Source organism: Bradyrhizobium algeriense, assembly GCF_003062295.1.
Taxonomy (GTDB): Bacteria; Pseudomonadota; Alphaproteobacteria; order Rhizobiales; family Xanthobacteraceae; genus Bradyrhizobium; species Bradyrhizobium algeriense.
Genome location: NZ_PYCN01000001.1, coordinates 133,761 through 189,800, shown reverse-complemented (window position 1 = coordinate 189,800; position 56,040 = coordinate 133,761). Strand labels below are relative to the sequence as shown.

The following is a 56,040-nucleotide window of genomic DNA, read 5'->3' as shown; positions in this document are numbered from 1 at the left end:
CAAACCGCGGGCTGAGGACGATGGGTTTCGCTTCGCTCTACCCATCCTACGAAGCCGCCGAGGATTGAAAACATGAACTTCGACGACACCCCGCAGGAAGCTGCGTTCCGCGCAGAAGCCAAGGCGTGGATCTCGGCCAACGCGCCGAAGCAATACGAGGAGGAACTCCGAAAATCCTCGCTCGGCCGAACCGTGCTCAAGGGCGCCAATATTCTCGAGGTCGCAAAGGCCTGGCAGAAGAAGAAGGCCGACGCCGGCTGGGCGTGCCTGCACTGGCCGAAGGAATATGGCGGCCGTGGATCATCGCCGATCGAGCGCGTGATCTGGCAGCAGGAAGAGGGCCCGTTCGGCAAACTTAGCGGCATGTTCATCATCGGCCACGGCATGTGCGGGCCGACGATGATGGCGTTCGCCGGCGAGGAGCAGAAGCGAAAGTACCTGCCGCCGCTGGCCTCGGGCGAAAAAGTCTGGTGTCAGCTGTTCTCCGAACCTGCCGGCGGCTCCGACGTCGCAGGCCTGCGCACCCGCGCCGAGAAGGACGGCGACGACTGGATCATCAACGGCCAGAAGATCTGGACCTCGGGCGCGCATTACTCTGATTACGGTATCCTGCTGACGCGAACCGATCCGAACGTCGCCAAGCACAAGGGCCTCACCATGTTCTTCCTGGACATGAAGAGCCCGGGCGTCGAGGTGCGGCCGATCAAGCAGGCCAGCGGCCAGTCCGACTTCAACGAGGTCTATTTTACCGATGTGAAGATTCCGGATTCGCAGCGGTTAGGGGCCGTCAATGACGGCTGGAACGTCTCGCTGACCACGCTGATGAACGAGCGCATGTCGATCGGCGCCGGCGTCTCGACAGGCTTCCCGGAATTGTTCGACTTCTGCAACAGCCTGATGCTGGAAGATGGACCCGCGATCGAAGACCGCAGCGTTCGCTCGAGGCTTGCGAACTATGCGGTAAAGGCGAGTGGCCTGCGATACACCAGCATGCGCGCGATCTCGGCGCTGTCGAAAGGCGAGCGGCCCGGTCCGGAAAATTCCATCGGCAAATTGGTGGCGGGATCGATGGTCCAGGAAGTCGCGATGTATGCGCTCGACCTGCAGGGCGCCGCCGGCGTGCTGAGCGGACCTGAAGACGCCGAGGTCGCCGGCAAATTCCAGGCGATGCTGCTGCGCGCGCCGGGCACTCGCGTCGAGGGCGGCACCGACGAGATCATGCGCAACATCATCGCCGAGCGCGTGCTTGGCCTGCCCGGCGACATCAGGGTCGACAAGGACGTGCCGTTCAACAAGATCCCGACCAAGGGGCGGACGTAGAATTCGTCATTCCGGGGCGCGCGAAGCGCGAACCCGGAATCCAGAGGTTATTGATCGAGATTCTCAGATGCGCAATTGCGCATCGTAGTTCGTGCGTTGCACGCACGCCCCGGAATGACAAGAAAAAGGAAGCCGCTCATGAACTTCGATGACACCCCGCAGGAAGCCGAATTCCGCACTACCGCGCGCAAATGGATCGACGCCAACGCGCCGAAGCAATACGAGGCGGAGCTGTCAAAGTCCTCGCTCGGCCGTATCCGGCTGGAGAAGGAAGAGATCGTCGATGTCGGCAAGGCCTGGCAGAAGAAGAAGGCTGAAGGCGGCTGGGCCTGCCTGCACTGGCCGAAGGAATATGGCGGCCGCGGAGCGACCCCGATCGAGAAGGTGATCTGGCAGCAGGAAGAGGGCGTCTACGGCAAGCTGACGCAGCCGTTCCAGATCGGCGAGGGCATGTGCGGCCCCACCGTGATGGCGTTCGGCAGCGAGGAGCACAAGCGTCATTATCTGCCGAAGCTTGCTTCCGGCGAACATATCTGGTGCCAGCTGTTCTCCGAGCCAGCCGGCGGCTCCGACGTCGCAGGCTTGCGCACGCGGGCGGAAAAGCAGGGCGACAATTGGGTCGTCAACGGCCAGAAGATCTGGACCTCGGGCGCGCACTACTCTGATTACGGTCTTCTGATCACGCGCACCGATCCCAATGTGCCGAAGCACAAGGGCCTGACGATGTTTTTTCTCGACATGAAGAGCAAGGGCGTCGAGGTGCGGCCGATCAAGCAGGCCAACGGCATGCAGGAGTTCAACGAGGTCTATTTCACCGATGTGGTGATTCCCGATCACCAGCGTCTCGGCGCCGTCGGCGACGGCTGGAACGTCTCGCTGACCACGCTGATGAACGAGCGCATGTCGATTGGTTCGCGGCTCGCGACGGGTTTCCCCGAAATGTTCGAGTTCTGCTCGAACCTGATGACCGATAACGGGCTCGCGATCGACGATCCCGCGACGCGTTCGAAGCTTGCGAGCTGGGCCGTGAAGGCGAGCGGGCTGAAATACACCAGCTACCGCGCGATTTCGTCGCTCTCCAAGGGCGAACGTCCGGGCCCGGAAAATTCTATCGGCAAGCTGGTCTCCGGTTCGATGCTGCAGGATATCGCGACCTACGCGATGGATCTGCAGGGCGCCGCCGGCGCGCTGACCGGCGCTGACGAGCAAGAGGCGAGCGGGCAGTTCCAGCAGATGCTGCTGTCTTCGCCCTCGATGCGCATTGCCGGCGGGACGGATGAGATCCTGCGCAACATCATCGCCGAACGGGTGCTCGGCCTGCCCGGCGATATCCGCGTCGACAAGGACGTGCCGTTCAACAAGATCCCGACCAAGGGAAGAGGTTAACCGTCATTCCGGGGCGCCGCGAAGCGGCGAACCCGGAATCCAGAAGTTTTGGATCGAGATTCCGGGTTCGCGCTGCGCGCGCCCCGGAATGACTGAAAGAGGAAGTTCCATGGACGCTGCGGCAAAGGCGCGTTACGAGACGGAAGATCGCATCGGCGTGCTCGAGGAGCTCTTGAACGAACGCTATTCCGTTCGCGCCTTCCTGCCGCAGGAGGTGCCGCGCGAGACCATTGAGCACGTATTGAACGTGTCGCAACGTACGGCGTCATGGTGCAACAGCCAGCCCTGGCAGGTGCTGATTGCGAGCGGCGAGGCCAAGGAGAAGTTTCGCAAGGCGATCTATGCCGAGGCCGCCTCCGGCGCCAAGGACGATCATGATTTCACGCCGCCGCGCGAATATCTCGGCGTCTATCTGGAGCGCCGCCGCGAGAGCGGTTTTCAGCTCTACAACACGCTTGGCATCGCGCGCGGCGACAAGATGGCGTATGTGAAGCAGGCACTGGAGAACTACAATTTCTTCGGCGCGCCGCACGTCGCGATTATCCACACCGACGAGCCCCTCGGTGTCTACGGCGCGGTCGATTGCGGCGCCTATGTCTCCAACTTCATGCTGGCGGCGCAGGCGCTCGGCCTCGGCACTATTCCGCAGGCCGCACTGGCGCGGCATTCCGGGCTGATCCGGCGGCACTTCAAGCTGGCCGACGATCGCAAGGTGGTTTGCGGTATTTCGTTCGGCTACGCCGACCATTCCCACAAGGTGAATAGTTACCGCACCTCGCGGGCGAGCGTTGCCGATACCGTGACGTTCATCGATTAGCGGGCAACAAAAAGTGGAACACAGAAGAATCGACGTCTTGGGCCTCGTCTGCAAACATTAAAACAGGACAGCCGCGGGCTTGACCCGGGCATCCATCGGCTTCAAAGCAGGCTGCCATCTTTTCGATGAATTGCAGGGTCATCCCCGATTGGGTCGGGGACAGGTGCCCGGCAATGACGAGATGAAAAAACGGAAGGCCTGCAATGAAATTTGGACCCGCAAAGCACTTCATCGCGCTCCTGCTGGCAGCCTCATTGCTCACCGGTTGCCTCGAACGCGGCCAGCCGACCATGGTTGACACCAGCGCCGACGACGACGCATTCTGCCGCGCCAACAATGTCGCCGCAGGTTCAAACGATTATGTCATCTGCCGCAAGAACCGTGACGTGCAGCGCGGCAATGCCAGCGCCCGCACCGACCGTGCCCAACGCAATCTCGCCGAGCAGATGCTGAACAATCCGACCAGGCCCTAACCAGGAGGCCATCATGAACGAAGACGTCTTCAATGCCAGCCTGCGCGGATTCCTCAAGAAGGTCGGCATCACCTCGCAGCGCGAAATCGAAAAAGCAGTGCGCGACGCCATCGAAGCCGGCAAGCTCAAGGGCAATGAGAAGCTGCCGGCGAAGATGGTGCTGACGATCGGCGGCGTCAGCCTGTCGCATGAGATTAGCGACGAGATCGAACTGGGATAGCACCCGAGCGGGTGACTTTGTCCACCGTAGCTCAACGAGCGAAGGCGGATCCAGTATTCCAGAGAAATCAGTTTTGTATCGAGAAGCCGCGGCGTACTGGATGCCCCGCCTTCGCGGGGCATGACGGTGATGGTTGTACTGCCATGCTCTCAAAACAAAAAAACGCGGCAGGTCGCCCCGCCGCGTTCGGCATCAGCCGTAGCCGATAACCTTATTCCTCTTCGTCGTCCTGCTTCTTGCCGCCGATCGTCTTCAGCTTGGCGAACACGGCGTCGACGTTGAGGTCGTCTTCCGTCTTCTCGCTCGGCTCGAATTCCGGCTCCTTCTTGGTGGTCTCGGAGGCCGGGAGCAGCGTGGCGCCGCCGTAGGCCGCGGGCACCGGTTTTTCCTTGGCGGCGCGCTGCACCTCGAAATCGAGCTCGATCTGCGAGCACAGGCCGAGCGTCACCGGGTCCATCGGTGTCAGCGTCGAGGCATTCCAATGGGTGCGGTCGCGGACGCTCGCGATGGTGGTCTTGGTGGTGCCGACCAGGCGCATGATCTGCGCGTCCTTCAATTCGGGATGGTTGCGGACCAGCCACAGGATCGCGCTCGGCCGCTCGTGGCGGCGGGATACCGGGGTGTAGCGCGGGCCCTTCTTCTTGGCGGCCGGCGGCAGCACAACCTTGCTCTCGCCGAGCCTGAGGCGGTAATTCGGGTCTTTTTCACCCTTTTCGATCTCGTCGCGGCTCAATTGGCCGGTCGAGATCGGGTCCATGCCCTTGATGCCCTGAGCGGCGTCGCCGTCCGCAATGGCGCGGACCTCAAGGGGGTGCATTTTGGTGAAATCGGCCACCTGGTCGAAGGTCAGCGCGGTATTGTCAACCAGCCACACGGCAGTCGCTTTTGGCATCAGCGGTGCATTGCTCATGGCAAATCTCCTTTGTGCCTCGCCCACCTCTTTTGGAGGCGAAGCCTATGGTCATCGGTGATGACGGGAATTAGGGCGCTATATACGCCTTCCCGGGGTATTGGCGCAATGGTCTGCTAAAGTGCCTTGACAGAGCCCGAAAGCAGTCCCAAGTCCTTATGCGAATTGGCCGTTCCCAGCCCGCCGGCTAGGGGTGATTCGGTCTCCGAGATAGCCCCGATGCCTTCTGTGTCAACGTCAGCGAAACCAGACCTCAGAATCGTGCTTTGTTCCCCCCGAGGCTTCTGCGCCGGGGTGGTGCGGGCCATCGATACCGTCGAACGGGCGCTCGCCATCTATGGCGCCCCGGTCTATGTCCGCCACGAGATCGTCCATAACCGCTATGTGGTCGACAGCCTGAAGACCAAGGGCGCGATCTTCGTCGAGGAACTCGCCGAGATCCCCGATAATACCAACGCGCCGGTGGTGTTTTCGGCCCACGGGGTTCCCAAATCGGTTCCGGCGGATGCCCGGGCCCGCAATTTCTTCTCGCTGGACGCGACCTGCCCGCTGGTCACGAAGGTGCACCGCGAGGCCGCGATCCATTTCAAGCGCGGCCGTGAAATCCTGCTTATCGGGCATTCCCACCACCCCGAGGTGGTCGGCACGCTCGGCCAGTTGCCGGCTGGCGCGGTGACGCTGATCGAGACCGCGGAAGACGCCAAGACGTTCACGCCGAAGGATCCCAACAACCTCGCCTTCGTGACCCAGACGACGCTGTCGATCGACGACACCGCCGAGATCGTGGCGCTGCTCAAGGAGCGCTTCCCGAACATCAACGGGCCGCACAAGGAAGACATCTGCTACGCAACCACCAACCGCCAGCTCGCGGTCAAGAAGGTGGCGCCGGTGGTCGATGCGCTGATCGTGGTCGGCGCGCCGAACTCGTCGAACTCGCAGCGGCTGCGCGAGGTCGCCGAGCGCGAGGGCTGCAAGATCGCGATCCTGGCACAGCGTGCCTCGGATCTCGACTGGTCGCGGTTCGAGGGCATCAAGAGCCTTGGCATCACGGCGGGCGCATCCGCGCCGGAAGTGATCGTCGAGGAGATCATGGGCGCCTTCGCCGAGCGGTTCGAATTGCATGTGGAGACGGTGTCGGCCGCGGAGGAGAACGAGTTCTTCCCGCTGCCGCGTTCGCTGCGGCCCGAAGCTGCCGCCGAGTAGTCGCGATGGCGGTTTACACCGACGTCGCCGCCGAAGACCTCGCGGAGTTCCTGAAAGGCTACGACATCGGCGAGTTGCTCTCCTACAAGGGCATCGCCGAGGGCGTCGAGAATTCCAACTTCCTGCTGCATACCAGCAAGGGCGCGTTCATCCTCACGCTCTATGAAAAGCGCGTGGCGGTGGACGATTTGCCGTATTTCCTGTCGCTGATGGCGCATCTGGCCGAGCGCGGTGTGCGTTGCCCGCAGCCCGCCCGCAATCGCAAGGGCGACGTCTACAGCGAGCTTGCGGACCGTCCCGCGGCGATCATCAACTTCCTCGAAGGCGTGTGGCCGCGGCGGCCCAACGCCGCGCATTGCACCGGCGTGGGCGAGGCGCTCGCGAAAATGCATCTGGCGGGGCGCGACTTTCCGATGTTCCGCAAGAACCCGCTGTCGGTCGAGGGCTGGCGGCCGCTGTTCGATCTCGCCGCGCCGCGTGCGGATAGCGTCGCACCCGGCTTGCAGGATTTCATCGCGCGCGAGCTCGATCATCTCGAAGCGTGCTGGCCGAAAGATCTGCCGCCAGGCGTCATCCATGCCGATCTGTTTCCCGACAACGTGTTCTTCCTCGGCGATAAATTGTCGGGGCTGATCGACTTCCCGTTCTCCTGCAACGACATGCTGGCCTACGACATCGCGATCTGCCTGAACGCGTGGTGCTTCGAAGCGGATCATTCCTTCAACGTCACCAAGGCCCGCGCGCTGCTGAACGCCTATGGGCGCGAGCGCCAATTGTCTGAGGCCGAACAGGAGGCGCTGCCGCTGCTGGCGCGCGGCGCGGCGCTGCGTTTCCTGCTGACGCGGCTGGTCGATTTCCTCAACGTGCCGCCGGGCGCGCTGGTGAAGCCAAAAGACCCGCTCGAATATGTCCGCAAGCTGCGCTTCCATCAGAACGTCGCGAGCGTGCGCGATTACGGCCTGACCCAGCCAGGATGCGTCGCTTGAGCGAACTGCCTCACGTGACGGTCTTCACCGACGGCGCCTGCTCGGGCAATCCCGGTCCCGGCGGCTGGGGCGCCATCCTGAGATTCGGCGACAAAGAGAAAGAACTGAAGGGCGGCGAGGCCCACACCACCAACAACCGCATGGAGCTGATGGCGGCGATCTCGGCGCTGGAAGCGCTGAAGAGGCCATGCGTGGTCGACCTCACCACCGACAGCCAGTACGTCCGCCTGGGCATCACCGGCTGGATCCACGGCTGGAAGAAGAACGGCTGGCGCACCGCCGACAAGAAGCCGGTCAAGAATGTCGAGCTATGGCAGCGGCTCGATGCCGCGCTGAAACCGCACCAGGTGCGCTGGCACTGGATCAAGGGCCACGCCGGCCACGCCGAAAACGAGCGCGCCGATCAACTCGCGCGCGACGGCATCGCGATGGCGAGGTTACAGGAGAGGGTGGGGAAGTAGCTCTTCCCCTCTCCCCTTGTGGGAGAGGGTGGATCAATCGCGCAAGGCGCGATTGAGACGGATGAGGGGTTCTCTCCGCGGATATGTGTTCTCGTCTGAACGTCTGCGTCCGCGGATAGAACCCCTCATCCGGCGGACTGCGTCCGCCACCTTCTCCCACAAGGGGAGAAGGAAGAAAGCGTCGTTCGCTTTAGCTCAGAGCTGCCCCAGCAGCGTATCGCCGCCGGAAACCTCGACCTTGCCGGGCGCCGGCTCGAGGTTGAGCTTCTTCACCACGCCGTCGTCCACCAGCATCGAATAACGCTTGGAGCGGATGCCAAGGCCGTTGCCGGAGGCGTCGAGCTCCATGCCGATCGCCTTGGTGAAGTCGGCATTGCCGTCGGCGAGGAACACCGCCTCGTCGCGCTGGTCGGTGTCGCGCTTCCAGGCGTTCATGACGAAGGCGTCGTTGACGGAGACGATGGCGATGGTGCTCACGCCCTTGTCCTTGATGGCATAGGCGTTGAGGAAGATGCTCGGCAGGTGCATCTTGTGGCAGGTGCCGGTATAGGCGCCGGGCACCGCGAACAGCGCCACCTTCTTGCCCTTGAAAATATCGTCGGTGGTTTTGACCTGCGGACCTTCCGCCGTCATCACGCGAAACTTGGCTTCCGGCAGCTTGTCGCCAACTTGGATCGTCATCGTCAATTCTCCCTCAATGAGCGGATAGTTTCTTAGACCGGGCAGGCGGCTGGTACAATATTCAGAGCAGGCGAAACGGCAACGGTTGAGGCCGTTCACGCTTCCGTCATCACGGCGAAAAGCCGCCTTGATCCAGGAAGGCCTGCTCGTCCGGCGTGGTCGCGCGGCCCAACAGGTGGTTGCGGTGAGGAAAGCGCCCGAACCGCCGGATGATCTCGGCGTGGTGCTCGGCCCATTTCAGGCTTTCCGTATGGCCGGCCGCGCGTGACAATTCGATGCAGCGCAACTGGTCGGCCAGATGCTCCGAATGCATCAACGGCAGATAGAGGAATTCGCGCAAGGCGGGATCAATCCGCGCGTCGACGCCGCGATCGACGGCACGGTGCGCCACCTCCCGCGCCAGCGCGTCGCTGGCATAGGTCCTGATGTCGCCGCGGAACATGTTGCGGGGAAACTGGTCGAGCACGATGACGAGCGCCAGCGCGCCGTCATCGCTCGTTTCCCATGAGGATAGTTCGCCGGCTGCCGCGCTCTGCCACAAGCCATGAAAGCGCCGGCGCAGCTCGGCGTCGAACGCTTCATCGGGCGTGTACCAGCGCTTGGGGCCGGCATCACGCCAGAAAGCCAAAATGGCGGCCGGCGTGACGGGAGCTTCAGCCATCGACAGGAAGTCCGTACGCTTTTAGGCCGCGGCCTTCTTCTCGTCGCGCAGTTCGCGGCGCAGGATCTTGCCGACATTGGTCTTGGGCAGGTCGGTCCTGAACTCGATCTGCTTGGGGACCTTGTAGGCGGTGAGCTGCGTGCCGCAATACTTGATGACTTCCTCGGCGGTGAGGTTCGGGTCCTTCTTGACGATGAAGGCTTTCACCGCCTCGCCCGATTTGGCGTCGGCTACGCCGATGACAGCGCATTCCAGCACGCCGGCATGGCTTGCGATCACTTCCTCGATCTCGTTGGGATAGACGTTGAAGCCCGAGACCAGGATCATATCCTTCTTGCGGTCGACGATCTTGGCGAAGCCGCGCTCATCCATCACGCCGATGTCGCCGGTGCGGAAGAAGCCGTCCGCGGTCATCACGTTGGCGGTCTCTTCCGGCCGGTTCCAGTAGCCGGCCATCACCTGCGGGCCCTTGGCGCAGATTTCGCCGGGCTGGCCAAGCGGCACTTCGTTGCCGTCGTCGTCGCGGATCGAGATGTAGGTCGACGGCACGGGAATGCCGATCGAGCCGGAGAACTGGTCGGTATCGGCCGGGTTGCAGGTCAGCGTCGGCGAGGTTTCCGACAGGCCGTAGCCTTCCGCCAGCGGGCAGCCCGTTATCTTCAACCACTTCTCGGCGACCGGTCTTTGCACCGCCATGCCACCGCCGTTGGAGACCTTCAGCTTGGAGAAGTCGAGCTTGTCGAACCCTGGCGTGTGGAGCAGGCCGTTGTAGAGGGTGTTGACGGCTGGGAAAAAGCTGACCTGGTATTTCGTCAACTCCTTGACGAAGCCGGCCATGTCGCGCGGGTTGGGAATCAACAGATTGGTGCCACCAGCGCGCACTCCCAGCAGGTAACATGCGGTCAGCGCGAAGATGTGATAGAGCGGCAGCGCGCAGACGATGATCATCTGGTCGACAATGGGCGGCTTCTTCAGCGCCGGCTGCAGCCAGGCGTCGTTCTGCAGCACGTTGGCGAGAATGTTCCTGTGCAGCAGCGTCGCGCCCTTGGAGACGCCGGTGGTGCCGCCGGTGTATTGCAGGAAGGCGACGTCATCGAGCGAGAGCTTCGGCTTGTCGAGCTTCTTGCCGCGGCCGGCGGCGAGCGCATCGTTGAACGAGACCGCGCCCGGGATCGACCAGGCCGGCACCATCTTCTTCACCTTGCGGACCACCAGATTGACGATGACGCCCTTGAAGCCGAGCAGGTCGCCCATGCTGCCGACGATCACGTGCTTGACCGCGGTCCTCGCGATCACCTGCTGCACGGTGGTGGCGAAATTCTCCAGAACGATGATCGCCTCGGCGCCGGAATCCTTGAGCTGATGCTCGAGCTCGCGCGGGGTGTAGAGCGGATTGACGTTCACGACAGCATAGCCGGCGCGCAGCACGGCGGCGGTCGAGACCGGATATTGCAGCACGTTCGGCATCATCAGCGCGACACGGGCGCCCTTTTGCAGGCCCTTGCCCTGCAGATAGGCGCCGAGCGCGGCCGACATATCGTCGAGGTCGCGGTAGCTGATCGACTTGTCCATGCAGATGAACGCCTTGCGGTCGGCGAACTTCGCAAAGCTTTCTTCCAACAGCTCGACCAGCGACGAGTACTGGGTGACGTCGATATCGGCTGGCACGCCGGCCGGATATTGCTTGAGCCAGATCCGCTCCATGGTATTTCCCCTCCGGTTTGTTTCCCTGTTCTTGGCCGGGAACGCCTTGTTTTCGGCAGTATTGTGAATGCCGCCGCCGATGGCAAGCGGCTGCGCGCTATCGACGCGTTCGTCGACCTAAAATAGCGGCTCGAACGGCCGAGAAAACTGCCTAATTGCGCGGCTTCGCGGCCCGTTAACCAGCCGGCTTGGTTTCGCCTTTGGGCTTGGCGGTGGCCTTCGGCTGGGCCGGCTTCGGCGCGGGCTTGTCTCCGACGGCGGCAGGCTTGGCGGCTGGCTTTCTGTCGGCCGCGGCGGCTGGCTTGGTGGCGGCAGCCTCCGGCTTGGCGTTCGCATGCCTGACCGTCGCAGGCTTGGCGGCCGGCTTCGCGTTGGCTTCAGCCTTGGGTGCTGCCGCGGCGTCGGGCTTCTTCGCTGCAATCTTCGACTTCTTGCCGCGCGTTGCCGAGGCCTGCTTCTGGGCCTCCGCCGCAACGGCCGCGATCAACGCGGCGCCGGTCTTGGTCGGACCGGTATAGACCGGGACGGGCTCGGACGGCACCGCCGCGGCAGCCATCAAGTCCGCGGGCTTGGCCATCGGCGGCTGCAGCCCGGCGGCGGTGAAGAACGTGACTGCGGTCTCGCCGGCCGACGCGCTGCCGTTGGTGGCGACGACGTCGGCGTCCTCGTCGGTGGCCGGCCGCTTGCGTTTGCCGTTGCACATCTCTTCGCGCAGGTTCGGCGGCGTCGCATCGATCGGAACCAGACTGTCGACGGTACCGAGCGCGGGCTTCAGCCAGCCCAGCCCGTTGCCGCCGAAGCCGCGCTCCAGCAATTGTGCCGCGCGAACCGCGCGCGCCTGTCCCGAGGATGCGCCGAGCACGACGGCAATCAGCCGCTTGCCATTGCGCGTCGCGGAGGCGACCAGATTGTAGCCGGAAGCGCAAATGAAGCCGGTCTTGAAGCCGTCGGCGCCCGGATAGCGTCCGATCAGCTTGTTGAAATTATGCGTCACCCTCCGACCGTAGCGGATCGAGGGAATGTGCATGAAGTACTCGTATTCCGGCAGGTCGCGAATGACGGCGCGCGCCAGGATTGCGAGATCGCGCGCCGAGGTGATCTGTCCATCCGCCGGCAGGCCGTTCGGATTGACGTAGCTCGTCTGCGTCATGCCGAGCCTCGCGGCGGTCTGGTTCATCATCGCCGAGAAACCGTCGATCGATCCGCCGACGCCTTCGGCAAGCACAACGGCCATGTCGTTGGCCGACTTCACCATCATCATCTTGAGCGCGTTGTCGACAGTGACCTGGGTGCCCGGAGGAAAACCCATCTTGGACGGCGATTCCGAGGCTGCGACCGGCGACACCGTTAGCAGCGTGTCGAGCGACAGACGCCCGTCCTTCACGGCCTTCAGCGTGACGTAGGCGGTCATGATCTTGGTCACCGAGGCGGGGTACCAGGGCATGGTGGCGTTGTCGGCCTGCAGCACCTTGCCGGTGTCGGCTTCAACGACCAGCAGCGCTTCGGCTTGCACGGCGCGCGGCGTCACGACGGCTAGCGCCGCCACGAGGAGAATCCAGTTCATCGACGAATGGCGTGGCAGCAGGCGAAGAAGTTGCACTTTTCCGTTCCGGTCCTTTGAGACCCGCCTTCGAAAAGGAGGTCCTTGAGAAGCTAACGTTCGGGTTTCAAGCGTGTCCGGGGCCGTCGCTTTTGCGGCAGGCGCAAACCTATACCGGCTTGGCCGGCCAGAACAGAGCCCGGGCGATTAAATGGTGGACGAAATCGTCGCAAATTCGGCGATGTCCAAACCGTGATCGCGCTCACGCTGGCCTATTTGGCCTCGATTCCGGCGCGCGCATTCTCCTGCACCATGAACTGGGCCTTCGCGAGTTCCGCAAAGCGTCCGCCTTTGGCCACCAGTTCATCGAAAGTTCCGCTTTCGATCACGCGCCCATTGTCGAACACCAGGATACGGGTGGCGTTGCGAATGGTTGAAAGCCGGTGCGCGATCACGAAGGTGGTGCGTCCCTTCATGACCTCGTCGAGGGCGGCGTTGACCTTGGCTTCGGTGACGGCATCGAGCGCGCTGGTCGCCTCGTCGAGGATCAGGATCGGCGGGTCCTTCAGCAGCGCGCGCGCGATCGACAGGCGTTGCCGTTCGCCGCCGGACAACATGCGGCCGCGCTCGCCGGCGTGGGTCTCGAATTTCTTGTCGCTGCGTTCGATGAATTCCAGCGCCTGCGCGCGGCTTGCGGCGATGCGCATTTCCTCGTCGGTGGCGTCCGGCTTGCCGACGCGGAGGTTGTCGGCGAGCGAGCGGTTGAACAGCAGCGCCTCCTGGAACACCACGCCGATGTTCCGCCGCAGCGCGGTCAGCTTCAGGCCGCGGATATCCATGCCGTCGATCTTGATGATGCCGGATTGCGGGTCGAAGGCGCGGTGCAGAAGCGCGATCGCCGTCGATTTGCCGGCGCCGGTCGGGCCGACCAGCGCGATGGTCTGGCCGGGCAGGGCGGTAAACGAAACGTCCTCGACCGCGGGCCGCTTGCCGTCATAGGAAAACGAGACGTCGTTGAATTCGACGAGGCCGGAGAGGCGGCCGGTATCCATCGCGCCGGGCCGGTCGCGCACCGCGGGCACCGCGTCCAGCACGTCGAAGAATTCCTGCAGGCGCGGCGCCTCCATGAACACGCTGTTGATGAAGCTCACCACCTGTTCGAGCTTCTGGATCAGCATGGTCGCAAAACTCACGAACATCACGATCTCGCCGACCGTGGTCTGCCCTTGTCCGTGCAGGTAGATGCCGACGGAGAAGATCGCCAGCACCGTGATGGTGGTGGAGGCGCGGGTGATGATGGTGACCAGCGCCCACCAGCCAAGCACCGGCATCTGAGCGGCGAGCAGCTTGTCGGCGACGAAGCGCAGGCCCTGAACTTCCGCATCGATCCGCACGAAGCTCTGCACCAGTGCGACATTGCCGAGCGCGTCGGAGGCGCGCGCCGAAAGGTCGCTGTATTGCGCCTCGACCTCGCTCTGCATGCCGTAGGTCTTGCGCACCACGAGCGTGGTCAGCACCGTGAACACCACGCACAGCACGAACAGGAGGATCGCCAGCCGCCAGTTGATGTAGAGCGCGAGCGGCAGCAGCACGACCAGCGACAGGATCGCGGCAAAATGCTCGCGGAAGAAACCGAGCCAGAGCCGCCACAGCGCATCGGTGCCGTTCAGCATCACCTTCATCAGCCGGCCGGAATGGGTGCCGGAATGAAAGGTCAGCGGCAACTGCATGATGTGCTCGAAATAATCCGTCAGCACCACCTGGCGCTGGCGGTGCGCCAGCTTGTCGGCGTTGAGCGCGACCGCCGCGCTGCAGAGGATCGTGAACAGGCCGAACGCAACCCAGGCCGCGAGCAGCGGCCACGCCGAATTCGACGCCAGCGGCCCGGCCTGCGGTTTGCCGGAGAGCACGTCGACGATCTTGCCGAACAGCACCGGCTCGGCGAATTGCGCGCCGGCCAGCAGCAGGTTGGCGAAGGCCAGAATCCAGCCCAGCCGCGCCTCCTTGCCGAGCAGCTCGAGGACGCGGGTGTAGAGGCGCAGCATGGACATTCGGATCAAGGACTCAAAGGAAGCGATCAGCGGCCACTATACTAATCAGGGATCGCGGCGGAGAACCAGAGCGGGATGAATTTGTTCAATCGCTTTTATCTCTAATCGCTTGCGGATAACACGCCCACCTCTCCATGAGGGGCACCGCCTCAATTGATCAAGCGGCCGTTGAGCGGCGGCAGGTACTGGTCGTCAAAAATGTCGGAGGCCTGCGGCCGCTTCTGAAACTTGAAATCTTCCGAGACCTGGTCGATCGAGCGTTCGAAGCGTGCCGGATCGATCGCGCCGATGCCGTTGCGTTTCACTTCGCTGGTCAGGATGTTGTCGCGCAGGATGGCTTGCAGGCGTTCGAGTTCGAGGTCCTTTGAGCCGCCGTCCATGCGATTGGCGACTTCGGTCGCAGCGCCTGCAGGGTCCTTGACGGTGAGATTCAGGCCGCCGATCGCGGCCCGCACGAATCCCTTCACCACCTCGGGTTTGGCGGCTGCCAGCGCCGGATTGGCGATAACAGCGAAACCATAGGCCTCGCAGCCATAGTCGGCGAGTTTCAGCACCGCCAGATCGTCGGCCGGCACGCCGCGGTCCTTCAAATTGATCGCCGACAGATAAGAGAATCCGGTCACGGCATCGATCTGGCCCGCCGACAGCATCGGCTCGCGTACTGCGGCGCTGATGCTGCTCTGTTTCACGGTCTTGATCTTGATGCCGTTCTGGTGGGCTACCGCCGGCCACAGCCGGACCGACAGGTCGCCTTCGGCGACGCCGAGCGTCTTGCCCTCGATGTCAGTCAGCGCACGGACGCCGCGGCTTCTGCGGGCGATGATGGAATAGGGCGCCTTGTTGAACAGCACGAACACCGCCTTGATCCTCGGGCCGCCCTGCTTGTCCTTGTCGCGAAACCGCATCAACGCGTTGATGTCGACGAGGGCAAAATCGCTGGTGCCGGCCGTGACGCGCGCAATCGCATCCTGCGATCCGCTGGCGATGTTGGTCGTGACCGCCAGCGCTTCCGCGCTGAACAGGCCGCCGGTTGAGGCCATTACAAATGGGGCGGCTGCGGCATCGATCGGACGATCGAGCGAAAACTGGATCGCGAGGGGAGGCCGGGGTTCATCCGCGGCCAGGACATTGCTCGCCATCAAGCCCGCAATTGCGCACAGCCCGGCAAGGGAAGCCAAGAGAACCCTCGAGCGAACCCTCGAGCGAACGCTCAAGAGCGCGCTCAGGCGAGAGCGGATGACGTTGGTCCTGACAGCACGCATCGAGGTTACATCAGCACGAGGTGGGACAAGTTGCCGCGCCGGCGATGACTGTTTCGTGACATCGCCAACGGCATGAATCGCCCTTGGGCGAGCCATTCTGCAGCATCTAACCTGAACGGTCGATGACTGCCATGATTTTGCCAGGGATCGTTCAGCTGCCGTTCGGATTCGGGAACCTAGTATCCGCTCAGTGGTTAGCCATCGGAGGCCTGTCGGGCCAGCTCCCACGGAGGATGTCGAGAATGTTTGCGCGAAAGGGTTTGTTTTCATCGATCGGCCGCGCCGGAGCGGTGGCGACGATCGCGGCGGTGGCGCTGACGGCGGTCCAGCCGTCGATGGCCTTCGCCGGCTCCGCGACTTCAGGCAAGGGCGTTACGGCGTCAGCCGGCACCAGCGATGCGACCGATATCAGCGCGCGCCGCAGATATTATCGCGGCGGCGGTGGTGCCGCGGCAGCGGCGGCCTTTGCGGGCATCGTCGGCACGGGGCTTGCGATCGCGGCCGCCCAGAACCGGCGCGACTATTATTATGACAGCTACGGCTACTATGGTGGCGCGCCGGCGTATTATGGCGGACCGGTCTATTACGGAGGCGGCCCCTACTATGGCGGCGGTTACTATCGATCGGGCGTGCCCCATTATCGCGGGCATCCCCTCGCTAGCTGGTAATTGTGATAGCCGTTAAAGCAGTCGTTAAAGATGAATCCACCGGTCGCTTCGGCCGGTGGATTTTTTTCTGGTTGCAGGCCTGGCCGTTAACACGCTCGCCACGGCTTTGCATTAGGTTGGTATGATGAGTGATTCGCTCGAACGGCTTTATCAGGCTGTCATCGCGGCCAGGGATCTCGATCCGGCCACGTCGCGAACGGCCCGGCTGTTTCAGCGCGGTCCCTCCAAGATGGCCAAGAAGCTCGCCGAGGAAGCCATCGAAGTCGTCATCGACGCCGTCAACGGCAAGACCGACGCGGTGGTCCGCGAGAGTGCCGATCTGCTTTATAACCTGATCGTCCTTTGGGCTTCGGCCGGCGTGAAGCCGGAGGACGTCTGGCGCGAAATGGGGCGCCGCGAGGATATGCTCGGCATCGCCGAGAAGCTCCCGAAGTCGGCGGTCAAAATGCCCAAAGTTCTCGCGAGCAAGGCGCTACCCGCCAAGCCGCTATCTGCCAAGACTTTGCCCAAGGAGTTGTCCAAGACGACGGCGTCCCCCACGGTCCGGCGGCGAATTGTCGCGCTGGAAGGCCGCTCCTCGCATAAACGGCACTAATTCCCCTCCAATTTCGTCCTTTTCCGGCATGGACAAATCCGCCGCATGATGGTTCATGCGGCCATGCTGAAACGGACCTACGATTGGTGCATCGACGCCGCTGACAAGCCTTACGCGCTCTGGATCATGGCGGCCGTATCCTTCGCGGAAAGCTCGTTCTTCCCGATTCCGCCCGACATCATGCTGCTGCCGATGTCGCTGGCACGGCCGAAGAAGGCATGGTGGTTCGCGACCGTCTGCACGATCTCTTCCGTCGCCGGCGGGGTGGTCGGATACGCGATCGGCGCGCTGCTCTACGATTCGATCGGGCACTGGCTCATCACCCTTTACGGTCTCAGTGACAAGGTCGAGACCTTCCGGGCCTCCTATGCCGAATGGGGCGCGGTGATCATCCTGGTGAAGGGCCTGACGCCGATCCCCTACAAGCTCGTGACCATCACCTCGGGCTTCGCGGGCTACAATATCTGGCTGTTCATCCTGTGCTCCATCGTGGCGCGCGGCGGGCGCTTCTTCGTGGTCGCGGTCCTGCTCAACCGCTACGGCGACGTGATCCGGAGCGAGCTGGAAAAGCGGCTCGGCCTGTGGGTCGCCATCGGGGCGGTTGTACTGGTGCTCGGTTTCGTCGTTGCGTTCAAGCTGATCTAGATCGCGTTTACGCTGATCTCGATCGCGTTTACGCCGATCCAGCGCTTGGCCGGCATCCCGGCTTCAGGCTACGTTTCGTGTCATGTCCGATCGAAGCGGCCGTCTGTTCACATTATTCGGGACGCAACTTGCGACCGCGGGCCTCGTTGCATCCATGCTGGCGACCGCTCCCGAAGCCAGCTGGCCGCAGGCCGCGCCTCCACCATCGCTCGGCCTGCAATCACCGGCCCAGCAACCCCTGCCGCCTCAGCCCGCGCCGCAGCAGATCGAGCCGCCGCAAGCGCCGCGCGACGAGAATCCGGGCCTGATCAACGAGATCGGCAAGTTGTTCGAGAAATCCAAATCGTTGCTGCCGCCGCTGAAGAGCCCGAGCGAGACCATCGACGATTTCAACGCGCGCACCAAGGACGCCGGCCAGAGCCTGTCGAACATGGCCAAGCCTTCGATCATGGTGAGCGGGCGGGCGGCGTGTCTGGTGTCTTCCAACGGCGCGCCGGACTGCAAGGCCGGCGCCGATCGGCTGTGCCAGAGCAAGGGCTACAAGGAAGGCAAGAGCCTCGACACGGATGCTGCCGAGAAATGCTCGCCGAAAGTGTATCTGCCGGGCTACAAGCGCCAGCCGGGCGACTGCAAGAACGAAAATTACGTGACGAGGGCGCTCTGTCAGTAGTGCATGATCCGGAAAAGTGGGCGCCGGTTTTCCCTCGCGACAAACGCGGAACGCGTTTGCCCGGAGATCATGCGCAAACAAAAAGCTGGCGTGGAATGAGTTTTCGCAGAAAAGTCATTCCACGCTAGCGACAAAACGCAATACTTGACACTGGAAAGATTGCCTTGTTGGTATGACGTCTGGCATCTCTACGGCGATGCCTCACCGCTTGAATAAACCGAAGGATCATTTCGAATGTCCATGCCTGCCTTGTTCAAGGGCCGTTTGTCGCTACCCGTGATCGGTGCGCCGCTCTTCATCATTTCCGTGCCGGATCTCGTGATCGCGCAATGCAAGGCGGGTGTGGTCGGCTCGTTCCCGGCGCTCAACGCGCGCCCGCCGGCGCTGCTCGACGAGTGGCTGGCGCGGATCAAGGAAGAACTCGCCGCTTACGACAAGGCGCATCCCGAGCGGCCGTCGGCACCGTTTGCGGTGAACCAGATCGTGCACAAGTCGAACAACCGGCTCGATCAGGATCTGGCGCTTTGTGAAAAACACAAGGTGCCGATGATGATCACCTCTCTCGGCGCGCGCGAGGAACTCAATCAGGCCGCGCATGGCTGGGGCTGTATCGTTTTCCACGACGTGATCAATCAGAAATTCGCCCATAAGGCGGTCGAGAAGGGCGCCGACGGATTGATCCTGGTCTCGGCCGGCGCCGGCGGCCATGCCGGCGAGATTTCGCCGCTGGCCTTCGTGGCGGAGACGCGGGCCTGGTTCGACGGTCCGATCGCGTTGTCAGGCGCGATTGCCAACGGCCGCGCCATCCGCGCCGCGCGCATACTGGGCGCCGACTTTGCCTATATCGGCTCCGCCTTCATCGCCACCACCGAAGCCAATGCGGTCGAGGGCTACAAGCAGATGATCACGGCCTCGGCTGCGGAAGACATCGTCTATTCCAACCTGTTCACCGGCGTACACGGCAATTATCTGAAGCCGTCGATCGTCGCGGCCGGCATGGATCCCGACAATCTCCCGACCTCGGATCCCTCAAAAATGAGCTTCGGTACGGACGCGTCGGGCGAGCGCGCCAAGCCAAAGGCCTGGAAGGAAATCTGGGGCTCCGGCCAGGGCGTCGGCAGCGTCGCCAAGGTCTTGCCGGCTGCCGAACTGATCGCGCGGTTCAGACGAGAATATGACGAGGCGGTCGACCCCGCGCTGTAACGGCGGCCAGCGCCCTCTCCCTTACGAGGAGAGGGCGGCCAAGGTGAGGCCTTTTGCCTTCGCGGTCCGTCGGCAGTCGCGCGCGGCGCTCACACGTTCAGATTCATCCAGACGGCCTTCGGCTCGGTAAAATTCTCCAGCGCGGCCGTGCCGTGTTCGCGACCGAATCCTGAATCGCGCACGCCGCCCCATGGCAGCCGCACGTCGGTGTAGCCATAGGTGTTGATCCAGACCGTTCCGGCCTTCGCCTGCCTGGCGAAGCGCTGCACCCGTCCGATGTCGCGGCTCCAGACGCCGGCTGCGAGGCTGTAGGCCGTGCCGTTGGCGATGCGGAGCGCTTCGGCTTCATCCTTGAACTTGATGACGCTGACCACGGGCCCGAAGATTTCTTCCTGCGAGATGCGCATCTCGTGTTGGACGTTGGCGAACACCGCCGGGCTGATGAAGTAGCCGCGGTCGCCGACACGCTCCCCACCCGTCGTCAGAAAGGCGCCTTCGTTCCGGCCGATATCCACGTAGTCGAGGATGCTCTTCATCTGCTTCTCGGAGATCACCGGCCCCATCGCCGTGCGCGATCGGCGGGATCGCCGATGCGGATGGCCCTGGCACGCTGCGTCAGCCGCTCGACCACCTCGTCATAGACCTTCTCATGGGCCAGCACGCGTGAGCCGGCCGAGCACACCTGCCCGGCATTGAAGAAGATTCCCGACGCCGCCGCCTTGCTGGCCGCCTCGATATCGGCGTCGTCGAAGATGACATTGGCGGACTTGCCGCCGAGTTCGAGCGACACGCGTTTGAAATTGCCGGCGGCGCCGCGCAGGATACCGCGGCCGACGCCCGGCGATCCCGTAAACGTCACCTTGTCGACATCAGGATGATTGACCAGCGCGTCGCCGACCACCCGTCCGGGGCCGGTAACGATGTTCAGAACGCCGGGCGGCAACCCTGCTTCGAGTGCCAGCTCACCGATGCGCAATGCGGAAAGCGATGTCAGCTCGGCAGGCTTCATCACGATGGTGCAGCCGCAGGCCAGCGCCGGCGCCAGTTTCCACATCCCGATCATCAGCGGGAAATTCCACGGCACGATGGCGGCGACCACGCCGACCGGCTCGCGCATGGTGTAGGTCAGCGCTTCTTCCCGCGTCGAGACCACCTCGCCGCTGATCTTGTCGGCCCAGCCGGCATAGTAAGTCAGTGTATCGATGGCGGCGGGAAGATCCTGCCGCAGCACGCCCGCGATCGGCTTGCCGGCATCGAGGCTTTCAAGGGCTGCGATCTCGTCGGCGTGCTGCTTCATAAGCTCGGCCAGACGGAGCAAAATCTGGCCGCGTTCGGAGGCGCGCATGCTGCGCCAGGGACCCTCGAAGGCGCGCCGCGCCGCCGCCACTGCGCGATCAACGTCGGCCTCGTTGCCTTCAGCCACCGTCGCGATGACCTGTTCGTTGGCCGGATTGAGGGTCTTGAACGTGCGGCCGGAGGCGGACGGGACGTGCCGGCCGTCGATCAGCAGTAGCCGCGGCTTGGCGGATGCGACGGCGGGGATGGATTCGCGGCCGTAATCATATGCAATCAACATCATATTTCCTCCGTTTGTTGTGCTTGAAATTAGGAGGAGATAGCCTTTTGTAAATATGATATGGTGTGCCTATGTCTCATAAAGATATGCAATCAATTTCATAAGTGAGCGGCGATGCATCACGTCGAGATCGAAACCGTCTGGCGATTTCACAAGGAAGGCAGCCCGGAGACGGCGGTGGTGATGCTCGGCGTTCTCAATGAAATCCGGAAGACCGGGAAACTCACCAGCGCGGCGAAGCACGCCCAGCTCTCCTATCGGCATGTCTGGAATCTGGTCGAGCAATGGTCCGATTTCTTCGGCGTGCCGCTGGTCGAGACCCACCGCGGCAAGGGCACGGCGCTCACTGCCTTCGGCGAAAAACTAGTCTGGGCCGGAGAGCGCATGCAGGCGCGGCTCGGTCCGCAGCTCGAAAATCTTGCGCAGGAACTCGTCACCGAGATCAAGCCGTTCCTGCATCAGCGCCCGTCCGTTATCCGCGTACACGCCAGCCACGGTTTTGCGGTGTCGAAATTGCGCGAATTGCTGGACCGTGAACCCGGCATCGGCGTCGATCTGCGCTATGTCAGCAATCAGAATTCGCTGGTGTCGCTGGCGCAGGGCGCGTGCGATCTTTCCGGCGTGCATCTGCCGCGCGGCGAATTGCGCGCGCAGGGCATTCGAGCCTGCAAGGAATGGCTCGATCCGCGCGAGGACCGCGTGATCAGTTTCGTGACGCGGGAAATGGGCCTGATGGTCAAGCGTGGCAATCCGCTGAAGATCGCCTCGATCAAGGATGTCGTCGAGCGCAAGGCGCGCTTCGTCAACCGCGACCATGATTCCGGCACGCGGCTGCTGTTCGATCAGTTGCTGGCGCTGCACAAGGTCGACGAGGCCAAAATCAACGGTGCGCAGCAAATGGAGTTCACCCACGCCGCCGTCGCGGCCTATGTCGCCAGCGGCATGGCGGATGTGAGTTTCGGCGTCGAGGCCGCCGCCCGGCAGTTCGGGCTCGATTTCATCCGGTTGCTGACGGAAGACTATTTATTCGTCTGCAAGCGGGCATTTCTCGAAACCGAGCCGATGCGGCGCATCATCGACATCATGAAGGGCCGCGAGTTCCAGGAGGGGGTTGCGAGCCTGCCCGGTTATGTCGCGACCAACACCGGCAAGGTCAGTACCGTGAAGGAGTTTCTGGAGAGCGTGGGGTCGAACGCCACCTGATGTTCTGCCGGGGCGCCGTTCACGTCGTCAGCGTTTCGACTCCCGCTCTTCCGCAGTGATATGATTGCATCCGCTTTTGACGTCAGATGAGGTTTCGATGGCGACCGGACAGGATTTGAGCGGGCGTGTCGCGCTGGTGACGGGGGCGTCCCGCGGCATCGGTGCGGCGATTGCACGCGTGCTGGCCGAGGCCGGCGCAGCGGTTGCGGTGAATTACCGCGAGCGGGCCGATGATGCCGATGCCGTCGTGGCCAAAATCAAATCCGGCGGCGGCCGCGCGATCGCGGTCGCGGCCGATGTCTCGCAGGCGGCGGCCGTGGTGGCGATGGTCGGGCAGGTCGCTTCCGCGCTCGGCCCGATCGACATCCTCGTCAACAATGCCGGCATGGCGATCGTGCGCGGCGTCGATGACCTCACCGAGGACGATTTCGACCGCACCATCGCGGTGAACCTGAAATCGGCGTTCCTGTGCACGCAGGCGGTGCTGCCCGCGATGCGTGCGCGCAAATGGGGCCGCATCGTCAATATCTCGTCGGGTGCGGCGCGCGGCGCCGGCGCCATCGGCGTGCACTACAACGCCTCCAAGGCCGGTATGGAAGGGCTGACGAGAGGCTATGCCGCGCGGCTGGTCAAGGAAGGCATCACCGTCAACGCGGTGGCGCCGTCGCTGATCGCAACCGACATGATGGGCGGCCGGACCGATCTCGCCCGCAACATTCCGCTCGGCCGCATGGGCCAGGCCGACGAGGTGGCGCAGGCGGTCGCGATGGTGCTCGGCAACAGCTACATGACCGGGCAGACCATCGTCCTCAATGGCGGCATGGCGTTCATTTGAAGCCTGCTGTCCTGCTCTCCGTATCCCGCGAATGGCGCACGGCGCTCTGCCCGCCACGGCCTCGACTCGTTCCGCCGAAGCAGGCAAGAAGCTGCTCCCTTTGATCGACAGGACCTCCCACCCGATGGATGCCATCTTTCGTGTTGACGGCAACGACGTCGTCACCAGCCCCTTTGCTGCGGGTCCCTGGGACCCGAGCATGCAGCATGGCTCGCCGCCGGCGGCGCTGGTGGTGTGGGCAGCGGAGCGGATTCCGACTGCCATCCCGATGCGGATCGCCCGCGTGACCGTCGACCTGATGCGCCCCGTGCCGGTGGGGCCGCTGACCATCGAGAGCGAAGTCTTGCGCGAGGGGCGCAAGATCCAGCTCTGCGCCGTCAGGCTGCTCGCCAAAGGCGTCGTCGTGGTCGGGGCGACCGTGCTGAAGATCAAGGTGCAGGCGAACGAATTGCCGCCCGAGGCTGCCATCCTGCCGGTCGAGCTACCGGGGCCGGATCAATCGCGGGTCGAGCGGGTGGATTTTTCCTCCAGCCCATTCGTGACCGGGATGTCGCTGCGTGCCGCCCGCGGCCGGTTCGGCTCGCCCGGCCCCGGCGCGATCTGGTACCGCGTCGACCGGCCGATCGTGGAAGGCGCAGCCGTTTCGCAGGCGATGCGAGCGATGGCAGCGGCGGATTTCTGCAACGGCACCTCGGCCGTGCTGGATTTTCGCGAATGGACCTTTCTCAACGCCGACCTGACCGTGAATTTTTCGCGTGAGCCGGCCGGCGACTGGATCCTGCTCGATGCCGAATCCTGGATCGGTCCCGACGGCGCGGGGCTCGCGATGGCGCGGCTCGCCGACGCGCGCGGCTATTTCGGCCGCGCCATCCAGAGCCTGGTGATCGAGAAGCGCTGAGCGCAGGCAGATGAAGAGGCCGCGATCACTGGGATCGCGGCTTCCTGATCATTCGAGCTCGAGCGGCTGATAGCGTCCGCTCTCATCGAGCGCCGTGCCCCACACCTTGTTCGAGGCCTGGTGCTCGGAGCGCCCGAAGCCGAGCGAGGTCCCGAGGCCGAGGTCGAGGTTGCGCATCGTCTCCAGCGTGTCGATCAGCCTCTCGGTGTCGAGCTGCGGTCCGGCCCGCTTGATGCCCTGGATCAGGACGTTGGCGGCGACATAGCCCTCGAGCGAGACGTAGTCGGGTGCCTCGCCAGGGAAATATTTGGCGAGCGCGTTCTTGTATTCGAGCACGGCCGACGAATAGCCCGACACCGCCGGCACCACTTGTGTCACGATCACGCCGTTCGTGTAACGCGGCCCGAGGAGCTTCAGCTCTTCGGCAAGCGCGGTGGAGCCGACGAACGAGACGTTCGAGTAGATCATGCCAGGGTAGAGGTCGCGGGTCTTCTCGATGAACCGCGCCGCGGCCCGGTAGGTGGCGACCATGACCACCGCCTTGACCGGCGGCTTCGCGAGCTTCAACTGGTTGATCGCGTCGTCCACGTCGACGGTGTTTCGCGCATAGTTGAGGCGAAGGATGGCGCCGTCGTTCACGCCCATCGAGCGGAACGCTTTTGCGACGCCCGCAAATCCGGCATCGCCGTAGGAGTCCTGCTGCGCAAAGACCGCGATCTGCCGGGGCTGCAGCCGGCGTATCTTGACGAGGTAACGAACGACCGCGTCGGTTTCCTGAACATAGCTGGCGCGATAGTTGAAGACGTAGCGATCCGGCGGATCGTTGCGCAGGATGCTGGCGCCGGTGAAGGCCCCGAAGAACAGCATCCGGCGTTCGAGCGCATAGGGGATCGCCACCGCCGAGGTCGGGGTGCCGACATTGCCGACGATGCCGAACACCTGGTCCTTTTCATAGAGCTGCTTCATGGCCTCGCCAGTGCGCGAGGGCTCGTAGCCGTCGTCGGCGGCGAACAATTTCAGCATCCGGCCGTCCACGCCGCCGGAATCGTTGATCCGGTTGAAGGCGGTTTCGATTCCGAGTTTCATCTGGCGGCCGAGCTCGCGGGCCGAGCCGGAGAAGGGGGCTGCGATGCCGAAGCGAATTTCCTTTTCGCCGATGCCGCGCGGCAGCGGGCCGGTCGGGACATTGGCTGTCGGCGCGGTCGCCGCGTTGGCGGCGGTCGCAGCGGCGGCCGGCGACGGGCCGATGACGCTGGAGAGGCTCGGTCCGGAGATCGAGCGTTCGAGATCGGCCAACTGACGGTCGGCCCGGATGCAATCGATCCTGCCCGAGGACACGGCGGCGCGTCCTTCGGCCACGGTGCGATCGAATGTCTGGGTGAGATCGGAACGCTCCGCCTCGTTCGACGAGGCTTCCCGGATCACCTGTGAAAACTTGTCGATGATGGTCTGGATGCGGGGACGCGCAATGTCGCGGCAAGCCTGTGCCGAACCGATCACGGGGCCGACGCGGCCGGCAAGGTCGCGCACGATCGTGATGTCGCCGGCGCCCTGGGCGCTGCCCGCGATGCCGAAGAGCATGGCCCCGACCAATAAGGTGACGCGGAGCGAGGTCATGGCAGACTCCTTGGGAACTACCGAAAGTCGGTTCTCGGGCATGGTCAGCCCTCCGTCTGAATTATGGGTTGGTACGTTGTGGCGCGGACGGATCCGGCTTCTCGCGCCACTGCATGAACTGCTTGAGCAATTGGCTGTCCTGCTCGGACGCCGCCGGAGCGCTCGGCGGGGTGGAGCCGAGCAGGGCCTGGAATTCGTTGATCGCAGGCTTTTGCGAAGCCTCACCGGATTGAGACAGCGCGTTCTTGATCGACTGTGTGACGTTGGTGAACGTCGACGTTGACGGCTCACCATCGCTCTGCCGCGAGCCGGGCACGGCGACGACGAAGAACAGCGCCACGAGCGCCGCGACGCCGATGGCGCCAGCGAAGCGTGCCGCGATGGTCCACAATGCCTTCTTCGACTCCAGGTCGGGTTCGTGCATGAGCTCGGGATCGAGCGGATGGCGCAGCGCATCGGATACCGCGCTCTCGAGCTGGGAGTCGAACGACACCGGAGAAAACGGCGTCTCGGGGCTTGCAGCGCGGGTCGCCGACCGCTCACGGAGCGAGCGCGGCGCGTAGTACAGCGGATCGCGGGGATTGAGATGTTCCTGCTCACTCACACTACTCATACGCTTACTCCTCATGACACTTGGCGGATTGGCACTCGGCGGATGACCCGGCGGATTGGTTGGCGGCGAAACGGCTGCGGACGTATTGGACAGGAGTTCCAGCTCCTGGAGCAGGCGCGCGGAGGAATCCACGTCCGCTCCCCAGGGGCCGCTAAGTTTGGTCGGAAGATTTGAATCAAAATGTGGGGCGTCGTCCCTGCGTCCGACGACACCTTTCTGCGAGATCATTTCTCGCTGCGAGATCATGTCTCGCGGCCACACCTTCCCCACGGCTTCCACTGCCTTAAGTCCCCTGCCGGCAAATGTCCGTCTTGCCCGACGGAATGGACTGCCAGACCCTTACAGCTGCCAGCACACATAAGTTTGTTGGAACCGCGCGAGGACTAATTTAGGTCGGAAACGTGACGAAAGTAAGTTGAGGTCTTGTTAACTACAACTCGCAAGATCCCTATAGGGATAGGGTTTGACGTGCGCGCCCCGCGACCGGCAGCAAGAAACAGCCACAAATGCGCCGAATTTGCCGCCTGTTGCGCGCTTTTCTGCGCGCGGCGCGGGTTGCCGCATTAATTACTCGTTAACCAAGTTGGCCGATTGTTAACCATTCACTAAGAAAGGCGAGTCGAAACATCATGGACGTACGAGCGGATCCCACGCGTCAATTGGTCCGGCTGCGCGGCCGTTCCTATGTCGCGTTCGTATTCAGCCCCGTCGTGCCGATCGTGGAATGGCTCGCCGAAATCGACGCCACGCTGGCGCGCTCGCCGGGCTATTTCGTCGGCAAGCCGATCGTGCTCGATCTCGCATCCGTCGACCTCTCCGGCGCCGCCATCGCTCATCTCGTGAACAGCCTCAACGAGCGCGGCATTCGCGTCCTCGGCATCGAGGGCGTGGACGAAGAGCGGCTTGCGGCGAACATGCCGCCCTTGCTGACCGGCGGGCGCGCCTGCGTGATCACGCGAAGCGAGCCGGCGCAGAAGCCGGAGGCCAAGCCGAAGCCGACCTCGCTGCTGCTCGATAGCCCGGTGCGTTCGGGCCAGTCGATCGTCTTCATCGAGGGCGACGTCACCGTGCTGGGCTCGGTCGGGTCAGGCGCGGAGATCGTCGCCGGCGGATCGATCCACATCTACGGGACGCTGCGCGGCCGCGCGATGGCGGGCGTCAACGGCAATTCCAATGCGCGGATCTACTGCCAGAAGATCGAGGCGGAGCTGCTCGCCATCGACGGCTACTACCAGACTGCAGAAGAAATCGACATCTCGCTCCGCAACCGCCCGGCGCAAGCCTGGCTGGAGGGGGACACCATGAAAATTACCCCGCTGAATTAACCGGTTAAGGAGATCGCGTATGGCCAAGGTGCTGGTCGTTACCTCGGGCAAGGGAGGCGTTGGAAAGACCACCTCGACGGCTGCGCTCGGCGCGGCGCTTGCGCAAAGCGGGCAGAGCGTTGTGGTGGTCGATTTCGACGTCGGCCTGCGCAACCTCGACCTCGTGATGGGCGCCGAACGCCGCGTGGTGTTCGACCTCATCAATGTCGTTCAGGGCGTCGCGAAGCTGCCGCAGGCGTTGATCCGCGACAAGCGGCTGGAAAATCTCTGGCTGCTGCCAGCCTCGCAGACGAGGGACAAGGATGCGCTGACCGACGAAGGCGTCGGCCGCGTCATCGCCGAGCTCAGGAGTCGGTTCGACTGGATCCTGTGCGACAGCCCGGCCGGCATCGAGCGCGGCGCGACGCTCGCCATGCGCTATGCCGACGAAGCCGTCATCGTCACCAATCCCGAGGTTTCCTCGGTGCGCGATTCCGACCGCATCATCGGCATGCTCGATTCGAAGACGGTGAGGGCGGAACGCGGCGAGCGCGTGGAAAAGCACGTGCTGATCAGCCGTTACGATCCGGCGCGCGCCGCGCGCGGCGAGATGCTCACGATCGACGACATCCTCGAAATCCTCGCCACCCCGCTGCTCGGCATCATCCCCGAGAGCCAGGAAGTGCTTAAAGCGTCAAACGTCGGCACGCCGGTGACGCTCAACAATGCCGAGAGCGCGCCGGCGCGCGCCTATATCGATGCCTCGCGCCGCCTGATGGGTGAGGAAGTCGCCATGGTCGTGCCCGCCGAACGCAAGGGCTTCATGGACCGGCTACTCGGACGGAGGGCTGCATGAGCATGAGGCTGCTGCGGCTGTTCGGCAGCCGCACTGCGACTGCCCCGGTTGCCCGGGAGCGGCTGCAGATCCTGCTGTCGCACGAGCGCGGGCTGCTCGGCCAGTCCGACCTGCTCGTCACGCTGCGGGAGGAGATTCTCGCCGTGGTGTCGAAACACGTACAGCTCGACCCCGACAAGGTGATCGTCAAGCTGGAGCGGGGCAAGTCCGTCTCGACGCTCGAAGTCGATATTGAAGTGCCCAACAATTTCGACAAGGCGAAGGCGGCGGTCGAGAGGCGCATGGCGGGCTAGGGATCTTTCGTGTCGCGGATGCTGCGCCGCGCGCCGCGTCCGCGACACGATCGTTCCACCGTGTGAGGCCTACCCCACCATCCGGTCCCGGCCGGTCCAGAAGCCAGCCTTCAGCACCTTCTTGTCGACCTTGCCGACGCCGGTCATCGGCAACTCGCTGACGAACTTGATGTGTTTTGGCGCGTGCGCCGAGCCCTTCTTCGCCTTCACCAGGTTGATCAACTCATCCGCGTTTGGTCGCGCGCCTTCGCGGGCGACGATCACGGCGGTGACGGCCTCGCCCCACTTCTCATCGGGCACGCCAACCACGGCGACCATCGCGACGTCGGCATGCTGTGACAACACATCCTCGACCTCGCGTGGAAAAATGTTGAATCCGCCGGAGACGATCATGTCCTTCTTGCGATCGAGGATGAACATGTAGCCGCGCTCATCGGCGCGGGCGACGTCGCCGGTGTGCAGCCAGCCGCTCTTGAGCGTCTCCGCCGTGGCGTCCGGCCGCTTCCAGTATTCGGCCATCACATGGCCGGCGCGCACGCAGATCTCGCCGGCCTCGCCGGTCTCGACTTCCTGGTCGTCATTGTCGAGAATTTTGACCTGACAGGCGGCGATCGGGAATCCGCAGGATAAAAACAGCTCCGGCGTCCCGGGGTCGTGGTCGGCCTTGCGCAGCACCGACACCGGATAGCATTCGGTCTGGCCGTAAAGCTGCGAGAACACCGGCCCGATCCGCTCGATGCCTTCGACCAGCCGGCTCGGCGACATCGCGGACGCGCCATACAGCAGCAATTCAAGCGAGGAGAGATCGGTCTTGTCGAGCGAGGGATGATCCAGCATCACATAAATCATCGTCGGCACGAACAGGGTGAAGTTGATCTTCTCGCGCTCGATGGTCTTGAACACGGCTTCAGGGTCAAAACCCCTGAGCATGTGCACGGTGCCGCCGCGCATCAGCGTCGGCAGCACTTTGGTGCCCGCGACATGGCTGATCGGCGCAACGGTGAGATAACGCGGGGTATCCGGAATTTCGAAATCGGCGAGGATGGCATTGGCATAGCCGCTATATTCGCGGTGGTGCCGCAGCGCGCCCTTGGATTTGCCGGTCGTGCCGCCGGTGTAATTGAGCGAGGCGATATCGTCGGGGCCGGCAAAGCTGCGCGCCGTGGCGCTGCCGGCCGTATCGATCGCCTGCAGGAGATCGGCGCCGTAATCGGCCGGCCCAAGCGTGAAGACGGTTTTCAGGCTTGATGCCTTGGCGGCGAGCTCGCCGCCGCGATCGCGGAAGGTGACGCCGTCGACCACCAGTATCTGCGCTCCGGAATCTTCCAGTTGAAACAGTTGATCGTCCAGCGACCCCAACGGATGCAGCCAGGTGATCGCAAACCGCGACAATTGCGCGACGCAGCCGGCGCACCAGGTATCGGCGCGGTTGGCGGTGAGGAACGCGACGCGGGTGCCGGGTGCAAAGCCCAGCTGCATGAAGACGCTCTGGATGCGGCCGATCATATCGGTCGCGCCGCGATAGGTGATCGATCCGCCCGGCCAGCTAAATGCGGTGCGTTCGGGGTAGCGCGCCAGCGCCCGCAAGGTCTGCTCGCACGCCGCCGGAAACGCATAGAGCGGATTGCTCATTTTTTTCTCCCCTGTTTTGTAATTGGCCTTCGCCCGTGCCAATGTTCCGGCAACGCTAACACAACAAGAAGTCCGCTCAAGTCGGGAAGAAGCACTTTGCCAACAATCGACCCCCTCGCGCGCTTTCGCGACCGCCTCATGCTGCCGCTGATCGCGGCACCGATGTTTCTCGTCTCCGGTGTTGAACTGGTAGTGGCCGCCTGCCGCAACGGCGTGATCGGTTCGTTTCCCACGGTGAATTGCCGCAGCTCCGAACAACTGGACGAATGGCTGACGGATATCGACATCAGGTTGAAGGCGCATGCGGATGCAGGCGGCAAGCCGTCAGCGCCGGTCTGCGCCAACCTGATCGTGCACCGCTCCAACGCGCGGCTGGAGCAGGATCTAATGGTGCTGCTGAGGCACCGGCCCGAAATGGTGATCACCTCGGTCGGATCGCCGGCGCCGGTAATTGGGCCGTTGCATGATGCCGGCGCGCTGGTCTTTGCCGATGTCGCCTCCATCCGCCATGCCGAGCGTGCCGTTGCTGCCGGCGCCGACGGCCTGGTGCTGCTGACGGCCGGCGCGGGCGGCCAGACCGGCTGGCTCAATCCCTTCGTGTTCGTGCGCGCCGTGCGCGCGTTCTTCGACGGGCCATTGGTGCTGGCGGGCGGCATCAGCGATGGCCACGCGTTGCGCGCCGCGCAGGCGCTTGGCTGCGACCTTGCCTATATGGGTACCAAGTTCATCGCTACCCGCGAGAGCATGGCGGATATCAGATACAAGGAGCTGCTGGTTGCCAGCACAGCCGACGATGTCCTGCTGACGTCGGCGTTCACGGGCCTGCAGACCAACATGCTGCGCCCATCGATCGAGGCCGCCGGTCTCGATCCGGATAATCTGCCGCTGCGCGGCGCGATCGATATCGGCAAGGATATCGACATCGGCGCGCGCGAAAGTCGTCCAAAACGCTGGAAGGATATCTGGAGCGCGGGGCATTCCGTTTCGGGCGTGACGGAACTGCTTTCGGTCGATGAGCTTGTGGCGCGCACATCAGCGGAGTTTCGCGAGGCCGCCGCGCGCGTCAGGCCTGGCTAGGGCGTTACCACTTCGCGCCTCTCATCTTGCAGCATTTGCATCTTGCCGCATTTGCGAAGTTCCATGCGATCGAGCGCGGTCGCGTCGCCGTGATGCGAGCAAATGCCAAGAGAAAGCCGTCGCAATGGCAAACTTCCGACACAGGAAGGCGGCGAAAACAGGCAATCCGACATGACGCAAGCACGAGGGCAAGGCCGATCCCGGTTTTGCCGTCGGGCGCATTTTTTCCAAAGAGGTCTTCGTGTCGCTCAAGCTCCTGCCGTCGATCCTCTTCGCCAGCGTCTTGTTCATCCTTCCGGCTTTCGCCCAGCCCGGCGGCGCGCCGGCTGCGCCTGCCGCCGATAAAGCTGACGTGCTCTCGCCCGAGCAGGCGAAGCGGGCGCTCGAGACGCTTTCCGACGACAAGAAGCGCGCGCAGGTGATCGAGACGTTGCGGGCGATCGCCAATGCCTCGCCGCAAGCCGCGGCGCCTGAGCCGAAATCCGCGATACCGCTGACGGCGGACAGCCTCGGCGCACAGCTTTTGCTTTCGGTGTCCGAGCAGGTCGGCGAGATCTCGCGCGAGGTCGCCGATGTGGTGCGGACACTGACGCATTTTCGGGCGTTCTATTACTGGTTCGTGCGGACCGCCAACGATCCGTCCGCCTATCATCAACTGCTCGATATCGCCTGGAAACTGGCGCTGGTGTTCATCTGCGCTCTTGCTGCCGAGTGGCTGGTCTTCCGCCTCATCAAGCGGCCGGTGGCGCTGTTGGAAGCGCGGCTTCCGCAAACCGCGCGCGCCCCGGTGCAGACGCTGGCCGTGGCCGATCCGCCGTCGTCGGTGGCGGATGTCGTCGCGGAACCCAAGCTGCAGCAACGGCGCCTCAGCCTGGCGCGCACCTGGCAGTCGCTGATCAGGCTGCCCTTCGTGCTCGGACGTCTCGTGCTTGAATTGTTGCCGGTGCTCGTCTTCATCGGGGTGGCCACGATGTTGCTGGGCACAGGGATCGGCGATCTCTCAACCACCCGGCTTGTGATCCTCGCGGTCGTCAATGCCTATGCGCTGTCGCGCGCGCTGATCTGCGTCGTGCGGGCGCTGGCCGGGCCGTTCGGCCTGTTTCGGGTTCGCGCGGAGACCGCTGCCTATATCGAGATATGGGCGCGCCGCATCGTTACCGTCGCCGTCGCTGGGATAGCCTTCGCCAATGTGGCGCTGCTGCTCGGCCTGCACCGCGCCGGCTACGCAACGGTGCTGCGCCTGGTGATGCTGGTCGTGCATCTCTTTGTCGTCGTCGTCATCCTGCAGTGCCGCCGCCAGGTCGCCGACGCCATTCGCGCGCCGGCGGGCCGCGACGGCGCCGCGGCCAGGATACGCAACCGCGTCGCCGGCCTCTGGCATTATCTCGCGATCGCGCTCGATCTCGCGCTGTGGGCGGTGTGGGCGCTGAACATCCGCAACGGCTACGCGCTGCTGCTGCAATATTTCGTCGGCACCGTCGCGGTCGTGCTGATCATGCGTCTCGCTACTATCCTGGTGTTGAGCCTGATCGATCGCGGCTTTCGCATCAGCCCGGATCTCCTGCAGCGCTTTCCGGGCCTGGAGACCCGCGCCAACCGCTATCTGCCGCTGTTGCGCAACATCGTCTCGACGGTGATTGCCTTCATCGGCCTCGTTGCGCTGCTGGAGGTATGGGGCGTCGACGCCATCGTCTGGTTCTATGGCGGCCAGATCGGCAGCCGGTTGCTGTCGGCGGTAGTGACCGTCGGTATTGCTGCGCTCGCTGCGGCGGCGATCTGGGAAATCAGCAACGCGTTGCTGGATCGCAAGATCAATGCGCTCTCGCGTGAGGGCCATTACGCGCGCGCGGCGCGGCTGCGCACGTTTCAGCCGATGCTGCGAACCGCGCTGTTGTGCGTGATCGTCATCGTCGTCGGCCTCACCGCGCTGAGCGAAATCGGCGTCAACGTCGCGCCACTGCTTGCCGGCGCCGGCATTGTCGGTATTGCCATCGGCTTCGGCTCGCAGAAGCTGGTGCAGGACCTCATCACCGGGCTGTTTCTGCTGCTCGAGAACACCGTCCAGGTCGGCGACAACGTCACGCTGTCAGGCTTGTCGGGCGTGGTGGAAAACGTATCGATCCGCACGCTTCGTCTGCGCTCCGGCGACGGCTCGGTGCACATCGTGCCGTTCAGCGCGGTGACGACGATCACCAATTCAAGCCGCGGCGCCGGCAACGCGGCCGTCAGCGTCAACGTCTCCTACAAGGAAGACACCGATCGCGCCGGCCAGATATTGAAGGACATCGTCGCCGAGATGCGCCGCGAGGCGGAATTCCAGCACCTGATCCGCGGCGATCTCGAACTGTGGGGCGTCGACAAGGTGGACGGCTCGATGGCCTCGATCGTCGGCCAGATTCGCTGCACCGATGCCGGCCGCTGGCCGGTGCAACGCGAATTCAACCGCCGCATGAAGCGGCGATTCCAGGAGTGCGGCGTCGAAATAGCGCCCGGCAGTCAGACCATTCTGATGCAGATACCCGCACCCGCCGATGTTGCCGCGAATGCAACGCCGAGGCGCGCGGCCGGCTAGTTCGCCACCATACCACGCGTCCTAGCGAACGATTCGGCCAAGGATGCGCGCGGCGCGGTCGATCTCCTTTTCATTCCACGCCGCGAAGCCGAGAAACAGGCCCTGCTCACCCGTCTTGTGATACAGCATGCCCGATAGCGGACGGCTGACAACGCCGGCTTCGAGCAGCCGCGCCGACAATTGCCGGTCGTTGGCCTGGCACCTTGCCAGTAGTTGCATGCCGCCGGCGGGCGCTTCGATGCTGAGCCGGCCGCCGGCTTCCGCGGCAAGCGCCTGCAGCATGCGGTCGCGCCGTCCCTTGTAGAGGCGCGTCATCCTTCTGATGTGGCCGAGATAGGCGCCCGCGCTGATGAATTCGGCCAGCGCATCCTGCATCGTGATCGACGCCAACATTCCCGTGTGGCGCTGCGCGATCTCGAAGACATCGACCAGCGCTTCAGGCACCACGAGGTAGCCGAAGCGGATGTCCGCATAGGTCGCCTTCGAGAAGGTGCCGAGATAGAACACCTGCGGTGACGTTGCGAGCCCCTGCAACGCGGCCACCGGGCGCGCCTCATAGTGAAATTCGCCGTCATAGTCGTCCTCGATGACGCAGGCGCCCGTGGCCTCGGCAAAGCGCAGCAGTTCAAGACGGCGGCCGATCGGCATCAGCCGCCCGGTCGGATACTGGTGCGAGGGGGTGACGAAGATCAGCCGCGGCGCATCCTTGGGCGGGGAGATGGCCATGCCTTGCGCGTCGAGCGGGATGGCGGAAACGATGGCGCCGGCGGCATGCAATGCGACGTTGGCGCCGCCATAGCCCGGGCTTTCGATCCACGCGTGGTCGCCGCGCTCGAGCAGCGCATTGGCGGCCAGCGTCAGGCCGGCTTGCGCCGTCGGCACGATCAGGATCTGGCTGGCTTTGGCCTTGATCCCGCGATGAACCACGAGATGCCCGAGCAGGGCTTCCTGCAGCGGTGGATGGTTGATCGGCCGGTCGCGGCGCAGCGGTGCATTTCGCGCCGCGCGACGGAGGAAACGGCTCCACGCATCGTGCGGAAACTCGCGTTCGTCCGCCAGTCCGGGCTGAAACGGCCGCGGCGGTCCGTCATGAACAGGCGGCCAGTCGGCCCGGTGCAGGCCGCCTGCCCAGGCCGACAGGTTTATCCGCTGGCTTCCGGCGCGGTTGCTTCGCGGCGAAGTCCTGCGATCGAGCGACAGGCCCGCGGTTACCTCCGGACGGCGTCCGGCGGAAAGCGAGAGGTAGCCTTCCGCAGCCAATTGCTCGATCGCAAACGAGACGGTGTTGCGCGACAGGGCGAGCGACCCCGCGAGTTGCCGGCTCGACGGCAGGCGCTGGCCGGGCGCAAGGCGTCCCCTGGCGATGAGCTCTCGCAACTGGTCGGTCAGTTGGCGCGTCAGCGTTTCGCTGCCGTCGCGGGCGAGGTCGAGCATTCCGGGCAACAGGTCGTCCATAACTGGCACCACAAATCTGCCAAGACTGGTTCTTTCATTAGGGCCAGTTGAAGGGCTAGGCAATGCGGATCACTTCGTGACGGGACGCGTTCGAGATGGCCAGTGGACTTTCAACCCGCAGCGCGGCGGTGCTGCTCGCCGGTGTCGTGCTGGCGTGGGGGACCAACTGGCCGGTGACCAAGATGATCGTGCAGGACGTGCCGCCATTATGGGCGACGGCACTGCGCTGCATGATCGCCGCTGCGATGCTGGCGCCGATGTTGTGGGCGCAGGGGCAATTCATCGTCCCGAAGCGCGGCGACCTGCCGGTGGTGTTCTGCACCTCGATCCTGCATCTGGTGGCGTTTTCGGCGCTGGTCGCGGCCGGGCTGCAGTTCGTGCCGGCGGGCAGGGCGATCGTGCTCGGCTATACCACGCCCCTATGGGTCGCGATCGGCGCCGCAATGCTCCTGTCGGAGCCCATCACGCGAAGGCGCGTCATCGGTATCGGCTGCGGCTTGGCGGGGCTTGCGGTCATCTTCAATCCGCAGACGCTGAACTGGGGCGACCGCGACGCGCTGTTCGGCAGCGGCCTGATTCTGCTCGCAGCATTCTGCTGGGCCGGCAACATCGTCTACGTCCGGGCGCATAAATGGATTTCGACGCCCTTCCAGCTCGTGTTCTGGCAGGTATTGCTGGCGGCCGCGCTGCTTTCGGCCATGGCCTGGATCACCGAAGGCGCGCCGCACATCGCGTGGACCGCGCGTCTTTCCGCCCTGATGCTCTATAGCGGAATTGTCTGCACGGCGTTCGCCAACTGGGCGATGACGATGGTGAACCGAAGCCTGCCCGCCGTCACCACCTCGCTATGCTTGCTGGCGACGCCGCTGCTCGGGATCATCAGCGCGACCGTGATGCTGAACGAGCCGCTCGAGCCGTCGCTGTTTCTGGCGATGACGCTGATCATCGGCGGCATCGCGCTCGGCACCGTTGCCGGAGGCTCGCTTCGGCTAAGAACGTCCTAATTCGCCACGAAATACCAGTCCTTGTCGTAGCGGACGAGTTGGCTCGGCGGCTTGTCCTCGAACTCGAAGAACAGCCTGGGATCGCCACCCGGCGGTACGCGCAGGAAGCCGGTGAAATGGTGCTTCAGGCCGCGCGAGGTCAGAAACAGCACGTAGGTGCCTTCGTCCGTCTCATCGACGACGATGTCGTTACCACCAGCGGAAACGTTGGGCTCGCGGTCGCCGAGCGCGATCAGGTTCTTGTTGTAGGAGACGTTGGGCTTCAGTTCGCCGGCCTCGACCCGCGCCACGATCCGTTCGCGGACCTGCCGGTACCAGCGGAAATTCTGCTCGAGGGCGATCTTGTGCAGCGGTGCGTAGGCGAGAATGGCGAGCGTCAGCGCGCAGATCAGGAAAGGGAGGGCGAATTTCGCGCCGCCCGAGCGGATATTCAAAAGCAGCGTCGCCGACCACACGATGCCGCCGAAGAACACGAGCGCCACCAGCGGCACGACGACGAGCAGGACGAAGCCGGACGGCCAGTCCGCCATCGACAGCTCGAATGTCGCGACCGACAGCGTGAAGGCTGAAATCGCGATGGCCGCCACCAGCGCGGCGCGAACCGACGGCCCGGTCGTGGCCGTTGTCGTCTGAGGTATCGCTGCGGCCATGCCGGGCTGTTCCGCTCCGCCGTTCGCTAAAGGTTCCGGCCCGTGCCCTTGCGAGGCTTAACGCGCCGTTAACCATATCGGCCCCAACAATAGCCCCAGAGGATGGTCGGCCGCCATGGCCGGCCGGACGGCAAATCGAAGGGGTAAAGGAATGGATCTCGATCAATATCTTGCTGCCAAAACCCCGGCGACCCTCCACGAGATCACCCGGCGGGTGATGTTTGCGCTCGATCGGCATCCGCTGTGCCGCGGTATCGAATTCGAGGTCGTCAGCCTGCCGCGCAGCCGCAAGAGCAACTGGACCGTCACCCTGCAGGCGATCGAGCCCGACGCCCTGTGGGAGGCGTCCGATATCGTGGCCGATATCCAGGAAGCCTACGAACTGGCCGCGGCGGCCTGATTCCGGGCTGTTTAGGGACGATTTCCCCAGCTTTTTGATCGCGTTACGGCTCCGATTGGCATCGTAACGCCTCAATTGTCATCCAGTTTTCGGCAAAAGGGCCAAACGTCGGCGGCAATGGAGACCTTTTTGACCAAAACCATGACCATCGTCGCGCTGATCTGCTTTCTCGTGGTCGGCGCTGCCGCCACCGCCATTCTCGGCCGCGACAGCATACCTGCGGCGCTGCCTCAACTGGCGTCTGCTTATGTTGCTACCGCCCAGACGCCTGCTTCTGTCCAGACGCCGGTGTCGAACAAGGAAAACAAGAAGGACCGGCTGGCTGTCGTGAGCTATGCGGCGGCCGCCTATGAGCCGCCGCAGACCACCGCGGCGCTGAGCGATTCGTTGCGCCAGGCCTATGCCTCGACCGGCCCCGCCGATATCGGGCTGCCGAAGGAAGTCGCGCCTGCCGCGCCGATGGCGCCCGCCGCATCATCGCCTGTGGCGCCGCCGAAGCCCAAGGCTGTTGCCAAGCCGCAGCCGCAACCCCAGAAGAACTATGCGCTCCTGAGCGACGTCCAGATCGCCGGAATCAAGGATCGCCTGAAACTGTCCGCGTCGCAGGAATCCTACTGGCCGCCGGTGGAGAGCGCGCTGCGCGCCGTCGCCCGCAAGATTCATGCGGGCCGGCAGGCCAACCCGACCGCTGCGGGCGTGCCGATCGATCCCGAATCCGCCGAAGTCCAGCAGTTGAAATCGGCGGCGATGCCGCTGCTGTTCCAGTTGCGTGAAGACCAGAAGAGCGAAGTCCGCTCGCTCGCCCGCATCATCGGCCTGGAAAAAGTCGCCGCGATGATTTGAGCGGAGAACGCTGCGATTGCAGCGCCGCCGGTTCCGATTCCCTCACGCTGCCGTGCAGGAACATCGGCCCATGCCACGCGTTGCCCGCGTGGATTGAGGGAGCCGAACCATGCGGATATCGACGGCTTACTTTGCCGGCGCGGGAACCGTGATCGTGGCAGTCGCCGCCGGTCTCGGCGGTGGCTATCTGGCTGCCAACATTACCAGCCCGCCCTTGCAGACGGTGTCCAAGCTGGAACGCAGGATGTCGGCGGAGCCGATTCACGTTTCGACGGCGCCAGTGGAGCCGGTGCCGCATGTCGCGGCGACGACGAATACCGCTTCCGCGCCGCCACAGGAACAGCCACAGCAGCAAACGCCACAGCCGCAGCAGCAAACAGAGGCCGCAGCGCCATCAGCCAATAACGCGCGCGCCGAAGAGAAGGCGGCCGATAACGTAGTGGCCGCGCAGCCCGTCCAATCGCCGCCGCAACCTGCAAAACCTGCCGAACAGGCCGACGAAAAGACCGCCGCGCCTCGCGACGCCCTCGCCAGGAACCGCGATGCCGACATCAAACGCGCGGACGCCGAAAAGCGGCGCGCCGAGCGGCGCCAGCGCTGGGCCGACAAGCGCCGCTTCCAGCAACCGCGCGAGCAGGAGCTCGAGGCGGTCGAAGGGAGCGTACGCGAAGTGACCGAGCCGCGGCGGATCAGGATCCGGGAAGAAGGCGAACCGAGAGAGATGTTCGCCGCGCCGGCGAGAGGCGAAATGCCGAGGATCCGGCTGTTCGATCAGGATGACTGAATCTTTTCCCCGGTGACGACTTTTCCAGATGCGGCGTTACCCGCCGCGCGATTCCACCACCTTGCGGCAGCCATCCGACAGCTGAGCCTTGTTCGCCTTCAGGCATGCATTCATCTGCGGCGGCTTGCCGATATGTTCGGCGCAGAATTTTCCGGCATCCGAGCGGCAGGCCATCTGCTCCTGCGGGGTGGGTCCGGATTGCGCTTGAGCCAGCGAGCCGGCGGCGAGCGACAGGATCAGCGCGGCGACTGCTGTGGCAGGGACGTGGATTGATTTCATCATGAATCACCTTTCGACGGGAATCTGAGGGTTGAAAGCGCGCGGAAGCTCGTCGAGGTTGCGCCCCTGGTCCATGCCATGTTCATGGCGTCGGAAATCGGCCTGCAACTTCCGCGCGCACGCTCACACCATTTTCATGGGATGTTGCCGCGCGCATCGATGGACCATGTACATCTCGCGTCGGCTGCGGTGACCGATCGGCACATCGCAAAGAGCTGCACGCCCAATTTTCGGAGATGACACATGTTGAAGAAGACAGGTTGGCTGAGCGCTGGTCTGACGCTTGCGGCGTTCTCGGCCGTGGCTTCGTTCGCGCCGGGCGGTGTGGGTTCGGCCCAGGCCGCGGTGGTTTACTGCAAGACGGTCGGCGTGCCGAAGGGTTGCGTGGTGCGGCCGACGCCGGTTGCGGCAGCGGTGGTCGCTACACCGGTCGTCGGCGTCGCCCGTGTCGGCGTCGGTGCTCCCGGCGTCGGCGTTCGTGCCGGCACCCCCATGAACCGCGGTGGCCCGGTCAATCGCGTCGGCCGTCGCTGAGGTAAAAAGCTAACCAGCAACGCCGTCGCTGTCGGGAAAGCGGTGAGGCAATGTCAGTCTCACGCGCGTGCCTTGATGGCTCCCTTGATCAGTCTCTTGGGCGCAGGAGCTCAGTTCCAGCTCCGCGCCACAGCGCGCAGCGCGGCTTCGCATGTTGCGCAAGCCGCGCGCCGCTTTTATCGCGCCTGCCGCCGCACCATTCGATGTGATCTCAAAACCCTGGCCGTCGTCCTCGATGGTGATGCAGCCGCGGTCGAGGCCATCGGCGCCTGCGAGCGTCTCGATTCTTACCGTGATACGCCGCGCATTGGCATGCTTGACCGCATTGGTCACGGCCTCATCCAGCAGCCGCACGATCTGGATCACATGCCACGGCCGCAGTTCGGGATGCACCGGCAGGCCTTGCGCCGTGACCGCGCGCCAGTCGAGCGCGATGTCGTGCGGACGCAGCTGCGCCGTGGCGCGTTCGCGCCACGAGCCCAGCGCCAGCATCAGATCGCCGCCGATGTCGTCCATCGAATCGATGACGAGACGCAGATCCTTCAGCGCCGCGCGCGCCGCATCGCCGATTCCCGCGCTGCCATTACCGCGCTCGCTCAAGGCCACGATGCTGACGAGCTGGCCGCCGAGCCCGTCATGCAGGTCGCGCATCAGCCGCGTGCGCTCCCGCGCCAGCGCCGCGACGCGGGCGCGCTCCTCCTCGCGGGCGAAGCTGGCCTTCAGTTTCTCTTCCGCCTCGCGCACCTGGGTAACGAGGCGGCCGGCAAATCCGTCGACCTCGTTCAGCGCCCGGGCGAACCGCCAGGTCAGGCCCGCGCCGATCGCCACCAGCATCGCCGAATAGGACAGCCGCGCGGTGAAGATGCGATTGGGCATCATCTGAAATACCGAGAGCAGGTCGACAACCCAGCAGGTCAGCATGATCGTGACCGCGCAGCCGAGCAGGAGGCTGGCGACATTCCGCCGCTCCAGCATCGAGCGGGCGGTTACGACAGCTATGATGAGAAGGGATACGCCAACCATCGGCACGGCGAGATACAGGAACAGCGCGCGCACCATCGCCTGATTTCCGAACAGTCCGGCTAGCGCCAGCAGCACGCCGGGAATGAAAATGATCCAGCCGTAGCGCTGCCATTTCCAGCCCGAGAACAACAGCGCAAATGTCAGCACCAGCCCGCTTTCAATCGGAGCTGAAGAAATCAGGATCACGTTGAGCCGCGAAAACGGCGTCTCGCCCATCGGCGTTTGCAGGAACGCCTGCCCGACACCCACCGCCATTGCCGCGGCCAGAACGCCATAGGCTGGCTCATGGCGCCGCATCACCCACATGATGCCGAGAATGACCGCGAGGATCGCCTGCCAGGACGAGAACACCACCGGCAGGGTGACAAAGATCAAAGTTCTCAGATCATAGGTCGGGCGCAACAATTCGTCCGGGCCGACCCAGATGCGATCGAGGAAGCCGGTAATCGGGCCCCAGATGAACAGCCGGATTGCAATCGCGTTGTCACCGTCGCGCAGCACCGACGCCGGGATCACCGCAATCGCCGGCGTGTTGCGGTCGGGGCGGTTGGCGGCGGGATCGCGCCGGCTGTCGAGGATCACCACGTCGTTGACGCTGACTTCGACGCCGTTGGTGAAGCGCGGCAGGAACACCGACCAGGCCCGCGCTTCGCCGGCCGAGCGGACGAATTGTCCGCTGAAGCGGGGCGGATCGTTCATCGCATTCCGCAACGAGGAGAAATACGGCAGCGTCACCGCGCGCTCGACACGTGCTTCGGTCAGGTTGAACGCCGTGACCTGATACTGGGCGGGAGGTCCGGGAAGCGACTGCAGCAGCGCCAGGACGCAGGCGCCGGCGATCACCGCCTGCAGCAGGAGATACTGGATCAGGCGCGACGTCTGCAGCCGCCGCCGTTCGCGGGCGGGCAGCTGTTCCGCCGTCGCGTCCTCGTCGTGGTCGTTCACAACTTTATCAAGCCTTGCTGGACCGCCTCGAACACCGCTTCGCCCCGGGTATGAACCTCGAGCTTGCGATAGATGTTCTTGATATGCCCGGGCACGGTCTGGCGCGACAGGCCGAGATGGCTGGCGATCTCGGCGTAGCTGAAACCCTTGGCGATGCCCCAGAGGATGTCGATCTCGCGCGGCGTCAGCTTTGCGGTGTTGAGCGCAGGGCCGGGCGGCGGCTCGGGCGTGTTCTGGGTCCGCCGCACGATGAAGCGCGCGATCGAGGCCGAGATCGGCGAATGCCCGGCGACGAGGTCGCGCACGGTGGCGGCGATGTCGGTCGGGAAGGCGTCCTTGAGCAGATAGCCGGTCGCGCCGACGGTGATCGCGGAGATCACGCTTTCCTCATCGCCGAGGATCGAGATCACCATGATCTCGGTGTCGGGAAAGCGCTGCCGTGTTTCGCGGATCAGGTCGACGCCGTGGCCGTCGGGCAATTGAAGATCGGTCAGCAGCACCCTTGGCGCACCCTGTGCGAGACATGCGCGGGCTTCCGTGAGCGTGCCGGCGGCCCTGACCTGATACCCGGCCTTGGCCAGCGCGTCCTGCAGCCGCCAAAGCGTCGGCGCGTCGTCCTCGACCAGCACGACCGTGATGGCCTCCACCTTCGGCTCATCGTTCAATGAATTCATCTGAAAAACTCCGGCCGCCTGTCCCTGCGGCCCTTGGCCAAGTGTAACGCCGCGGCGGCTTTTTGCGACACCCATGTTCATGGGGCGGGAGTTTTACGAGATTCGGGGGAGGCACGGCGGGCGGAAAAGGCTTATACGGTTGCCTCCCAACGAGGCCACCGAAATGCCGAAAGCTCCCAAAAACGCTCCGCCAGACCCGCACGCTTCCGAAGCAGGTCTTGCCGTCACGCCCGGCGACGTCACATCAGCGGCGGCTGCGATTCGCGGTTCCGTCATGGTCACTGAATGCGACCAGAGCCGGACGCTGAGCGGGATCTGCGGCTGCAACCTCTGGCTCAAATTCGAGAACCTGCAGTTCACCTCGACCTTCAAGGAGCGCGGCGCGCTCAATCGGCTGCTGGCGCTGTCGCCGGACGAACGACAGCGCGGCGTGATCGCGATGTCGGCCGGCAATCATGCGCAGGGCGTGGCCTATCACGCACACAGGCTTGGCATTCCCGCCGCGATCGTGATGCCGATAGGCACCCCGATGGTGAAGATCGAGAACACCAGGCGTCATGGCGCGGAGATCATCATCTCCGGCAAGACGCTGGAGGAGGCTGCCGAGTTCGCGCGCGGGCATGGCAAGGCAAAAAACCTCACCATGATCCATCCCTATGACGATCCCTTGATCATTGCGGGGCAGGGCACCATCGCGCTCGAAATGCTCGCTTCGGTACCGCAGCTCGATACGTTGGTCGTTCCGATCGGCGGCGGCGGACTGATTTCCGGCATGGCGGTCGCAGCCAAATCGCTGAAGCCGGAGTTGCAGATCATAGGCGTGCAGGCCGAGCTCTATCCCTCGATGTACAACGCCATCAAGGGCGAGAGCCTGCCGATGCGCGGCGACACGCTTGCCGAAGGCATCGCCGTCAAGACCCCAGGCCGGATCACCACCGAAATCATCCGCCGTCTCGTCGACGACATCATTCTCGTCACCGAGGATCAGATCGAGCGTGCGGTGGCGATGCTGATCGCGATCGAAAAGACGGTGGTCGAGGGCGCGGGCGCCGCGGGCCTCGCCGCGGTGCTGGCCGCGCCGGCGCGGTTTGCCGGACGCAATGTCGGCCTCGTGCTCACCGGCGGCAACATCGATACGCGGCTGATCGCCTCGGTGCTGACGCGAGAGCTCGCGCGCGAGGGGCGGCTGACGCAGATTGCCATCGATATCGTCGATAGGCCGGGGCAACTGGCATCGGTCTCGGCTCTATTGGCCGAAGCCGGCGCCAACATCATCGAGGTCTCGCATCAGCGCACGTTCTCCGACCTGCCCGCCAAGGGCACCCTGCTCGAAGTCGTGATCGAAACACGCGACCGCGCGCATCTGGATGATGTGATGAAGCGGCTCGGCGAGGCCGGCTATACCGCATGGTTGCCGGGGCGGCGGTAGGCGCAGCATTTCGAGCGAAGCAGATACCGGTTCGCGTAAAGAAAACCGCGTCAAGAAAAAATGCCCGGGCGCTGACCCGTGCATTCAAAGTGACCGGTGGACGCCTGCTTGGGGAACGAGCGCGCGCTGTATCACTGATAACCCGATGGATCGAGAGCGGCGCCAACAACGAGCCGCACCTCCGTTAGTTAGCCATGAGTCGGGGTTAAACCTCCGCGCGTTTAGAATTCGTGAATTGACTTTGCCCTTAACGAGATCAGGTTTTGCCCGTCGATCCGTCGCGTGATCGAATGCTAGGTTACGCATCTCGGCGTACGCTATTCGCTGCGCTCAATGACAGGCACGGCTTGAGCCGAGCTGACACGGTTCCTAATGTATCCAGTCAGCCCTACCTTCATCTTTTCGCGACACGTCAGGTGCCGCTGCCTGAATCCTTTGCCGCTGGTGCGATAGCTTCGGCGAGCTACCATCGAGGTTTCGGGGCCGGTACGCCGCGGATTGCAGCTATCGGCATCGTGCGCGAAGTACTTCAATTCTCAGATTTAAAGCGGCCTTGCGACTGCGATGGCCGCCAATGTCTCGATTACCGGGAGAAGAGACATGTTGAAGCGGTCATTTATTTTTTCTTTGGCGGCTGCCGCGAGCTTCGTCGTCATATCGCTAGTGGCCTGGTTTGTTCTGGATGCTGATGTGCAGTTAAAAAAGGCGAATGCCACGACTTCAACTACCGGCCTGTCATCCAGGGCCCTAGCTCCTGAGCCTTTCAAAAGGTCCCACGCCGCCAACCAAACGACGACGAGGCTACTTGCACTGAATCGGGGGCAGCATTTAGCTTTCTGGACCGTCGTTCTGAAGAATAGAAAGCAGGTTTGCGATGTTGTTGTTCGGACCAGGTATCAAGGCGGTACTGAATCCGGGGTCGATAACTGGAGCATTGGCTGTCAGGACGGTCACAAATATTCGATAAATGTTAACCCAGACGCGCAGGACTCAGTCTGCACTCGAGACACATTCACCCGAAGTGCTGAATAGCGCCTGTTCTTTCAGCGCGCAGCGACACCGCCTTCAGATACCATCGGCTACACCTTCACGCCCTCGTGTGCGCTGACATTTCACAGCGCCTGTTGTGAATTTGATCACAGCGCCTGTTGTGAATTGAGGTAGACTGAGGGTCCTGGTGCTCTGCCGAAGAATCTGACCAGGAGGCACCCATGAACGTTGCGGCTTGGCTGCACGGTCTGGGGCTGGGGCAATACGAGAAGGCGTTCCGCGAGAACGACATTGACGCCGCTGTCCTTGCCCGCCTGACCGCCGACGATCTGATCGGTATTGGCGTCACCTCGGTCGGCCATCGCCGCAAACTGCTTACTGCGATCGCGGAGTTGCGTGACGGGACGACGTCGACGCCTCCTCCTGCTCCGAGCGCTCCGGCCTCGATATCGGGGCGGGCTTCGCCGCTGCCGGAGGCTGAGAGGCGGCAGGTGACAGTGCTGTTCGCTGACATCGCCGGCTACACGAAGCTCTCCGACGAACTCGACGCTGAGGAAGTCCACGCCCTGCTTGGAAGCTTCTTCGATCTTGCCGACGCAAGCGTCGTCGATCACGGCGGGACTGTTGACAAGCACATCGGTGATTGCGTGATGGCGGTCTTCGGTGCCCCGGTGGCATATGGCAACGACCCTGAGCGATGCGTCCGGGCTGCCCTCGATATCGGAAGCCGCATGCCCCTGGTCGCGGCCGATCTCGGCCGCCCTATTGGCGTGCACATCGGCATTGCCAGTGGCGAGGTTATGGCCAGCGGCACCGGCAGCGCGCGTCACGTTGAATACACTGTCACCGGCGAGTCCGTGAACCTGGCCTCACGCCTGAAGGATAAGGCGGCCACGGGCGAGATCTTCATTTCGGATTCAGTCTACCGGGCGCTCGCCGAACGGGTCGACTGCTCCGAGGTCGGTGAGCTTGCCATCAAAGGGCTCGCAAAGCCGGTCAGGGCGTGGCGACTGCGCGCCTTTCGTGAGCCGGCCCGCTCAGCCCGCCAAGCCTTTGTTGGACGGACCCGCGAACTGCGGCAGCTCGAAGCGGCGCTGGCCCAGTGCCGTGACACGAGACGCGGCCGCGCCATCTACATCCGCGGGGAGGCCGGCATCGGCAAAACCCGCCTGCTCGAGCAGTTCCAGGCGAAGGCTGAAGGGGAAAACTTTGCCTGTCACAGCGCGCTGGTGCTGGACTTCGGAATGGGCTCCGGTCAGGACGCAATCCGCTCGCTGGTCCGCAGCCTGCTCGGTCTGAGGGACGAAAGCAGCCGCGAAGAGATCGGCGCAGCGGCTGAGAAGGCCCGCGACGATGGCATGCTTGCCGACGAGCAGCGGGTGTACCTGAACGACCTCCTGAACCTGCCGCAATCAACCGAGCTGCGTACGCTCTATGATGCGATGGACAACGCGGCCCGTGACCGGGGCAAGCGAGCCACCGTCGCCGAGCTCGTCACCCGCGCGAGCGGCCGTCGTCCTAGGCTGCTGGCGATTGAGGATCTGCACTGGGCTGACCAGCCCACACTCGATCACCTGGCGAGCCTTGCCGAGACAGTCCTTGGGTGTCCCGCGCTTTTGGTCCTGACCTCGCGAATTGAGCGCGACCCGGTCCATGAGCTCTGGCGCCCAACGATTGCCGGTGAGCCGATCCTGACGATCGACCTCGGCTCGCTCCGGCCGCGCGAGGCAAACCAGCTCGCCGGGGCCTATCTTGACGCACTCGGCGAACTCGCCCTGCGCTGCATCGAACGGGCCGCCGGCAATCCGCTGTTTCTGGAGCAACTGTTGCGGCATGCCGAGGAGAGCGCCGATGGCGGCGTCCCGGGATCGATTCGGAGTTTGGTACAGGCGCGCCTGGATCGGCTCGCGATGCCCGACAAGCGGGCGCTGCAAGCAGCCTCCATTCTCGGCCAGCGTTTTACTGCCGAAGCGTTGGCAGCTCTGCTCGATCAACCTGGGTGGAATTGCGCTGACTTGATGCGGCATCGCCTGGTGCGCCCGCAGGGCGATCACTTCCTCTTTGCCCACGCGCTGATCCAGGAGGGCGTCTACGACACGCTGCTCAGGAGCCGCCGCCGCGAGTTGCACCGGCGGGCGGCAGAATGGTTCAGGAGTCGTGACCTGACGTTGTGCGCACAGCACCTCGACCGGGCCGACGACGAGTACGCCCCTCGGGCCTACCTGGAAGCGGCACGCGCGCAAGCAGCGGAGTACCGCACCGAACGGGCCCTGCGTCTTGTCGAACGCGGGCTGGTCCTGGCCAGGAAGCGGGCCGATGTGAGTGCACTATCGCTGCTCCGGGGTGAGATGCTGCATGACCTCGGTTCGATCTCGGAATCGATTGCTGCTTTTGAACAAGCCCTCGCCGTCGCCGATGTTGACATCGAGCGGTGTCGAGCCTGGCTTGGGCTCGCTGCCGGCCTGCGTGTGACGGATCGTTTCAACGAGGCCTTTACGATGCTGGACAAGGCCGCGACGGCGGCGGCTACCGACGACCTTGCCGCGGAGCACGCACGGATCCATCACCTGCGGGGCAACCTCTGCTTCCCGCTCGGAAGGCTCATCGAGTGCCTGCAGGAGCATGAGCGGGCGCTCGACTGCGCCCAAAGAGCTCGTTCACCAGAGATGCAGGCGCGTGCGCTTGGCGGCCTGGGTGATGCGGAATACGCACGCGGCCGTATGGCCAGCGCCCATCGGCACTTCAGCCGGTGCGCGGAGCTGTCGCGCGCGTCCGGCGCCGGACGTATCGAAGTCGCTAATCTCAGTATGGTTGCCCACACTCAGGTGTACCTCAACGATTTCTCCGGCGCGCTCGCGACCGCCCAAATGGCGGTCGAGTTAGCGGCGCGGGTTGGGCATCAGCGGGCGGAAATTATCGCCCACAACGCGGCGTGCAACGTGTTTCGCACGAACGGGGAGTTTGCACGTATGAGGATGCCTGCCGAGCGGGCGCTGATGCTCGCTCGGCAGCTCGGCGCCAAAAGATTTGAGGCGATCAGCCTCAATGATCTGGCCATGGTCGCCCGCGCCGAGGCGAGCCGCACGAAAGCGATGGACCTGCTGTACCGTGCCTTGGCGATCAGCCGGGAGACCGGGGTCAGCTTTGCGGGACCGTGGATCCTCGGCCACCTTGCGGTCACGACCGAGGACCCGATCGAACGTCAAACGGCGCTGACGGAAGGCGAGGAGATTCTCCGCAAAGGCGCCGTGAGCCACAATCATTTGTGGTTCTTCCGGTACGCGATCGATGCCTCGCTGGACTCTCAGGATTGGGACGGGGCGGAGCACTACAGCGCGGCGCTTGAGGACTATACGCGGCCAGAACCGTTACCCTGGGCCAGCTTCTTCGTCCGATATGGACGCGCCATTGGTTCACGTGGTCGGTGCCGGCCCGGACAGGAGACGGCTTGCAAGCTTGGCGAACTGTTGGCCGAGGCCGAGCGCGTCGGCATCGGTCCGGCGCTTGGGCCCTTGCTGCGTCAAGGCACCAGCCCCCCTCGGCAGCAAGAAACGTGATGTGAAAGTGGACGGAGTTTTTTAGCGGAGATCCGCTCCGCATCAAGGAACGCCATTTCTGCGATGACGTTCGCGGGCTCTCTCCCGGTTTATTGAGCAACCGCCGGGAGCCCAACAGTGGGAGTAACCTCAGGCCCAACTGGCCGATCATTGCGTGGAAACAGGAGGAGATCATGCAAGCCATCGCCACTGAAACCTTTATCGGCAATATGCGCGGCCCGGTCATCAGGCAAACGGATGCCGATTATGACGGTGTGCGGAGCCTCTACAACGGGATGATCGATAAGTGTCCCGTGATGATTGCGCGATGCACCGACGTCGCTGACGTTGTCACTGCGGTCAATTTTGCAAGGCAGAACGATCTCAAGGTGGCGATCCGCGGAGGCGGGCACAACGGGCCGGGCCTTGGTAGTGTCGACGACGGGCTGATGATCGACATGTCGCTGATGAAAGGCGTGCGGGTCGATCCCACCGCCTGCACTGTCCGCGCCGGTCCCGGCTGCACGCAGGGCGACGTCGACCACGCCACCCACATATACGGGCTCGCGGTGCCGGCCGGCATCGTCTCGACGACCGGTATCGCCGGCCTCACGCTCGGCGGCGGCACCGGATACCTGACCCGCAAGCATGGCCTCACCATCGACAATCTTCTCGAGGCGGATGTCGTGCTGGCCGACGGTCGCATTGTCACCGCCAATAAGTCTGAGAACGCTGACCTCTACTGGGGGCTGCGCGGCGGCGGCGGCAATTTCGGCATCGTCACGAGCTTCCTGTTCCAGGCTCATCCGGTCAACCTGGTCTATGCCGGTCCAGTCTTCTGGGATCTCGAAAATGCCCGGACCGTCATGCAGAAGTACAGGGATTTCCTGCCTGGCGCTCCCGAGGAGCTCGGGGTTTTTGTAGGGCTGAAGACTGTTCCACCGGTGGACCCGTTCCCAGCAGAGCATCAGGGCAAGCGCGCCTGTGCCATCATCGCATGCTACACTGGCCCAACAGAAGACGGCCAAGCGGTCATGGCCAAGTTGCTTGGTGAACTGCCCCCGCCGCTTTTCAACTGGATGGGCGAAATGCCCTATCCGGCTCTCCAGTCTATGTTCGATCCGTTTTTCCCGAAGGGCTTGCAATGGTACTGGCGTGGCGATTTCGTGAAAGAACTGACCGACGAAGCAATTGATGCTCATATTGCCCAGGCACAGAAACTGCCGAGCACGCTCTCGCTCATGCATCTTTATCCGATCGACGGCGCTGTCCGTCGCGTGGGCAAGAGCGACACCGCCTGGAACACGCGCGACGCGACCTGGTCGATGGTCATCGCCGGCATCGATCCCAATCCGCAAAAGGCAGGCGAAATCACGCGCTGGACCAGGGGCTATTGGGAGGCCGTGCACCCTTACTCGGCTGACGGCGGCTATGTGAATTTCATGATGGACGATGGGGACGCCAACAGGCTCAAGGCCACCTATGGCGACAACTACGACCGCCTCGTTGCATTGAAAGCCAAGTACGACCCGACAAACTTCTTCAGCATCAACCAGAACATCAGGCCACTCAACGCGTAGAGGATCACGTCTGCCGCGCGGTTCAATCGCGCCAAGGAGTCTTAACGGAGCGTTCGCTTCATGGAACGAAGGAGCGCTCAGGCTTGCCAAACCATCATTACGCGATGCATCCGGAGTCCACCGCAGCCAGCAAGTATCGCTGAGCGGCGCCTCTCCGTTGCTATCCTCCGCGAATGCGTTGCTCGATGTTGGCCGCTGGTCCCCCCGCGCGCGCGTTGCGAGTGCCTGATGGAGGTGTTTGTGAGCCCGCCATGCTTTTCCACGGACCAATAGTTTCGACGATGATATTTATTCCGGCCACCGCGCTGTCGATTTGACGCTGCACGCTTTCGACCTCGGACTTCAGGAATTCCTGCATTTTCTGGAGTTCAGAAGCCAGCTTGTGAAGTTCGTCCATCGAATTTGAGGTCAACCGGGCGACGGACGCGTTGAATCGCTCGGTGGTGATCTCCAATGGACCAGCGGGATTCGATCTCTCTTTGCCGGGTTGTGTCGCCAGCGCCTCCTCCGGCGGAGGCGTTTTCTCGTCGGGTGCGGCAGACGTTGGGGTATCCATCAGCTCCTCCCTTCGTGCCCCCCGGCTCGCTGCAATAGTCGTCATTGAGTCGTTGGGCGATTTGGTGGCGCGGCGGTGGCGATCCATGGCCAGGCTCGAGTTTCCGGTTTACCCCGGTTAAACTTCGATCATGTGGCACTGAGAACGCTGCGCCCCTAATTCACCAGCCGCACCTCGCCTGTGTCGCTGACGTCGTAGCCGCCGAGTTCGGTGGCACGGTCGCGGAAGCCCGCCTCGCGCATGAAGTCGAACAGCGCCTGCGGCCCCTTCATGAAATAGTCGCGCTGCCGCAGCACGAGGTCGAAGCGTTCCCAGGCGAGGGGGAGGAAATCGAGCCCGGCCGTGCGCGCGACCGATCGCGTCGCGATCCCGCAATCGATGCGGCCGGCGCGGATCGCCTGGGCGATGTCGGGGCCGGTCGGAAAGGCAGGCTTTGCCAGTTTCAAATCGTCGAGCGCAATGCCGCCGCGAGCCAGTAGCGCGAGCAGCAGTAGTTGCGCGCCGGCGCCGGCGGGACGTTGCGCCATGCGCGCGCGCGACGTGGCGATCGAGGCCATGTCGCTCAAGCCCAGCGGATTGCCCGGCGCAACGAGAATGCCTTGCTCACGCCGTGCAAAACTCAGCACCACCGCATCGTGCAATCCCGGCGCATCGGTGACCGCGTCAAGATTAGCCGTTTCGTCATCGCCATCGAGCCGGTGCAGATGGATGGCAGCGACCATCACCTCGGCCCGCGTCAGCCGTCGCAGGCCTTCCTCGCTGCCTTCGGGCAGGCTGGCGAGGCCGGAATTGCTTTCGCGCAGCGCCCATTCCAGCAGCGGATCATGACTGCCGCCCATGATCGGCGGCGCTGCAACCTGCGCCAGCACCGCGGGCGCGATCAGGCCGGCGGACACCCAGCGGTCCAGGGCTGCGCGGGGAAACAGCCAGCGTCCGGTCACCTTGCTGCAAGGCACCGCGCGCTCCGCCACCAGCTCGTAGAGCTTGCGCTCCGAGAGCCGCAGATACTCGGCCGCCTCGTCAGTGGTGAGCAGTTCCGGCATAGGCACCTATATGCATATGAGTGCAGATGTTGCGAAAATTGACCATATTGGTCCTATCTGCGCAAGATGTCTGCCGAACGGAATTTTCCATGCCCAACGACGTAACAGCCCTTCACCTCGTGCTCAGTGGCGATCCCGCGCTGTTCGCCATCGTGCGGCTGTCGCTCCATGTGAGCCTGTCTGCGGTGGTGCTGGCCGCGCTGATCGGCATTCCCCTGGGCGCCTGGATTGCGCTGACGAAATTCCCCGGGCGCCAGGGCCTCATCGTCCTGCTCAACGCCCTGATGGGGTTGCCGCCGGTCGTTGTCGGCCTTGCGGTCTATCTGATGCTGTCGCGCTCCGGGCCGCTCGGCTCGTTCGGTCTGTTGTTCACGGCGGGCGCGATGATCATCGCGCAGACCGTGCTGGTCACCCCGATCATCGCCGCGCTGACGCGCCAGACCATCGAGGATCTCTGGATCGAATACCGCGACGAACTCACCGCGATGAATCTCGGCCCCGTTGGCCGCGTCATGACGCTGATCTGGGACGCGCGCTTCAGCCTCGTCACCGCGCTGCTGGCCGGCTTCGGCCGTGCGGCGGCGGAGGTCGGCGCCATCATCATCGTCGGCGGCAATATCGAGGGCTTCACTCGTACGATGACGACGGCGATTGCGCTGGAAACGTCGAAGGGCGACTTGCCGCTCGCGGTCGGCCTCGGCTTCGTGCTGATCGCGATCGTGATCGCCGTCAACGCGCTGGCGTGGACCGCCCGCCGCGCCGGCGAACGACTGGCGGGATGACCATGCGCGCCCCTTCGAGCGAACTGCCGATTGAATTCAATGGCGTTACGGTGACGGCAGGTCCCGTCACGATACTCGACAATATCTCGCTCACTTTGCTCTCGGGCCTGCCGACGGTGCTGATCGGCCCGAACGGCTCGGGCAAATCCACGCTGCTGCGCGTGGCGATGGGGCTGCTCACGCCTTCGCGCGGGCGCATCACCTGGGGCGGCCTGGAACATGTCCCGCCGCTCAGGCGCGCGATCGTGTTTCAGCGCCCGGCGATGCTCCGGCGCAGCGCCGCCGCCAATATCCGCTTCGCGCTGCGCGCCGCCGGCATCCCGCGCGCGGAGCATGCGCGCCGTACCGGCGAGCTGCTCGAACTGGTCGGTCTCGGCCAACTGGCCGACCGCGCCGCGCGCAGGCTATCCGGCGGCGAACAGCAGCGGCTGGCGCTGGCGCGGGCGCTCGCACGCGATCCCGCGGTGCTGTTTCTGGACGAGCCGACCGCGAGCCTCGATCCGGTAGCCACCAAGGCGGTGGAAGACATCATCCGCGCGGTCAGCGAGCGAAACATCAAGGTCGTGATGGCGACCCACGATCTCGGCGAAGCGCGCCGGCTCGCCGGCGACATCGTCATGCTTCACCGCGGCCGCATCGTGGAAACCGGCGCCGCCGCGTCGTTCTTCGATTGGCCGCAAACCGCCGAGGCCAGGACGTTCCTCGCGGGCGAACTACTAGTTTGATGGGAGAAAACAAGTGAACATGCTTACGCGCCGTTTGATCATGGCGGTGACCGCCAGCTTCGTATTCGTAGGCCACGCCGTCGCACAGGACAAATCGATCGTGGTGGCCTCGACTACCTCGACGCAGGATTCCGGCCTGTTCGGCCACATCCTGCCGATGTTCAAGGCCAAGACCGGCATCGACGTGAAGGTGGTGGCGCAGGGCACCGGACAAGCGCTCGATACCGCGCGCCGCGGCGATGCCGACGTCGTGTTCGTCCACGCCAAACCTGCGGAAGAAAAGTTCCTCGCCGAAGGCTTTGGCGTCAAGCGTTACCCCGTGATGTACAACGACTTCACCCTGATCGGCCCGAAGGGCGATCCGGCCGGCATCAAGGGCTCGAAGGACATCGTTGCAGCGCTCACGGCGATCAAGGCCAAGGGCGCCGACTTCATTTCCCGCGGCGACAAGTCCGGCACCCATCAGGCTGAGCTCAACCTCTGGAAGGTCGCCGGCGTCGACATCGCCAAGGACAAGGGCCCCTGGTACAAGGAAATCGGGCAGGGCATGGGCGCGGCGCTCAACACCGCATCGGCCTCCAACGCCTATGTGCTCGCCGATCGCGGTACCTGGCTGTCGTTCAAGAACCGCGGCGATCTCGCCATCGCGGTCGAAGGCGACAGGCGGCTGTTCAACCAGTATGGCGTCATGCTGGTGAACCCGGAAAAACATCCGAGCGTCAAGAAGGATCTTGGCCAGCAGTTGATCGACTGGCTGGTGTCGTCGGAAGGCCAGAAGGCGATCGCCGACTACAAGATCAACGGCGAGCAGTTGTTCTATCCCAACGCCAGCGATTCCGGCGCGTGATGCAGTCGCGGCTTTCGGTTGCCCTTGCGGCTCTCGCGATCATGACGACGCCCGCGATGGCAGAGGAAACAATCTTGCTTCACGCCGCCGGCAGCCTGCGCGCGGCGCTGACTGAGACGGCAAAAGCTTTCGAAGCCGCAGGCCTCGGCAAGGTGCAGGCGAAGTTCGGCGCATCCGGTCTGTTGAAAGACGAGATCGCCACTGGCGCCAAAGCAGAGGTGTTCGCCTCCGCCAATATGGAGCACCCGCAGGCGCTGGCCGCGGAGAAGCGCAGCGGCCCCGTGGTGCTGTTCGCGCGCAACCGGCTGTGCGCGCTGGCGCGGCCCGGCCTCGAGGTTACGTCGGCCGCGCTCTTGGACCGTATGCTCGACCCGCAAGTGAAGCTCGGCACCTCGACGCCGAAGGCCGATCCGTCGGGTGATTACGCCTGGGAGGTTTTTCGCAAAGCCGAGAAGCTCAAGGCAGGCGCCTCAGCTACGCTCGAGAAGAAAGCGCTGCAACTCACCGGCGGGCCCGCGAGCCCGCCCGCGCCGCAGGGCCGCTCGGTCTATGGCGAGCTCGTCACGCAACGCGCCGCCGATATCTTCCTGACCTATTGCACCAGCGCGCTCGTCGCGCAGCGCGAAAACCCCACGCAGCAGATCGTCGCATTGCCCGATGCGCTCGCGGTCGGCGCCGATTACGGCCTGACCGTGATGAACGGCGCCTCGGCGCCGGCGTATCAATTCGCAATGTTCATTCTCTCGGCGGAAGGTCAGCGCACGCTGGCAAAACACGGTTTTGCGGCGCCCGCTCTGCCGCAATAGGGGCTCTCGATGCTTCGCTCAGGTCTTGTCGCCATTGCGCTACTCGCCTTGCTCGGCCCAGCCAAGGCCGCCGACGACGGCTGCGAAAAATTCGCATGGTCGCTGGCGCGCGAACGCGCGGCGTTCGCCGCAGCCGGCAAGACGACGATTGCGGCCGGCGAGACGCTGGCAGCGCTGCCGGCGGGCGCGCTGGTCATTCGCCTGCAGCCGGTGGCCAAAGCCTCGTTCGAAATGCCGCCCGAGCGCAAGCCGCGAATGGAGCAGTGGCACGGCGGCATGGTGCGATTGCCCGCGCTGGCCAAGCCCGGCATCTACCAGATTACGCTCTCCGACGACGCCTGGATCGACGTGATCCAGAACGGCCGCTATGCCCGCTCCGTCGCAGCACCGGCCGCAGCGATTGCCCGGGCGTGCGCAAGAGCGTGCGGCTCGATCTCGATGCGAGTCCGGTCGTGCTGCAGGTCAGCGGTGTGGCGCCGGATGCGATCGCCATCACGATCGGCGCGGTGGAATAGGTTCCACGACGCCAGCAAATTGCGACGCCATAGCACAGTGAACGCGCTTATTGCGCTGTCGAGGATCGGCTTCTCTGTTAAACAGGTCATTAGCGCAAGGTGAGGGCTCAGTGATGGCGTCTCAAGCTTCGGGCGAGATCAAACCGCGCAAGGTGCTGCTTTTCAGCGGCCACATGATCGATAACCCGACCCGTGAGGAGCCCCGGTTCCCGGCAGACAAGGAGCCGATCGCCGCCAAAGCGATCGGAGATCTGCTCGATCAGATCGCCGTGGAGCGCGGCGATCTGGCGATTTGCGGAGGCGCGTGTGGCGGGGATCTGCTGTTCGCCGAGGCAGCGCTGGCCCGGCAATTGACCCTTGCGATCTATCTTCCATTTGAGGAGGACAAGTTTCTTGCGAAATCCGTCGACTTTGCCGATGCGGACTGGCGTTCGCGCTATTTCGCAGCGAAATCACAGGCCGTATTGCACATCGCGCCCGAAGAGCTTGGCCCGCTCAAGGCTGACGAAAATCCCTACGAACGCAACAATTTGTGGATGCTGCAAGTGGCCACGGGATACGGTGCCGAAAAGGTCGATTTTCTCTGCCTGTGGAACGGAGCCGGCAGCGACGGCCCGGGCGGAACCCAGCACCTGATGCAGGAGGTGCAAAAAAAGGGTGGCCGGACCCATTGGCTGGACACGAGGCAACTGTGGTCGTGAGGCGGAG

At 63.9% G+C, this 56,040-nt stretch carries 52 protein-coding genes and 1 pseudogene; 35 read left to right on the top strand and 18 right to left on the bottom strand.

All coding sequences use genetic code 11. The annotated features are described in order from the left end of the window. Positions 1-72: 72 nt before the first annotated feature. The 5 genes from C7G61_RS00930 to C7G61_RS00910 all read left to right on the top strand — a co-directional run bounded on the left by C7G61_RS00930 (position 73) and on the right by C7G61_RS00910 (position 4,216). Entirely contained in the window at positions 73-1,320 is a 1,248-nt protein-coding gene (locus tag C7G61_RS00930; RefSeq protein ID WP_108512196.1) for an acyl-CoA dehydrogenase, read from the top strand. 138 nt (positions 1,321-1,458) lie between these two features. Further along, positions 1,459-2,706: an acyl-CoA dehydrogenase gene (locus tag C7G61_RS00925; protein ID WP_108512195.1), complete on the top strand. Its 1,248-nt coding sequence runs from the start codon at positions 1,459-1,461 to the stop codon at positions 2,704-2,706. A 109-nt stretch (positions 2,707-2,815) separates the two neighbouring features. Further along, positions 2,816-3,523: a nitroreductase gene (locus C7G61_RS00920; protein ID WP_108512194.1), complete on the top strand. Its 708-nt coding sequence runs from the start codon at positions 2,816-2,818 to the stop codon at positions 3,521-3,523. Positions 3,524-3,726: 203 nt separating this feature from the next. Further along, positions 3,727-3,996: a hypothetical protein gene (locus C7G61_RS00915; RefSeq protein WP_108512193.1), complete on the top strand. Its 270-nt coding sequence runs from the start codon at positions 3,727-3,729 to the stop codon at positions 3,994-3,996. A gap of 13 nt (positions 3,997-4,009) precedes the next feature. Continuing rightward, complete coding sequence (locus C7G61_RS00910; protein WP_108512192.1) at positions 4,010-4,216, top strand: DUF6494 family protein; 207 nt, start codon at positions 4,010-4,012, stop codon at positions 4,214-4,216. A gap of 211 nt (positions 4,217-4,427) precedes the next feature. Here the strand turns inward: C7G61_RS00910 and C7G61_RS00905 are convergent, their stop codons facing one another. Further along, on the bottom strand, positions 4,428-5,126 hold the full coding sequence (locus C7G61_RS00905; RefSeq protein WP_108512191.1) for a DUF1013 domain-containing protein: 699 nt from the start codon (positions 5,124-5,126) through the stop codon (positions 4,428-4,430). A gap of 219 nt (positions 5,127-5,345) precedes the next feature. Between C7G61_RS00905 and ispH the strand changes: the two genes are divergently transcribed. Genes ispH through rnhA form a run of 3 tightly spaced genes read left to right on the top strand, consistent with a single transcriptional unit; the run spans position 5,346 to position 7,776 of the window. Continuing rightward, complete coding sequence (ispH, locus tag C7G61_RS00900; protein WP_108512190.1) at positions 5,346-6,329, top strand: 4-hydroxy-3-methylbut-2-enyl diphosphate reductase; 984 nt, start codon at positions 5,346-5,348, stop codon at positions 6,327-6,329. Between the two features lie 5 nt (positions 6,330-6,334). Beyond that, positions 6,335-7,315, top strand: a complete 981-nt coding sequence (locus tag C7G61_RS00895; protein ID WP_108512189.1) for a homoserine kinase — start codon at positions 6,335-6,337, stop codon at positions 7,313-7,315. Then, positions 7,312-7,776: a ribonuclease HI gene (rnhA, locus tag C7G61_RS00890; protein ID WP_108512188.1), complete on the top strand. Its 465-nt coding sequence runs from the start codon at positions 7,312-7,314 to the stop codon at positions 7,774-7,776. The genes C7G61_RS00895 and rnhA overlap by 4 nt, the downstream gene beginning before the upstream one ends. A 195-nt stretch (positions 7,777-7,971) precedes the next feature. Here the strand turns inward: rnhA and C7G61_RS00885 are convergent, their stop codons facing one another. The 6 genes from C7G61_RS00885 to C7G61_RS00860 form a co-directional block, all read right to left on the bottom strand. Then, positions 7,972-8,457, bottom strand: coding sequence for a peroxiredoxin (locus tag C7G61_RS00885; RefSeq protein WP_108512187.1), 486 nt, complete (start codon positions 8,455-8,457; stop codon positions 7,972-7,974). A 109-nt stretch (positions 8,458-8,566) separates the two neighbouring features. Then, entirely contained in the window at positions 8,567-9,118 is a 552-nt protein-coding gene (locus tag C7G61_RS00880; RefSeq protein ID WP_108512186.1) for a DUF924 family protein, read from the bottom strand. Between the two features lie 21 nt (positions 9,119-9,139). Next, complete coding sequence (locus tag C7G61_RS00875; RefSeq protein ID WP_108512185.1) at positions 9,140-10,822, bottom strand: long-chain fatty acid--CoA ligase; 1,683 nt, start codon at positions 10,820-10,822, stop codon at positions 9,140-9,142. Positions 10,823-10,997: 175 nt separating this feature from the next. Further along, positions 10,998-12,422, bottom strand: a complete 1,425-nt coding sequence (locus C7G61_RS00870) for a D-alanyl-D-alanine carboxypeptidase family protein (RefSeq protein WP_420836725.1) — start codon at positions 12,420-12,422, stop codon at positions 10,998-11,000. 212 nt (positions 12,423-12,634) lie between these two features. Then, a complete protein-coding gene (locus tag C7G61_RS00865; protein WP_108512184.1) occupies positions 12,635-14,413 on the bottom strand; it encodes a glucan ABC transporter ATP-binding protein/ permease in 1,779 nt (592 codons plus the stop codon). Between the two features lie 149 nt (positions 14,414-14,562). Beyond that, positions 14,563-15,552, bottom strand: coding sequence for an ABC transporter substrate-binding protein (locus C7G61_RS00860; RefSeq protein ID WP_244608119.1), 990 nt, complete (start codon positions 15,550-15,552; stop codon positions 14,563-14,565). A gap of 365 nt (positions 15,553-15,917) precedes the next feature. Here C7G61_RS00860 and C7G61_RS00855 point away from each other — a divergent pair, with 365 nt between their 5' ends. The 5 genes from C7G61_RS00855 to C7G61_RS00835 all read left to right on the top strand — a co-directional run bounded on the left by C7G61_RS00855 (position 15,918) and on the right by C7G61_RS00835 (position 19,456). Then, positions 15,918-16,343 carry a hypothetical protein gene (locus C7G61_RS00855; protein ID WP_108512182.1) on the top strand — a complete coding sequence of 142 codons (426 nt, stop codon included), beginning with the start codon at positions 15,918-15,920 and terminating at the stop codon, positions 16,341-16,343. A gap of 124 nt (positions 16,344-16,467) precedes the next feature. Further along, positions 16,468-16,938, top strand: a complete 471-nt coding sequence (gene hisE, locus C7G61_RS00850) for a phosphoribosyl-ATP diphosphatase (RefSeq protein WP_108512775.1) — start codon at positions 16,468-16,470, stop codon at positions 16,936-16,938. 63 nt (positions 16,939-17,001) lie between these two features. Then, complete coding sequence (locus C7G61_RS00845; protein ID WP_108512774.1) at positions 17,002-17,583, top strand: YqaA family protein; 582 nt, start codon at positions 17,002-17,004, stop codon at positions 17,581-17,583. 82 nt (positions 17,584-17,665) lie between these two features. Beyond that, on the top strand, positions 17,666-18,253 hold the full coding sequence (locus C7G61_RS00840; RefSeq protein WP_108512181.1) for a hypothetical protein: 588 nt from the start codon (positions 17,666-17,668) through the stop codon (positions 18,251-18,253). Positions 18,254-18,487: 234 nt separating this feature from the next. Continuing rightward, complete coding sequence (locus tag C7G61_RS00835) at positions 18,488-19,456, top strand: NAD(P)H-dependent flavin oxidoreductase (protein WP_108512180.1); 969 nt, start codon at positions 18,488-18,490, stop codon at positions 19,454-19,456. An 89-nt stretch (positions 19,457-19,545) separates the two neighbouring features. Here C7G61_RS00835 and C7G61_RS00830 read toward each other — a convergent pair. After that, positions 19,546-21,032: pseudogene (locus tag C7G61_RS00830) on the bottom strand (aldehyde dehydrogenase family protein). Positions 21,033-21,146: 114 nt separating this feature from the next. Between C7G61_RS00830 and C7G61_RS00825 the strand changes: the two are divergent. From C7G61_RS00825 to C7G61_RS00815, 3 genes are all read left to right on the top strand, one after another. Beyond that, positions 21,147-22,235, top strand: coding sequence for a substrate-binding domain-containing protein (locus C7G61_RS00825; protein WP_108512179.1), 1,089 nt, complete (start codon positions 21,147-21,149; stop codon positions 22,233-22,235). A 97-nt stretch (positions 22,236-22,332) separates the two neighbouring features. Next, the gene (locus tag C7G61_RS00820; RefSeq protein ID WP_108512178.1) at positions 22,333-23,070 is read left to right on the top strand and encodes an SDR family NAD(P)-dependent oxidoreductase; all 738 of its coding nucleotides are present in this window, start codon (positions 22,333-22,335) and stop codon (positions 23,068-23,070) included. A gap of 124 nt (positions 23,071-23,194) precedes the next feature. Beyond that, entirely contained in the window at positions 23,195-23,968 is a 774-nt protein-coding gene (locus tag C7G61_RS00815; protein WP_108512773.1) for a thioesterase family protein, read from the top strand. Positions 23,969-24,016: 48 nt separating this feature from the next. Here the strand turns inward: C7G61_RS00815 and C7G61_RS00810 are convergent, their stop codons facing one another. Beyond that, the gene (locus tag C7G61_RS00810; RefSeq protein ID WP_420836724.1) at positions 24,017-25,585 is read right to left on the bottom strand and encodes an ABC transporter substrate-binding protein; all 1,569 of its coding nucleotides are present in this window, start codon (positions 25,583-25,585) and stop codon (positions 24,017-24,019) included. Positions 25,586-25,646: 61 nt separating this feature from the next. Continuing rightward, the gene (locus tag C7G61_RS00805) at positions 25,647-26,426 is read right to left on the bottom strand and encodes a hypothetical protein (protein ID WP_244608087.1); all 780 of its coding nucleotides are present in this window, start codon (positions 26,424-26,426) and stop codon (positions 25,647-25,649) included. 401 nt (positions 26,427-26,827) lie between these two features. Here C7G61_RS00805 and minC point away from each other — a divergent pair, with 401 nt between their 5' ends. Genes minC through minE form a run of 3 tightly spaced genes read left to right on the top strand, consistent with a single transcriptional unit; the run spans position 26,828 to position 28,651 of the window. Further along, positions 26,828-27,523 carry a septum site-determining protein MinC gene (minC, locus tag C7G61_RS00800; RefSeq protein ID WP_108512176.1) on the top strand — a complete coding sequence of 232 codons (696 nt, stop codon included), beginning with the start codon at positions 26,828-26,830 and terminating at the stop codon, positions 27,521-27,523. A gap of 19 nt (positions 27,524-27,542) precedes the next feature. After that, entirely contained in the window at positions 27,543-28,358 is an 816-nt protein-coding gene (minD, locus tag C7G61_RS00795; protein WP_108512175.1) for a septum site-determining protein MinD, read from the top strand. After that, positions 28,355-28,651, top strand: a complete 297-nt coding sequence (gene minE, locus C7G61_RS00790; protein ID WP_108512174.1) for a cell division topological specificity factor MinE — start codon at positions 28,355-28,357, stop codon at positions 28,649-28,651. The genes minD and minE overlap by 4 nt, the downstream gene beginning before the upstream one ends. Positions 28,652-28,720: 69 nt before the next feature. Here the strand turns inward: minE and C7G61_RS00785 are convergent, their stop codons facing one another. Next, on the bottom strand, positions 28,721-30,283 hold the full coding sequence (locus C7G61_RS00785) for an AMP-binding protein (protein WP_108512173.1): 1,563 nt from the start codon (positions 30,281-30,283) through the stop codon (positions 28,721-28,723). A 138-nt stretch (positions 30,284-30,421) separates the two neighbouring features. Here C7G61_RS00785 and C7G61_RS00780 point away from each other — a divergent pair, with 138 nt between their 5' ends. Together C7G61_RS00780 and C7G61_RS00775 are read left to right on the top strand one after the other, a co-directional pair. After that, positions 30,422-31,360 carry an NAD(P)H-dependent flavin oxidoreductase gene (locus tag C7G61_RS00780; protein WP_108512771.1) on the top strand — a complete coding sequence of 313 codons (939 nt, stop codon included), beginning with the start codon at positions 30,422-30,424 and terminating at the stop codon, positions 31,358-31,360. Positions 31,361-31,601: 241 nt separating this feature from the next. Beyond that, positions 31,602-33,932, top strand: coding sequence for a mechanosensitive ion channel domain-containing protein (locus C7G61_RS00775; protein ID WP_108512172.1), 2,331 nt, complete (start codon positions 31,602-31,604; stop codon positions 33,930-33,932). 21 nt (positions 33,933-33,953) lie between these two features. Here C7G61_RS00775 and pdxR read toward each other — a convergent pair whose 3' ends face one another. Further along, on the bottom strand, positions 33,954-35,387 hold the full coding sequence (gene pdxR / locus C7G61_RS00770) for a MocR-like pyridoxine biosynthesis transcription factor PdxR (protein WP_108512171.1): 1,434 nt from the start codon (positions 35,385-35,387) through the stop codon (positions 33,954-33,956). A gap of 95 nt (positions 35,388-35,482) precedes the next feature. Between pdxR and C7G61_RS00765 the strand changes: the two genes are divergently transcribed. Continuing rightward, entirely contained in the window at positions 35,483-36,391 is a 909-nt protein-coding gene (locus C7G61_RS00765) for a DMT family transporter (protein WP_108512170.1), read from the top strand. Here C7G61_RS00765 and C7G61_RS00760 read toward each other — a convergent pair. Then, complete coding sequence (locus C7G61_RS00760) at positions 36,388-37,041, bottom strand: hypothetical protein (protein WP_108512169.1); 654 nt, start codon at positions 37,039-37,041, stop codon at positions 36,388-36,390. The two genes, C7G61_RS00765 and C7G61_RS00760, sit on opposite strands and share 4 nt — an antisense overlap. 151 nt (positions 37,042-37,192) lie before the next feature. Here C7G61_RS00760 and C7G61_RS00755 point away from each other — a divergent pair, with 151 nt between their 5' ends. The 3 genes from C7G61_RS00755 to C7G61_RS00745 all read left to right on the top strand — a co-directional run bounded on the left by C7G61_RS00755 (position 37,193) and on the right by C7G61_RS00745 (position 39,068). Further along, positions 37,193-37,441 carry a hypothetical protein gene (locus tag C7G61_RS00755; RefSeq protein WP_108512168.1) on the top strand — a complete coding sequence of 83 codons (249 nt, stop codon included), beginning with the start codon at positions 37,193-37,195 and terminating at the stop codon, positions 37,439-37,441. A 129-nt stretch (positions 37,442-37,570) separates the two neighbouring features. Further along, positions 37,571-38,284, top strand: coding sequence for a hypothetical protein (locus C7G61_RS00750; protein ID WP_108512770.1), 714 nt, complete (start codon positions 37,571-37,573; stop codon positions 38,282-38,284). 109 nt (positions 38,285-38,393) lie between these two features. Next, positions 38,394-39,068 carry a hypothetical protein gene (locus tag C7G61_RS00745; RefSeq protein ID WP_108512167.1) on the top strand — a complete coding sequence of 225 codons (675 nt, stop codon included), beginning with the start codon at positions 38,394-38,396 and terminating at the stop codon, positions 39,066-39,068. Between the two features lie 36 nt (positions 39,069-39,104). Here C7G61_RS00745 and C7G61_RS00740 read toward each other — a convergent pair whose 3' ends face one another. Then, positions 39,105-39,347, bottom strand: coding sequence for a cysteine rich repeat-containing protein (locus C7G61_RS00740; RefSeq protein ID WP_190241608.1), 243 nt, complete (start codon positions 39,345-39,347; stop codon positions 39,105-39,107). Between the two features lie 243 nt (positions 39,348-39,590). Between C7G61_RS00740 and C7G61_RS00735 the strand changes: the two genes are divergently transcribed. Continuing rightward, positions 39,591-39,881 (top strand): hypothetical protein, encoded by a 291-nt coding sequence (locus C7G61_RS00735; protein ID WP_108512165.1) that lies wholly within the window; start codon positions 39,591-39,593, stop codon positions 39,879-39,881. Between the two features lie 9 nt (positions 39,882-39,890). Here the strand turns inward: C7G61_RS00735 and C7G61_RS00730 are convergent, their stop codons facing one another. Both C7G61_RS00730 and C7G61_RS00725 read right to left on the bottom strand, forming a co-directional pair. Beyond that, on the bottom strand, positions 39,891-41,849 hold the full coding sequence (locus C7G61_RS00730; RefSeq protein ID WP_108512164.1) for a sensor histidine kinase: 1,959 nt from the start codon (positions 41,847-41,849) through the stop codon (positions 39,891-39,893). Next, positions 41,846-42,523 carry a response regulator gene (locus C7G61_RS00725; protein WP_108512163.1) on the bottom strand — a complete coding sequence of 226 codons (678 nt, stop codon included), beginning with the start codon at positions 42,521-42,523 and terminating at the stop codon, positions 41,846-41,848. The genes C7G61_RS00730 and C7G61_RS00725 overlap by 4 nt, the downstream gene beginning before the upstream one ends. A 163-nt stretch (positions 42,524-42,686) precedes the next feature. On the opposite strand from C7G61_RS00725, the gene C7G61_RS00720 reads away from it, so the two are divergent. From C7G61_RS00720 to C7G61_RS00705, 3 genes are all read left to right on the top strand, one after another. Further along, positions 42,687-43,952, top strand: a complete 1,266-nt coding sequence (locus tag C7G61_RS00720) for a threonine ammonia-lyase (protein WP_108512769.1) — start codon at positions 42,687-42,689, stop codon at positions 43,950-43,952. Positions 43,953-45,163: 1,211 nt separating this feature from the next. After that, on the top strand, positions 45,164-48,499 hold the full coding sequence (locus tag C7G61_RS00710) for an adenylate/guanylate cyclase domain-containing protein (protein ID WP_108512161.1): 3,336 nt from the start codon (positions 45,164-45,166) through the stop codon (positions 48,497-48,499). Between the two features lie 173 nt (positions 48,500-48,672). After that, positions 48,673-50,058 carry an FAD-binding oxidoreductase gene (locus tag C7G61_RS00705; protein WP_108512160.1) on the top strand — a complete coding sequence of 462 codons (1,386 nt, stop codon included), beginning with the start codon at positions 48,673-48,675 and terminating at the stop codon, positions 50,056-50,058. Positions 50,059-50,218: 160 nt separating this feature from the next. On the opposite strand, the gene C7G61_RS00700 is transcribed toward C7G61_RS00705, so the two are convergent. Beyond that, entirely contained in the window at positions 50,219-50,614 is a 396-nt protein-coding gene (locus C7G61_RS00700; RefSeq protein ID WP_145963532.1) for a hypothetical protein, read from the bottom strand. Positions 50,615-50,769: 155 nt separating this feature from the next. Beyond that, on the bottom strand, positions 50,770-51,657 hold the full coding sequence (locus C7G61_RS00695; RefSeq protein ID WP_108512158.1) for a helix-turn-helix transcriptional regulator: 888 nt from the start codon (positions 51,655-51,657) through the stop codon (positions 50,770-50,772). Between the two features lie 89 nt (positions 51,658-51,746). On the opposite strand from C7G61_RS00695, the gene C7G61_RS00690 reads away from it, so the two are divergent. From C7G61_RS00690 to C7G61_RS00665, 6 genes are read left to right on the top strand one after another with little or no spacing between them, the layout of a single operon-like run. Beyond that, on the top strand, positions 51,747-52,439 hold the full coding sequence (locus tag C7G61_RS00690) for an ABC transporter permease (protein WP_108512157.1): 693 nt from the start codon (positions 51,747-51,749) through the stop codon (positions 52,437-52,439). A 2-nt stretch (positions 52,440-52,441) separates the two neighbouring features. Beyond that, positions 52,442-53,164, top strand: a complete 723-nt coding sequence (locus C7G61_RS00685; RefSeq protein ID WP_108512768.1) for an energy-coupling factor ABC transporter ATP-binding protein — start codon at positions 52,442-52,444, stop codon at positions 53,162-53,164. 19 nt (positions 53,165-53,183) lie between these two features. Then, positions 53,184-54,011, top strand: coding sequence for an ABC transporter substrate-binding protein (locus C7G61_RS00680; RefSeq protein WP_190241648.1), 828 nt, complete (start codon positions 53,184-53,186; stop codon positions 54,009-54,011). Further along, entirely contained in the window at positions 54,011-54,817 is an 807-nt protein-coding gene (locus C7G61_RS00675) for a molybdate ABC transporter substrate-binding protein (RefSeq protein WP_108512156.1), read from the top strand. The genes C7G61_RS00680 and C7G61_RS00675 overlap by 1 nt, the downstream gene beginning before the upstream one ends. A gap of 9 nt (positions 54,818-54,826) precedes the next feature. Further along, a complete protein-coding gene (locus C7G61_RS00670) occupies positions 54,827-55,435 on the top strand; it encodes a hypothetical protein (protein ID WP_108512155.1) in 609 nt (202 codons plus the stop codon). Between the two features lie 49 nt (positions 55,436-55,484). Continuing rightward, entirely contained in the window at positions 55,485-56,033 is a 549-nt protein-coding gene (locus C7G61_RS00665; RefSeq protein WP_244608084.1) for a hypothetical protein, read from the top strand. Positions 56,034-56,040: the final 7 nt, after the last annotated feature.

Excerpts from the sequence above, each read along its gene's own strand:
- C7G61_RS00845 (WP_108512774.1), top strand. The coding sequence starts at position 17,002 with ATGCTGAAACGGACCTACGATTGGTGCATCGACGCCGCTGACAAGCCT.
- C7G61_RS00880 (WP_108512186.1), bottom strand. The coding sequence starts at position 9,118 with ATGGCTGAAGCTCCCGTCACGCCGGCCGCCATTTTGGCTTTCTGGCGT.
- C7G61_RS00925 (WP_108512195.1), top strand. The coding sequence starts at position 1,459 with ATGAACTTCGATGACACCCCGCAGGAAGCCGAATTCCGCACTACCGCG.
- C7G61_RS00855 (WP_108512182.1), top strand. The coding sequence starts at position 15,918 with ATGTTTGCGCGAAAGGGTTTGTTTTCATCGATCGGCCGCGCCGGAGCG.
- minE (WP_108512174.1), top strand. The coding sequence starts at position 28,355 with ATGAGCATGAGGCTGCTGCGGCTGTTCGGCAGCCGCACTGCGACTGCC.
- C7G61_RS00785 (WP_108512173.1), bottom strand. The coding sequence starts at position 30,283 with ATGAGCAATCCGCTCTATGCGTTTCCGGCGGCGTGCGAGCAGACCTTG.
- C7G61_RS00865 (WP_108512184.1), bottom strand. The coding sequence starts at position 14,413 with ATGTCCATGCTGCGCCTCTACACCCGCGTCCTCGAGCTGCTCGGCAAG.
- C7G61_RS00910 (WP_108512192.1), top strand. The coding sequence starts at position 4,010 with ATGAACGAAGACGTCTTCAATGCCAGCCTGCGCGGATTCCTCAAGAAG.
- C7G61_RS00675 (WP_108512156.1), top strand. The coding sequence starts at position 54,011 with ATGCAGTCGCGGCTTTCGGTTGCCCTTGCGGCTCTCGCGATCATGACG.
- minD (WP_108512175.1), top strand. The coding sequence starts at position 27,543 with ATGGCCAAGGTGCTGGTCGTTACCTCGGGCAAGGGAGGCGTTGGAAAG.
- C7G61_RS00885 (WP_108512187.1), bottom strand. The coding sequence starts at position 8,457 with ATGACGATCCAAGTTGGCGACAAGCTGCCGGAAGCCAAGTTTCGCGTG.
- hisE (WP_108512775.1), top strand. The coding sequence starts at position 16,468 with ATGAGTGATTCGCTCGAACGGCTTTATCAGGCTGTCATCGCGGCCAGG.
- C7G61_RS00820 (WP_108512178.1), top strand. The coding sequence starts at position 22,333 with ATGGCGACCGGACAGGATTTGAGCGGGCGTGTCGCGCTGGTGACGGGG.
- C7G61_RS00710 (WP_108512161.1), top strand. The coding sequence starts at position 45,164 with ATGAACGTTGCGGCTTGGCTGCACGGTCTGGGGCTGGGGCAATACGAG.
- C7G61_RS00685 (WP_108512768.1), top strand. The coding sequence starts at position 52,442 with ATGCGCGCCCCTTCGAGCGAACTGCCGATTGAATTCAATGGCGTTACG.
- C7G61_RS00810 (WP_420836724.1), bottom strand. The coding sequence starts at position 25,585 with ATGACCTCGCTCCGCGTCACCTTATTGGTCGGGGCCATGCTCTTCGGC.
- C7G61_RS00680 (WP_190241648.1), top strand. The coding sequence starts at position 53,184 with ATGCTTACGCGCCGTTTGATCATGGCGGTGACCGCCAGCTTCGTATTC.
- C7G61_RS00745 (WP_108512167.1), top strand. The coding sequence starts at position 38,394 with ATGCGGATATCGACGGCTTACTTTGCCGGCGCGGGAACCGTGATCGTG.
- ispH (WP_108512190.1), top strand. The coding sequence starts at position 5,346 with ATGCCTTCTGTGTCAACGTCAGCGAAACCAGACCTCAGAATCGTGCTT.
- C7G61_RS00755 (WP_108512168.1), top strand. The coding sequence starts at position 37,193 with ATGGATCTCGATCAATATCTTGCTGCCAAAACCCCGGCGACCCTCCAC.
- C7G61_RS00705 (WP_108512160.1), top strand. The coding sequence starts at position 48,673 with ATGCAAGCCATCGCCACTGAAACCTTTATCGGCAATATGCGCGGCCCG.
- C7G61_RS00840 (WP_108512181.1), top strand. The coding sequence starts at position 17,666 with ATGTCCGATCGAAGCGGCCGTCTGTTCACATTATTCGGGACGCAACTT.
- C7G61_RS00740 (WP_190241608.1), bottom strand. The coding sequence starts at position 39,347 with ATGAAATCAATCCACGTCCCTGCCACAGCAGTCGCCGCGCTGATCCTG.
- C7G61_RS00670 (WP_108512155.1), top strand. The coding sequence starts at position 54,827 with ATGCTTCGCTCAGGTCTTGTCGCCATTGCGCTACTCGCCTTGCTCGGC.
- C7G61_RS00860 (WP_244608119.1), bottom strand. The coding sequence starts at position 15,552 with ATGGCGAGCAATGTCCTGGCCGCGGATGAACCCCGGCCTCCCCTCGCG.
- minC (WP_108512176.1), top strand. The coding sequence starts at position 26,828 with ATGGACGTACGAGCGGATCCCACGCGTCAATTGGTCCGGCTGCGCGGC.
- C7G61_RS00765 (WP_108512170.1), top strand. The coding sequence starts at position 35,483 with ATGGCCAGTGGACTTTCAACCCGCAGCGCGGCGGTGCTGCTCGCCGGT.
- C7G61_RS00835 (WP_108512180.1), top strand. The coding sequence starts at position 18,488 with ATGTCCATGCCTGCCTTGTTCAAGGGCCGTTTGTCGCTACCCGTGATC.
- C7G61_RS00815 (WP_108512773.1), top strand. The coding sequence starts at position 23,195 with ATGGATGCCATCTTTCGTGTTGACGGCAACGACGTCGTCACCAGCCCC.
- C7G61_RS00805 (WP_244608087.1), bottom strand. The coding sequence starts at position 26,426 with ATGATCTCGCAGAAAGGTGTCGTCGGACGCAGGGACGACGCCCCACAT.
- C7G61_RS00905 (WP_108512191.1), bottom strand. The coding sequence starts at position 5,126 with ATGAGCAATGCACCGCTGATGCCAAAAGCGACTGCCGTGTGGCTGGTT.
- C7G61_RS00725 (WP_108512163.1), bottom strand. The coding sequence starts at position 42,523 with ATGAATTCATTGAACGATGAGCCGAAGGTGGAGGCCATCACGGTCGTG.
- C7G61_RS00915 (WP_108512193.1), top strand. The coding sequence starts at position 3,727 with ATGAAATTTGGACCCGCAAAGCACTTCATCGCGCTCCTGCTGGCAGCC.
- pdxR (WP_108512171.1), bottom strand. The coding sequence starts at position 35,387 with ATGGACGACCTGTTGCCCGGAATGCTCGACCTCGCCCGCGACGGCAGC.
- C7G61_RS00720 (WP_108512769.1), top strand. The coding sequence starts at position 42,687 with ATGCCGAAAGCTCCCAAAAACGCTCCGCCAGACCCGCACGCTTCCGAA.
- C7G61_RS00895 (WP_108512189.1), top strand. The coding sequence starts at position 6,335 with ATGGCGGTTTACACCGACGTCGCCGCCGAAGACCTCGCGGAGTTCCTG.
- C7G61_RS00780 (WP_108512771.1), top strand. The coding sequence starts at position 30,422 with ATGCTGCCGCTGATCGCGGCACCGATGTTTCTCGTCTCCGGTGTTGAA.
- C7G61_RS00700 (WP_145963532.1), bottom strand. The coding sequence starts at position 50,614 with ATGGATACCCCAACGTCTGCCGCACCCGACGAGAAAACGCCTCCGCCG.
- C7G61_RS00825 (WP_108512179.1), top strand. The coding sequence starts at position 21,147 with ATGCATCACGTCGAGATCGAAACCGTCTGGCGATTTCACAAGGAAGGC.
- C7G61_RS00735 (WP_108512165.1), top strand. The coding sequence starts at position 39,591 with ATGTTGAAGAAGACAGGTTGGCTGAGCGCTGGTCTGACGCTTGCGGCG.
- C7G61_RS00695 (WP_108512158.1), bottom strand. The coding sequence starts at position 51,657 with ATGCCGGAACTGCTCACCACTGACGAGGCGGCCGAGTATCTGCGGCTC.
- C7G61_RS00760 (WP_108512169.1), bottom strand. The coding sequence starts at position 37,041 with ATGGCCGCAGCGATACCTCAGACGACAACGGCCACGACCGGGCCGTCG.
- C7G61_RS00930 (WP_108512196.1), top strand. The coding sequence starts at position 73 with ATGAACTTCGACGACACCCCGCAGGAAGCTGCGTTCCGCGCAGAAGCC.
- C7G61_RS00875 (WP_108512185.1), bottom strand. The coding sequence starts at position 10,822 with ATGGAGCGGATCTGGCTCAAGCAATATCCGGCCGGCGTGCCAGCCGAT.
- C7G61_RS00920 (WP_108512194.1), top strand. The coding sequence starts at position 2,816 with ATGGACGCTGCGGCAAAGGCGCGTTACGAGACGGAAGATCGCATCGGC.
- C7G61_RS00690 (WP_108512157.1), top strand. The coding sequence starts at position 51,747 with ATGCCCAACGACGTAACAGCCCTTCACCTCGTGCTCAGTGGCGATCCC.